The 57,671-nt window shown below is 44.3% G+C and carries 47 protein-coding genes and 4 pseudogenes (1 of these 51 running past the window's edge); 24 read left to right on the top strand and 27 right to left on the bottom strand.

The window, feature by feature from the left end; translation table 11 throughout:
- On the top strand, positions 1-212 hold the final stretch of the coding sequence (gene yjgA, locus ACJAZP_RS09155) for a ribosome biogenesis factor YjgA (protein WP_415230435.1). Its footprint begins 295 nt before the window's first position; the window shows 212 of its 507 coding nt (coding positions 296-507); the start codon falls outside the window, past its left edge; the stop codon is at positions 210-212.
- Positions 213-299: 87 nt separating this feature from the next.
- On the opposite strand, the gene trhA is transcribed toward yjgA, so the two are convergent.
- The 10 genes and pseudogenes from trhA to ACJAZP_RS09105 all read right to left on the bottom strand — a co-directional run.
- A complete protein-coding gene (gene trhA, locus ACJAZP_RS09150; protein WP_415230434.1) occupies positions 300-926 on the bottom strand; it encodes a PAQR family membrane homeostasis protein TrhA in 627 nt (208 codons plus the stop codon).
- A gap of 147 nt (positions 927-1,073) precedes the next feature.
- Positions 1,074-2,519, bottom strand: coding sequence for a metalloprotease TldD (gene tldD, locus ACJAZP_RS09145; RefSeq protein ID WP_415230433.1), 1,446 nt, complete (start codon positions 2,517-2,519; stop codon positions 1,074-1,076).
- Between the two features lie 11 nt (positions 2,520-2,530).
- The gene (locus ACJAZP_RS09140) at positions 2,531-3,352 is read right to left on the bottom strand and encodes a carbon-nitrogen hydrolase family protein (RefSeq protein WP_415230432.1); all 822 of its coding nucleotides are present in this window, start codon (positions 3,350-3,352) and stop codon (positions 2,531-2,533) included.
- A 109-nt stretch (positions 3,353-3,461) separates the two neighbouring features.
- A complete protein-coding gene (locus ACJAZP_RS09135; RefSeq protein WP_415230431.1) occupies positions 3,462-7,385 on the bottom strand; it encodes a YhdP family protein in 3,924 nt (1,307 codons plus the stop codon).
- Between the two features lie 82 nt (positions 7,386-7,467).
- Complete coding sequence (gene rng, locus ACJAZP_RS09130; protein WP_415230430.1) at positions 7,468-8,943, bottom strand: ribonuclease G; 1,476 nt, start codon at positions 8,941-8,943, stop codon at positions 7,468-7,470.
- Positions 8,944-9,200: 257 nt separating this feature from the next.
- Positions 9,201-9,785, bottom strand: coding sequence for a Maf family protein (locus ACJAZP_RS09125; RefSeq protein ID WP_415230429.1), 585 nt, complete (start codon positions 9,783-9,785; stop codon positions 9,201-9,203).
- Positions 9,786-9,787: 2 nt separating this feature from the next.
- Positions 9,788-10,270, bottom strand: coding sequence for a rod shape-determining protein MreD (gene mreD, locus ACJAZP_RS09120; protein ID WP_415230428.1), 483 nt, complete (start codon positions 10,268-10,270; stop codon positions 9,788-9,790).
- On the bottom strand, positions 10,254-11,228 hold the full coding sequence (gene mreC, locus ACJAZP_RS09115) for a rod shape-determining protein MreC (RefSeq protein ID WP_415230427.1): 975 nt from the start codon (positions 11,226-11,228) through the stop codon (positions 10,254-10,256). The genes mreD and mreC overlap by 17 nt, the downstream gene beginning before the upstream one ends.
- 133 nt (positions 11,229-11,361) lie before the next feature.
- Complete coding sequence (locus ACJAZP_RS09110) at positions 11,362-12,405, bottom strand: rod shape-determining protein (RefSeq protein WP_415230426.1); 1,044 nt, start codon at positions 12,403-12,405, stop codon at positions 11,362-11,364.
- Positions 12,406-12,691: 286 nt separating this feature from the next.
- Positions 12,692-12,877, bottom strand: a pseudogene (locus ACJAZP_RS09105) (3-phosphoshikimate 1-carboxyvinyltransferase); the annotation flags it as partial.
- A gap of 159 nt (positions 12,878-13,036) precedes the next feature.
- Between ACJAZP_RS09105 and ACJAZP_RS09100 the strand changes: the two are divergent.
- Positions 13,037-14,359: pseudogene (locus ACJAZP_RS09100) on the top strand (IS4 family transposase).
- Between the two features lie 56 nt (positions 14,360-14,415).
- Here ACJAZP_RS09100 and ACJAZP_RS09095 read toward each other — a convergent pair.
- From ACJAZP_RS09095 to ACJAZP_RS09045, 11 genes and pseudogenes are all read right to left on the bottom strand, one after another.
- Entirely contained in the window at positions 14,416-14,709 is a 294-nt protein-coding gene (locus tag ACJAZP_RS09095) for a calcium-binding protein (protein WP_415230425.1), read from the bottom strand.
- Between the two features lie 63 nt (positions 14,710-14,772).
- Positions 14,773-15,003 (bottom strand): annotated as a pseudogene (locus ACJAZP_RS09090) (calcium-binding protein); the annotation flags it as partial.
- Between the two features lie 247 nt (positions 15,004-15,250).
- Positions 15,251-15,904 (bottom strand): hypothetical protein, encoded by a 654-nt coding sequence (locus ACJAZP_RS09085; protein WP_415230424.1) that lies wholly within the window; start codon positions 15,902-15,904, stop codon positions 15,251-15,253.
- Positions 15,904-16,467: a hypothetical protein gene (locus ACJAZP_RS09080; RefSeq protein WP_415230423.1), complete on the bottom strand. Its 564-nt coding sequence runs from the start codon at positions 16,465-16,467 to the stop codon at positions 15,904-15,906. The genes ACJAZP_RS09085 and ACJAZP_RS09080 overlap by 1 nt, the downstream gene beginning before the upstream one ends.
- Entirely contained in the window at positions 16,464-17,156 is a 693-nt protein-coding gene (locus ACJAZP_RS09075) for a hypothetical protein (RefSeq protein ID WP_415230422.1), read from the bottom strand. The genes ACJAZP_RS09080 and ACJAZP_RS09075 overlap by 4 nt, the downstream gene beginning before the upstream one ends.
- Positions 17,153-17,605, bottom strand: a complete 453-nt coding sequence (locus tag ACJAZP_RS09070; protein WP_415230421.1) for a hypothetical protein — start codon at positions 17,603-17,605, stop codon at positions 17,153-17,155. Before ACJAZP_RS09070 ends, ACJAZP_RS09075 begins: the two co-directional genes overlap by 4 nt.
- 63 nt (positions 17,606-17,668) lie before the next feature.
- Positions 17,669-17,809 carry a hypothetical protein gene (locus ACJAZP_RS09065; protein WP_415230420.1) on the bottom strand — a complete coding sequence of 47 codons (141 nt, stop codon included), beginning with the start codon at positions 17,807-17,809 and terminating at the stop codon, positions 17,669-17,671.
- A 194-nt stretch (positions 17,810-18,003) separates the two neighbouring features.
- The gene (locus tag ACJAZP_RS09060) at positions 18,004-18,636 is read right to left on the bottom strand and encodes a hypothetical protein (protein WP_415230419.1); all 633 of its coding nucleotides are present in this window, start codon (positions 18,634-18,636) and stop codon (positions 18,004-18,006) included.
- Between the two features lie 246 nt (positions 18,637-18,882).
- Positions 18,883-20,997 (bottom strand): type I secretion system permease/ATPase, encoded by a 2,115-nt coding sequence (locus ACJAZP_RS09055; protein ID WP_415230418.1) that lies wholly within the window; start codon positions 20,995-20,997, stop codon positions 18,883-18,885.
- 2 nt (positions 20,998-20,999) lie between these two features.
- Entirely contained in the window at positions 21,000-22,379 is a 1,380-nt protein-coding gene (locus tag ACJAZP_RS09050; RefSeq protein WP_415230417.1) for an HlyD family type I secretion periplasmic adaptor subunit, read from the bottom strand.
- Entirely contained in the window at positions 22,376-24,481 is a 2,106-nt protein-coding gene (locus ACJAZP_RS09045; RefSeq protein WP_415230416.1) for a peptidase domain-containing ABC transporter, read from the bottom strand. Before ACJAZP_RS09045 ends, ACJAZP_RS09050 begins: the two co-directional genes overlap by 4 nt.
- Positions 24,482-25,196: 715 nt before the next feature.
- Here ACJAZP_RS09045 and ACJAZP_RS09040 point away from each other — a divergent pair.
- Positions 25,197-25,401: pseudogene (locus ACJAZP_RS09040) on the top strand (IS256 family transposase); the annotation flags it as partial.
- A 420-nt stretch (positions 25,402-25,821) separates the two neighbouring features.
- Here ACJAZP_RS09040 and ACJAZP_RS09035 read toward each other — a convergent pair.
- Both ACJAZP_RS09035 and ACJAZP_RS09030 read right to left on the bottom strand, forming a co-directional pair.
- Positions 25,822-26,319: a hypothetical protein gene (locus ACJAZP_RS09035; RefSeq protein ID WP_415230415.1), complete on the bottom strand. Its 498-nt coding sequence runs from the start codon at positions 26,317-26,319 to the stop codon at positions 25,822-25,824.
- A gap of 36 nt (positions 26,320-26,355) precedes the next feature.
- Positions 26,356-28,497, bottom strand: coding sequence for an LruC domain-containing protein (locus ACJAZP_RS09030; protein WP_415230414.1), 2,142 nt, complete (start codon positions 28,495-28,497; stop codon positions 26,356-26,358).
- Between the two features lie 444 nt (positions 28,498-28,941).
- On the opposite strand from ACJAZP_RS09030, the gene ACJAZP_RS09025 reads away from it, so the two are divergent.
- From ACJAZP_RS09025 to ACJAZP_RS08970, 12 genes are all read left to right on the top strand, one after another.
- Positions 28,942-29,952 carry a glycosyltransferase family 4 protein gene (locus tag ACJAZP_RS09025; RefSeq protein WP_415230413.1) on the top strand — a complete coding sequence of 337 codons (1,011 nt, stop codon included), beginning with the start codon at positions 28,942-28,944 and terminating at the stop codon, positions 29,950-29,952.
- A gap of 204 nt (positions 29,953-30,156) precedes the next feature.
- On the top strand, positions 30,157-31,392 hold the full coding sequence (locus ACJAZP_RS09020) for a glycosyltransferase family 4 protein (protein ID WP_415230412.1): 1,236 nt from the start codon (positions 30,157-30,159) through the stop codon (positions 31,390-31,392).
- The gene (locus tag ACJAZP_RS09015) at positions 31,385-32,524 is read left to right on the top strand and encodes a glycosyltransferase family 4 protein (protein ID WP_415230411.1); all 1,140 of its coding nucleotides are present in this window, start codon (positions 31,385-31,387) and stop codon (positions 32,522-32,524) included. Before ACJAZP_RS09020 ends, ACJAZP_RS09015 begins: the two co-directional genes overlap by 8 nt.
- 3 nt (positions 32,525-32,527) lie before the next feature.
- Entirely contained in the window at positions 32,528-33,955 is a 1,428-nt protein-coding gene (locus ACJAZP_RS09010; RefSeq protein WP_415230410.1) for a lipopolysaccharide biosynthesis protein, read from the top strand.
- Positions 33,952-35,412, top strand: coding sequence for an O-antigen ligase family protein (locus ACJAZP_RS09005; protein ID WP_415230409.1), 1,461 nt, complete (start codon positions 33,952-33,954; stop codon positions 35,410-35,412). The genes ACJAZP_RS09010 and ACJAZP_RS09005 overlap by 4 nt, the downstream gene beginning before the upstream one ends.
- A gap of 150 nt (positions 35,413-35,562) precedes the next feature.
- Entirely contained in the window at positions 35,563-36,291 is a 729-nt protein-coding gene (locus ACJAZP_RS09000) for an acyltransferase (RefSeq protein WP_415230408.1), read from the top strand.
- 1 nt (position 36,292) lies between these two features.
- Positions 36,293-37,444, top strand: coding sequence for a glycosyltransferase (locus ACJAZP_RS08995; protein ID WP_415230407.1), 1,152 nt, complete (start codon positions 36,293-36,295; stop codon positions 37,442-37,444).
- Positions 37,441-38,886 (top strand): chain-length determining protein, encoded by a 1,446-nt coding sequence (locus ACJAZP_RS08990; RefSeq protein ID WP_415230406.1) that lies wholly within the window; start codon positions 37,441-37,443, stop codon positions 38,884-38,886. Before ACJAZP_RS08995 ends, ACJAZP_RS08990 begins: the two co-directional genes overlap by 4 nt.
- A complete protein-coding gene (locus ACJAZP_RS08985) occupies positions 38,883-39,983 on the top strand; it encodes a glycosyltransferase (protein WP_415230405.1) in 1,101 nt (366 codons plus the stop codon). The genes ACJAZP_RS08990 and ACJAZP_RS08985 overlap by 4 nt, the downstream gene beginning before the upstream one ends.
- The gene (locus ACJAZP_RS08980) at positions 39,976-41,166 is read left to right on the top strand and encodes a glycosyltransferase family 2 protein (protein WP_415230404.1); all 1,191 of its coding nucleotides are present in this window, start codon (positions 39,976-39,978) and stop codon (positions 41,164-41,166) included. The genes ACJAZP_RS08985 and ACJAZP_RS08980 overlap by 8 nt, the downstream gene beginning before the upstream one ends.
- A gap of 25 nt (positions 41,167-41,191) precedes the next feature.
- Positions 41,192-41,869, top strand: coding sequence for a sugar transferase (locus ACJAZP_RS08975; protein ID WP_415230403.1), 678 nt, complete (start codon positions 41,192-41,194; stop codon positions 41,867-41,869).
- Positions 41,862-42,842: an endonuclease/exonuclease/phosphatase family protein gene (locus ACJAZP_RS08970; RefSeq protein WP_415230402.1), complete on the top strand. Its 981-nt coding sequence runs from the start codon at positions 41,862-41,864 to the stop codon at positions 42,840-42,842. Before ACJAZP_RS08975 ends, ACJAZP_RS08970 begins: the two co-directional genes overlap by 8 nt.
- 114 nt (positions 42,843-42,956) lie before the next feature.
- Here ACJAZP_RS08970 and ACJAZP_RS08965 read toward each other — a convergent pair whose 3' ends face one another.
- The 3 genes from ACJAZP_RS08965 to ACJAZP_RS08955 all read right to left on the bottom strand — a co-directional run bounded on the left by ACJAZP_RS08965 (position 42,957) and on the right by ACJAZP_RS08955 (position 44,547).
- A complete protein-coding gene (locus ACJAZP_RS08965) occupies positions 42,957-43,358 on the bottom strand; it encodes a peroxiredoxin family protein (protein ID WP_415230401.1) in 402 nt (133 codons plus the stop codon).
- 136 nt (positions 43,359-43,494) lie between these two features.
- A complete protein-coding gene (locus ACJAZP_RS08960) occupies positions 43,495-43,992 on the bottom strand; it encodes a GNAT family N-acetyltransferase (RefSeq protein ID WP_415230400.1) in 498 nt (165 codons plus the stop codon).
- A 156-nt stretch (positions 43,993-44,148) separates the two neighbouring features.
- On the bottom strand, positions 44,149-44,547 hold the full coding sequence (locus tag ACJAZP_RS08955) for a hypothetical protein (protein ID WP_415230399.1): 399 nt from the start codon (positions 44,545-44,547) through the stop codon (positions 44,149-44,151).
- A gap of 454 nt (positions 44,548-45,001) precedes the next feature.
- On the opposite strand from ACJAZP_RS08955, the gene ACJAZP_RS08950 reads away from it, so the two are divergent.
- The 9 genes from ACJAZP_RS08950 to ACJAZP_RS08910 all read left to right on the top strand — a co-directional run bounded on the left by ACJAZP_RS08950 (position 45,002) and on the right by ACJAZP_RS08910 (position 56,339).
- Positions 45,002-45,340 carry an STAS domain-containing protein gene (locus tag ACJAZP_RS08950; RefSeq protein WP_415230398.1) on the top strand — a complete coding sequence of 113 codons (339 nt, stop codon included), beginning with the start codon at positions 45,002-45,004 and terminating at the stop codon, positions 45,338-45,340.
- Between the two features lie 2 nt (positions 45,341-45,342).
- Positions 45,343-46,176 (top strand): OmpA family protein, encoded by an 834-nt coding sequence (locus tag ACJAZP_RS08945; RefSeq protein ID WP_415230397.1) that lies wholly within the window; start codon positions 45,343-45,345, stop codon positions 46,174-46,176.
- 7 nt (positions 46,177-46,183) lie between these two features.
- Positions 46,184-48,304, top strand: coding sequence for an SLBB domain-containing protein (locus tag ACJAZP_RS08940; RefSeq protein ID WP_415230396.1), 2,121 nt, complete (start codon positions 46,184-46,186; stop codon positions 48,302-48,304).
- Positions 48,304-48,456 carry a hypothetical protein gene (locus ACJAZP_RS08935; RefSeq protein WP_415230395.1) on the top strand — a complete coding sequence of 51 codons (153 nt, stop codon included), beginning with the start codon at positions 48,304-48,306 and terminating at the stop codon, positions 48,454-48,456. The genes ACJAZP_RS08940 and ACJAZP_RS08935 overlap by 1 nt, the downstream gene beginning before the upstream one ends.
- Before the next feature lie 151 nt (positions 48,457-48,607).
- A complete protein-coding gene (locus ACJAZP_RS08930) occupies positions 48,608-49,318 on the top strand; it encodes a hypothetical protein (RefSeq protein WP_415230394.1) in 711 nt (236 codons plus the stop codon).
- A 3-nt stretch (positions 49,319-49,321) separates the two neighbouring features.
- Positions 49,322-50,845 carry a SpoIIE family protein phosphatase gene (locus ACJAZP_RS08925; RefSeq protein ID WP_415230393.1) on the top strand — a complete coding sequence of 508 codons (1,524 nt, stop codon included), beginning with the start codon at positions 49,322-49,324 and terminating at the stop codon, positions 50,843-50,845.
- Between the two features lie 85 nt (positions 50,846-50,930).
- Positions 50,931-51,740, top strand: coding sequence for a phosphate/phosphite/phosphonate ABC transporter substrate-binding protein (locus ACJAZP_RS08920; protein WP_415230392.1), 810 nt, complete (start codon positions 50,931-50,933; stop codon positions 51,738-51,740).
- A gap of 9 nt (positions 51,741-51,749) precedes the next feature.
- Positions 51,750-54,920 carry a PAS domain S-box protein gene (locus ACJAZP_RS08915; RefSeq protein ID WP_415230391.1) on the top strand — a complete coding sequence of 1,057 codons (3,171 nt, stop codon included), beginning with the start codon at positions 51,750-51,752 and terminating at the stop codon, positions 54,918-54,920.
- A gap of 18 nt (positions 54,921-54,938) precedes the next feature.
- Positions 54,939-56,339, top strand: coding sequence for a sigma-54-dependent transcriptional regulator (locus ACJAZP_RS08910; protein ID WP_415230390.1), 1,401 nt, complete (start codon positions 54,939-54,941; stop codon positions 56,337-56,339).
- Between the two features lie 730 nt (positions 56,340-57,069).
- Here the strand turns inward: ACJAZP_RS08910 and ACJAZP_RS08905 are convergent.
- The coding region (locus ACJAZP_RS08905; protein ID WP_415230389.1) for a hypothetical protein at positions 57,070-57,671 on the bottom strand (602 nt) is incomplete at its 5' end.

Raw genomic sequence — 57,671 nt, 5'->3', positions numbered from 1 at the left:
TAACCCATGCAACACAACACTTAGAGTTGTTAAGAGATCAGTTGATCGAGTTTGGGGACAGTAAAATTGATCCGTTATTAGAAGAATATCCGCAACTTGATCGTCAGAAATTACGTCAATTTGTACGCCAGGCAAATAAAGAAAAGAAATTAGAAAAACCTGCAAAAGCAGCGAAGGATTTATTTATTTATTTAAAACCTGTTTGTTTATAACTTACCCCAATAAAAAGAGAAATGATAACATCATTTCTCTTTTTGCTTTTATAACGATTGCAGCATGCCCAAGGTTATTAAATCAGATTATCTTACGTATCCAGCAATAGAGATAAAATGACAGATAGAGCCCGATAAAACAAACAGATGCCAGATCCCGTGAGCATGGGTTAATTTATTCATCGTATCCAAAATATAAAATACAATACCCGCCGTATAAGCGACTCCTCCTGCGGTCAGCCACATTACCCCGGCAGCGGGAATAGCAGCCTGAAATTGTGAAAAATTAAACACACAAATCCAACCCATCAGCAGATAGATTGACACCTGTAACCATTCAATACGCTTACTCACTAAAATATCTACCGATAAACCAATAACGGCTAACCCCCAGACCAATGTCAGCATGATCAGACCGCTATTATTTTCTAATGAGACCAGCATGTAGGGGGTATAGGTTCCTGCAATTAACAGGTAAATTGAGACATGATCCAGCTTTTGGAATATTTTTTTAAGTTTCGCGGAGCGCAGGCTGTGGTACAAGGTGGACATAGTGTAAAGCAGAACAAGGGTAAAGCCAAAAACGCTAAAACTGACCAACATTCGCCAATCGTAGACTTGTAGCGCAATGGTTAATAACACACCAAAACCAATCAGGGCCAAAACGGCCCCCACCAGATGCGTTATACTGTTGAGTTTCTCACCGTAGTACATAACACTTCAGATAAAATAAAATAGAGAAAGAAAATATAATACTGTTCAACATAAAAATCCAATCCACTTTTTGCGTAAAACCATCCCGCTTATTAATTTGATTATCAATAAGCAGGACAAGCTTCTGGCGGATGCAAATTGGTTTGCTTAATGAGTCCCGCCAACGGTTAACTGGTCAATTTTCAGCGACGGTTGTCCCACTCCCACGGGCACACTCTGCCCCTCTTTACCGCACACACCGACACCGGAATCGAGCGCCATATTATTGGCCACCATAGAGACTTGCTGCATCGTATCAAAACCGTTACCAATCAGGGTAGCCCCTTTAATAGGGGTGGTTATTTTACCGTTTTCAATCAGGTAAGCCTCGGAAGCGGAGAACACAAATTTTCCCGAGGTGATATCAACCTGACCACCCCCAAAGTTAGGCGCATAAATACCTTTTTTAACACTTTCAATTAATTCTTCATGGGCATAATCACCATTAAGCATAAAAGTATTAGTCATACGCGGCATCGGCAGATGAGCATAGGATTCCCGGCGGCCATTACCTGTCGGTGCAACTCCCATCAATCTAGCGTTCAGTTTATCCTGCATGTAACCTTTTAAAACACCATTTTCAATTAACACGTTACGTTGTGTTTTAGTGCCTTCATCATCGATATTAAGCGAGCCACGACGGTCCGCAAGCGTGCCGTCATCAATGATAGTACAATGCTTTGACGCGACTTTATCACCAATCCGTCCCGAGTAAGCCGATGAACCTTTACGATTAAAGTCCCCTTCTAAACCATGCCCGACGGCTTCATGTAATAGTACGCCCGGCCAGCCGGCTCCGACGATTACCGGCATTGAACCTGCTGGCGCATCGACGGCTTCAATATTAACTAAAGCCTGATGAACGGCCGCACGCGCATAACCGAACGCCACTGCTTCTCCTGCGCTGCTGTCAATAAAATAATCCAAATCAAAACGTCCGCCACCACCTGCACTGCCACGTTCACGTTTACCTTTCTTTTCAATCAATACTGAGCAGCTAAAACGCACTAAGGGGCGAATATCAGTGGCTAGAGTACCGTCAGTCGCCACCACCAGAATCTCTTCATAAACAGCATTTAGAGAGACAGTAACATCGGTGACCGAAGGCTCTAAGGCACGGGTAAACTGATCAACCTCCTTTAACAGCGCGATTTTTTTATCCCTTGATAAACTTATTAGAGGATCGGATTCACCATAAACCAACTTCGAAGGGCTTGGCATAATCAATTTAAGCTGTTTTTCCTGACCGCTTTTAGCAATACTTTTAGCAGCATCAGCCGCATCCTTAATGGCTTTTAGAGAAATTTGGTCGGAATAGGCAAAACCGGTTTTTTCACCTGAAATCGCACGAATGCCAACGCCTTTTTCGATATTATAACTGCCATCTTTGACGATGCCGTCTTCCAATAACCACGATTCGTGACGACTTGACTGAAAATAAAAATCGGCATAATCAATTTGGGTGCTGTTAAGGGCTGCAAGCTGAGATTCTAAATCACTGATTTGTAATTGTGCAGGTGCTAAAAATCGCTCGCATATTTTATCGAAGGACATGAATATTTCCTTTAAACTTTTAAGGTTGTAAAACGGTTATGCTCAAGTATTGGCATAGCTTGACGAATTTTTTCTATCTGTGATTTTTCAAAAAGGTGGTGAATACTGCCTTCACCGTCTTTCAATTGTTCAAGTACTTCACCCCAGGGTGAAATAATCATAGAGTGACCATATTTTTCACGGCCGCTCTGATTAGCGGCAATAATATAGCACTGATTTTCTATTGCCCGTGCTTGTAATAAAGGCAGCCAGTGCGCCTCACCAGTGGTTTGCGTAAAGGCGGCGGGCACCAATATTATATCCGCTCCCTGTTGGCGTAATGTTTGAAATAAACCCGGGAAACGTAAATCGTAACAGATGGTTAATCCAACTTTGACAGAATGAGCACCACACTGCCAGTTAAAGAGCTTAACTTCCTGCCCGGGAATAAAGGTATCTGACTCTTTATAAAGCCCTTTTTGATCTGCAACCCGTGCATCAAAAAGATGCATTTTATGGTAATGACTGAGCAGTTCGCCCGAGGGCGAAAATACCAGACAAGTGGTAAATATTTTATCCGTTACCGGACTTTTAATCGGGAAACTACCACAGACTAAATAACATTGGTAACGTTTTGCCAGCGCGCTCAACATGGACTGATAATAACCCTGACCTAAATTTTCGGATAATCCTAAATAATGCTTTTTATCTGCGATGCACAGGGCATTTTCAGGCAACAGCACCAACTGTCCGGGAACCGGAGACAATGCGGCTAATAACAGCTCTAAACGCGTTATGTTCTCACTTGCGACACTCACACTGAGCATCTGTATTGCCGATAGATTAAAACTCATTGCCAGTCCCCTTTAATAGTATACGGATTCTAAATATCTGATTCTGATAAAAAGGATCTGCAGTCAACTTAAACGACTAAAAGCGAGCGTCAAGATCCTGCCATTACCCTTAATTGCTGACATTTTGTTTCTTAAGTCCTTCTATTTCATCAAGCACGTCAGTGTGTTGCAGTGTTACCTTGCCTTTTTTCCTGTTGACCAGTTTGATTTCAGGTTCGCTTAACGGCCCCTTAACCGTAAAATCAACGCGAATTATCGTTTCCACAACGGGCTCTAAAATTTTTGTTAACATAAACACCGCAGCGCCGGTCAATGGACTTATTACAAAGGCGGTTAAAACGGGTAAACTTGAGGTGACAGCCGGGCTGTAACTCATTTGATAATTAGTATCGTAGTTTGGCAAGTCGATCAGCCCCTTACCGGAGATTTTTCCGGCAGCGCCAGTTAAGTAAAAATCATCATTTTTAACAATGCCGTCGGTAATACTACCTGAAAAGGTGATTTGATCAAAATTCAAACCTTTCGAAAATACATTGTTAAATTCATTGTTGAGTGTACGCCGGATCCCGTCAAGACTAAACAGACTTAATAAACGCGCACCGTTATCATTCACTTCAGTGATAGCACCATCGCTTAATTTGGCTGAAAAATTACCATTGAGAGAATCTAAATTAAAAGACCAGGGTGCGCCAATCCAGTTAAAAGCCCCGCTTAGTTCCGCTTTAGAATAGATCATCGGGCTGCTATAACCGAGTCTTTTTACAATGTCACTGTCCCCGTCACCGACACTTTTAATAATCAGGCTGGTTTTGTGCTGATCCCAAACGCCGGATATCTCGCTGAATTCTTTTTCATCGCCAATTTTAATGTGATTGATATTAAGATTTTTTTTGTCAGGAAAAATATGCAGACGCATTGGCGATAAATTTATATCGCCATAAATACAAGATAAGCAATTGACTAAAATCTCGGGATAAACCTTTAATAAATTACGCTCTTTTACTTGATCCTTGGAGTCCGTTTCTTGACCGCTATTGATTTTTGATAAATCCAGCGCTTGGAAATTCAACTTGCTAATATCAACATCCAGTCGCACCGGCTCGCCGTTGCGCAACTGCACTGCAGCCTGCAAATTATCAGAAGTAACCGTCGTATCCCACTTTTGATGATCGTTGACTGCCCGTACCTTTAGGTTATTTAAAGGTTGTGAGAATAAATCCGCATATTTGATGTTAAAGTTAATTTCATCCAGCTCAATCATCCCGGCATTTTTTTGCTGCACATCCGTTGCGGTCTTTAGCTTGCTACTCTGCTCGCTAAATAAAACCCATTGATGATACCAACTGGCGATGTCGATGCTCTCCAGGTTAATATTAATCACCTGCTTGGTTTTATCCGTTGCAGGGACTTTATCGGTGCCGATATTGAGTGAAAAATAGGGAATATTATTTTGTTTTTGCAGGTAGTCAAGTGCTCCGCTAAACCACAATTTATTTTTTATTTTTGCTTCAAACGTGCTGCCATTCTGATCGCCTGAAAAAACGATATCTGTCGGCCAGGATTGCAGCGCATTTTTTTGAAAGGGAAAAGGCAGTCCGATATCAACCCCCCGTGTTGCAGAATTAAAGGCAACATTATATTGATAACCACCGCCCAGCAGGTTGCCAAAGTTTATCGCGGCAGTCCAATCTAACTGTCCGGATATGCGCAGCGGGTTTAACAGCATTTTCGTCTGTGTTAATCCCGCCAAGTCCCAATTTCCGGTCAGATCGGCGTTCACCTGGTATTTGTCCTGCTGCTCTTCACTGTTAAAAGAAATCTGCAGCGGTTGTCCGTATAATTGACCTGTCAGGTTATTAGCGGTCAAGTTGCCATTGATAAAACTAAACTGTCCCTGGACATTTTTTAGGGGCAGCAGAACACCGTCAGCTAACTTAATATTAACGCTGTTGTTTGCCAGCTGAATACTTCCCAGGGTTTGGCTGTTCTGTACTTTGCGGTTAAAAGGGATGGTTAACTGTAATGCACCTGTTAATTGTTTTTCAATTTCAATCACCGAGAGTGCTTTACCAACGGTTTCCTTAAGAGGAGAAGCTTTCAAATAGTCGCTGATTTTTTGCGCATTCTCACTAATGTCGGCTTTAACGGTTAAAATACCATTGGGATTTAAATGATCAATCTCCGCCGACAGTTTTTTAATCTCCAGATCCTGCAAAGAAGCGCTTCGTGCATTCATTGTCAGGCTATCATTTTCAAAGAGAACATCTAAATCCAGGTTTTTTAGCCCCTGCCAGTCGCCGTAAAAATCGTATGCGGATTTCCGCAAGGGCACCGATGCCTGGAAAATGCCGTCATTCTGAGCATAGGGATATTGATTTAATGTGCCGTACCATAATATTTTCGCCCCTTTTACCTGTCCCTTTTTCAGGGTTGGCTGGAGGTAGTCAAAGACTTTTTTACCCAGCAGCTTAACGGGTAAATAATATTGCGCCTGACTGGCATCGTTAAGGTCTGCATAGCTGTACAAGCTTAAAAAAGGACTTTTTTCCTGACTCTCTTGATTGGGGAAAAAAAGTGAAAACTCGGTAGTGCTATTAAGATCGCGGGTATTAAATACGCTGTGCTCACTAAAGACTTTAAAGCCGCTGGGCATTTGTAACCATTGTAAATCAAATTGTGCACTTTCAAGCGGCATCTCTCTACTAAATTGCCCATCAAAAGTAAGACTCTGATTTGGCAGGGAGATATTTAACTGACCTTGTGCACTATCCCCGATAACTTCAATCTGAGCGTCACTTATTCCGGGCGTGAGCCCATGAGCCTGGCTCTTAAATTTGCTTAGATGGGCAGAAAACTGCAGTTTATCCGCGCGGTTTTTAAACAGTCCAAGATCATCGATCTGAGCATCAGGGTCAACAGCTAACAAAGAGGTTATGGTTTTTTCTGGTAAATCAGAACGTAATAAATATAAGGGCATTAAATCTTTTATGTTTAAGCCTTCAAATTGAAAATAAGCACTTTCTGCCGTGCCGTGCCCGCGCACGTTAAGCCCTTTTAATTTTTTTTGGTTAGATTCAACATCAAGGTCATAACTGTCTAATAACCAACCGTCATGACTGTTGCTAAACTGCACTAATCCACTGTTTATCTTCCATTGATAATCTTTATCCAATTGTGACCAATGCAGTTCGGTGTTATTTAATTGCAGTTGTAATTTTTGCAGCGTATTAGATGAAAACTCAGCCCAGGCTTTAAAACCTAATACCGCATCAAAGAGTTGCGCATTAGGATTTACTTGAGTGGTTAAATAATGACTAATATTGAAGTTATCTGCTGCAACATAAAGATGGCCTGTTAAGGGGCTATTGGGTTGTTCATTTTGCTCAACTAAATCCACCACAAAATCCAGAGAATTATCGGCGGGAGAATTATCATCAAGGCTGTTTAGCATTGATGCATAACCCGTTCCCTGGTGACGCCCCTCTTCATTTACCCAGTTTAAATTTTGGATCACCACGGTTTTCTTGCGTTCAAGGTGATCGGTAAAATGAAGTTGGCTACTTTTTATTGAAAACTTATTAAGCTGTACTAATAAAATTTTCCGCAGCGCAGCCGTAGTGACTACGGAGCTTTCAGATTTAGCGCTATTTTCCCGGAAAGGTTTAATCGTGATATCTGCACCCTGTGCGGATATTCGGTTAAATACTAATGTTTGTTGGCTGAAGCTCTGCCACAAATTAAGGTAAATAAACAGATGATCAAGTTTAAGCCGGTAGGGCAGATCAGCAGAATCGACCAATTCAATCCCACTGACATTTAAAATAAGCCCTGAAAGGTCAATACCGGCAGAGATATCTGTAAAGGTTAAATTAACATTATACTCGGAGCGAAGCCATTGCATTGCATCGACTTTATAGTCGTCAATCCGGACAAATAGGATACGTAACAGGGTTAACAAAAAAGCAAAAATAAACAGCTTAACTGCAATTAATGCGTAGAACCGTCTCAGCCATTTAAATAGGCTGAACTTCAATTTAGCAACTCGATAGGTAAGAAGATAGAGATTGAATCAGCACTTCGAATACCTAAATTTTCAAATATCATATACCGCCCTGTTACATCATCACAACATCAAACTGTTCCTGACCATAAAGAGGCTCAGAATGAATTTTAACCTGCTTTCCCATAAACAAAACTAATTCAGCCAGGTTATGAGATTCATCGCCGGTTAATGCCTCAGCCACCGCGGGTGAAGTATAAACCACAAAACGATCCGCATCATAGGCGCGATTCACCCGTAATATTTCACGCAGAACCTCATAACAAACGGTTTCGACTGTTTTAATGTAACCGCGACCACTGCATTGCTCACAAACACCACAGAAAATATGCTCTAAACTTTCCTGCGTGCGTTTACGTGTCATTTCAATTAAACCTAAGGGGGAAAAGTCATTGATATTGGTTTTAACACGATCTTTTGCCAGCGCTTGTTCTAAACTGTTAAATACTCGGCGTTTATGTTCAACCGACTGCATGTCGATGAAATCAAGAATAATAATGCCGCCTAAATTGCGCAAACGTAATTGTCTGGCAATCGCCAGTGTCGCTTCAATATTGGTATTAAATATCGTCTCTTCAAGATTTCTGTGACCGACAAATGCACCGGTATTAATATCAACAGTGGTCATCGCTTCGGTCTGATCAATAATCAAATAACCGCCAGATTTCAGCTCCACCTTGCGCTCGAGTGCTCGCTGCACTTCATTTTCAACGTCGAACAGATCAAAAATAGGACTTTTACCTCGGTAGCATTCGATTTTGTCTTCCAGCTCCGGTACAAAATCATGGGTAAATTTCTTGATCAGATTAAAATTCAGTTGCGAGTCAATACGTACTCGGTCAATTTCCTCACCAACAAAGTCTCTTAGGATACGCAGTGCTAACCCTAAGTCGCGGTAAAGCAGTTTGTTTTTACTGGGAGTCCGCGCACGGCGTGTTAAGACTTTCCGCCAAACCCGGAGTAAAAAAGACGCATCGTTGATCAGCTCATGTTCAGGTGCGCCATCTGCCGCAGTGCGAATAATAAAGCCCCCCAGATCATTGACGCAGCAGCCCTGGGCAATAATCTTTAAACGTTCACGTTCTTCTGCACTGTCAATACGCTGTGAAACACCAACATGACTGCTTCCAGGCATAAAGACTAGATAGCGGGAAGGCAGGGTGATATCGGTGGTGAGACGAGCGCCCTTAGTGCCGAGAGGATCTTTCACCACCTGCACCATAATATCCTGGCCTTGACGGACCAGCTGCGAGATATCTGCCACTTTAAATTTTTCTTTTTCATTCTTGGCAACACAATCAGTAAAGGGGACAATGTCTGAGGCATGCAAAAATGCCGCTTTATCCAGGCCAATATCAACAAAAGCGGCCTGCATGCCAACCAATACTCTGCTGACTTTACCTTTATATATATTACCTACAATCCCTTTGGTCGCCTGACGCTCTATATGCAGCTCTTGTAATACACCACCTTCAACTAACGCAACCCGTGTTTCGGTGGGGGTGATATTCATTAATAATTCAACGGACATTCTGAACTTCCTTTAAAATTTTTTCATAAGCTCTATCGCTTCATAATATAAGTAATATTAAACAGCAATTTATACCCAAGTTTCTTGCTGCACCGCAAGGAACTTGGGTATAAATACTGATAGTTGTTTTTATTTTTACTCTTAAGCTACAAATTAATGAGTTAATTTGCTGATCATATCGGTGCCAAGAGATTGATTTAGAAAGGTTTGCTTCAACAATAAAATTAAACAGGCAAGTTTTTAATCAGATTAGCAGCTCAACGGTCATTTCCAATTTCTTGCATAAACTCACTGATCAGTTCAGCAGTTTCAAACAGCGGCAAGCCGACAACACCACTATAACTCCCTGAAATATGCGTAATAAACTTCCCGGCAACCCCTTGAATAGCATAACCGGCTGCCTTATCAAGGGGTTCTCCGGTTTGCCAGTAATCAGATATTTCCTGCTCACTCAAGGTTTTAAAACTCACTTCTGTTTTAACCAGAATACTTTTTGTATCAACACCTTGTACCAGCGCCACCGCAGTAAAAACTTGATGAACTCGTCCCGACAATAACTGCAGCATTTTCCGAGCATGGTTTTTATCGCGTGGTTTTTCTAATATTTGTTGATCAATAACAATTATCGTATCTGCCCCTAAAACGGGTCTGTCTTTATGGCTGTTTTTAAAACCTGCCTGGGCTTTTTGTAACGCTAAACGTAAAACATAATCCTGCGCAGATTCACCCGTTTGCGGTTTTTCTTCAATGTCAGCTTTCACCTGATTAAATGAGACTGCAATTTGACTGAGAAGTTCACTACGACGAGGCGAGCTGGAAGCAAGATAGATACAAAAACCCATGCTTATACGACCTTAAAACGGTGACGAATAAAACGTAAAAAGAGAAAAAACCAGGGCCAAATCAGCATCGAGGTAAACACTGACCAGAAATACGATGTATGCAAAATAATGTCTTGTAAACTAGATGCCATCAAATATAACGCCAGTTTCGACAATAAAGAAAACAACCCCACCAATAGCGTTGTTTGTACTAGGGTGAAATAACGAAAAAGTTGGTAATTGGTTATAACGATATATGCTAACAACGAAAATAATAATGCATGCATGCCTAGGGTAGAGCCTAATAAAAGGTCAAATACTACCCCTAAAATAAACGCATGACCGATGCTCACCCGATGCGGTAATGCCAGTACCCAATAAAAAATAATAAGGATCATCCAATCCGGACGAAAAGCATTAAGCATGGTTGGAAGAGGAAAGATCGCACACACTAAACCTGCAAAATAAGTAAAATAAATGGCCAGATAATTATTCAACGATGACATTTTTCGATTCCGGCGATTCGACTTTAGTAGCTGTCTCTGGACCATTTTGAGCATCTGGGGTCTTTGAATTATCTTCATTCGACGCTGCGGGAGTCGATGTTGTTAATAGATCCTGTGACAAATCAGACTCATTATATTGTTGATCATTCCATAATAATAATAAATAACGGCTGCGGTGCAAAGGAGCAACAGGCGTTGCGCTGACATCGGCGTAAGCAGCACCTTCCTGATAATCAAAATGGCTTATTGTCGCTACCGGATAACCTGCCGGGAAACGCCCTCCCAAACCGGAAGTGACCAGTAAATCGCCCTCTTTGATATCGGCATTACTTTGCACAAAAGGCATATTTAACTTATTCCAATCACCACTGCCATGGAGCACGGCAATAAGATCATTACGTTGTACGCGTACCGGAATACCGTGGCTTACATCAACAATCAGTAAAACCCGACTGGTAGTACTGCCTACCTGAGAAACTTGTCCGACCACACCATCTTCATTAATCACAGGCTGGCCGACATAAACACCGTTTACCGCGCCTTTATCGATCAATAACTGATGTGAAAAAGGATCTGAGCGTAAACTCATCACTTCGGTGATCATTCTTTTGTTGGTAAAAATTCGATTTGAGCTGAGCAACTCACGTAACTGCTTATTTTCATGTTCTAATTGGGTGAGTAACAGCCGGTCAGCTTTAAGGTATAAATTGTCTTTTTGCAACTGTTGATTGCGCGCTTTTAACTCATGGCGGGTCATCACACTTGCAGAAATAGCACTAAACAGTTTTTCCGGTAGATCGGCAACATATTGCACCGGGCTGACCAGAGAGTTTAAATAAATACGTGATGATGCAAAAAGATTAAACTTACTGTCAGCTACAAATAAAAAAACTGAAAAAACTATCACTATGGATAGCCTTAATAAAAATGCAGGACCGCGCGTAAAAATAGTTTTCATTATTACAGAATAATTAGAGAAAATTGATTACAGCAGGCACATAAAGAATGCCTGCTACTTGGAAGCTGGCCAGCAATGCGTTAAACCCATTAATGATCACTTAATGAGTCTAACTGCCATTACTGAGAGCCTATCAGTCGGCGTTAAACAGATCCCGACCATAGGTATCAATCATTTCAAGTGCCATACCGCCGCCGCGAGCCACACAGGTAAGAGGATCGTCAGCAACAATCACGGGAATACCGGATTCTTCTGAAAGCAATCGATCTAATTCACATAATAACGCGCCACCACCGGTTAAGACCATGCCGGTTTCAGCGATATCAGCCGCCAGTTCAGGTGGCGTTTTCTCTAGCGCCAGCATCACCGCAGAAACGATGCCACTTAAAGGCTCCTGCAGCGCTTCTAAGATTTCATTACTATTAAGGGTAAAGCTGCGGGGAACGCCTTCTGCAACATTCATTCCGCGTACTTCAATCTCTCTGATCTCATTGATAGGATAAGCAATTGCAATACTGTGTTTAATACGCTCAGCGGTAATTTCGCCAATAGTACAACCATAGTTACGACGGACATAATTGATAATAGCCTCGTCAAATTTATCACCACCAATACGTACCGAAGCAGAATAAACCACACCATTTAAAGAAATCACGGCAACTTCTGTCGTACCGCCACCAATATCTACCACCATCGAACCTTTTGCTTCGGAGACCGGCATACCAGCACCGATCGCAGCAGCCATCGGCTCATCAATTAAATAAACTTCGCGTGCTCCGGCACCCTGTGCAGATTCACGAATAGCACGGCGTTCAACCTGGGTTGATCCGCAGGGTACACAGACTAAAACGCGCGGGCTGGGGCGTAAAAAACTATTGTTATGTACCTGCTTGATAAAATGTTGAAGCATTTTTTCGGTGATGTAAAAATCTGCAATAACACCATCTTTCATCGGGCGAATAGCTTGAATATTACCAGGCGTTTTTCCTAACATCTGCTTCGCTTCATGGCCGACAGCTGCAACACTTTTACCTGCGCCATTTTTATCTAAACGAATTGCAACAACTGAAGGCTCATTTAAGACTATGCCTTGATCTTTTACGTAAATAAGCGTGTTTGCAGTTCCCAAATCGATCGATAGATCGTTAGAAAACATACCCCGGAACATTTTAAACATGAAAGTTTTCCATTAATAGCGAATAAATAAAGGAACGTACTTTACCAATCTAGCTTTACTTCATCAAGAAAAGAAAGTAAATAGCACGAGGTATCGTCGCTTTATTTTAACGATTGAATTTTTTATACGGCGAAAAGAAAAAATCCGCGGTTAGCTTGCCCATTTGGCGCTTATTTATGCGTAATAATATGCGTGAATTTGCTATAAGTTAGTTATTGGAGATTAAAAGTAATACGGTTATAAGACCCCCCCATCCACAGAGTATTAATCTAACCTGTCAATTTATTTACAAACTGACAGAGGCTAACTTTTCAAAATAATCCGGGAAGGTTTTTGAGGTACATTTAGGATCGTTAATAGTGACCGCTGTATTACCCAGTGCAACTAATGAAAAGCACATCGCTATACGGTGATAGTCATAGGTATCAATTACTGCATGGTTAAACTCAGTCGGCGGTCTTACTTCACTGAATTACCTACCGTCTAAAGACGGTAGGTTCTTTAACAAACTGAAAGTCCTTTGGTCAAAAAAAAGCCTGCAAATTTGCTAATGCCGATCAGTTAAGAAAAATCTATTGATTTTTAGCTGAATGAGATCAAAATCCGATGTACTAAAAACATTGTATTTTTTATGCAATTATCAACAGCACTCTCCCAAATATCACTGAATAACTTCACTGAATTTACAGGCCTTAATGAATTATTATCACCCGAGTTAGTTGCTGATGCATTATCTCAAACAGGTGTGGCTACGATTAGAAAGCGTAAGCTTCCAATGGAAAAAATAGTTTGGGCTGTCATCGGTATGGCATTATTCCGAAAACATTCAATGCGCCAACTGGTTAATCAACTTGACATCATCCTACCAAATGGCACGCCTTATATTGCACCAAGCGCTGTCACACAAGCAAGAAAAAAGCTAGGCCATCAGGCTATCGAGACTATTTTTAATCAATCGCAATCGTTATGGCATGAAAAATCAGCGCATCCAAGCTGGTGCGGTTTATCGTTATTAGGTGTCGAGGGCGTTGTTTGGCGTACATCAGACTCAAAAGAAAATAGCGCTCATTTTGGCCGTACAGTTAACCGTCATGGAAAAGCAAGTTACCCTCAAGTACGGATGGTATGCCAAATGGAATTAACCAGCCATTTATTGATACAAAGTACATTTGATAGTGTCGACGTAAATGAAATGCATTTAGCTGAAAAACTAATTAAAGATACGCCAGACAACAGCCTAACGTGTTTGACCGAGGATTTTATTCATTAGGACTTCTTAATCGCTGGTATTCAGCGGGTGTTTCACGGCACTGGTTAATGCCGTTAAAGAAAAGTACGCAATATGAAGTAGTGAGAAGCTTAGGGCGACAAGATAAAATTATTCGTTTAACCCCTTGTCCTCAGGCTAGAAAGAAATTCACTGATTTACCAGAATATATTGAAGCCCGATTATTGACTAAAAAAGTGAATGAAAAACCACGCCAAATATTAACCTCAATGACAGATGTCATGCGCATTCCTACTGCTGATATTGTCGATTTATATGATCATCGTTGGGAGATTGAATTGGGTTTTAGAGAGATGAAACAATCACTACTTAATAGTCAGTTTACCCTGCGTAGTAATCAGCCAGAATTAATCAAACAAGAGCTATGGGGGGATATTATTGGTGTATAACTTAATACGCTATCAAATGGTATTAATAGCAAACTCTCTCGATGGAATACACCCGAACCAATTAAGTTTCCATGGTGCATTAATGCATATCATCTATGAGTTAACAATGTTGCCATTTTGCTCGCCTGGAAATATTCCTAAATATTTAATGAATATAACAAAAAGTGCGAAACAATTTTTTTTACCAGCAAGGCGAGAGAGGTGTTACCCTCGTGAATTAAAATGTTCCAAAAACGGGTATCCGCTTAAAAAAAGAAATGCCGTTCACCTTAATTGAACGGCATTAGTAAATTTGCAGGCTTTTGTGTTTTCAAAAGTAAATAATAGTTAAACTCAGGCGGCCTGCCATGCAGCTACAATTGTCGGCGCTATCTCCTCTTTAATTTGTGAAGATATATCCATATTTCCGGCTGCCGGGTTATCAAATCCGGCCATGGCAGAAATCAACCCATCAACTTTGGAGTTTAATAAAAACGCATTACCAACGTGAATTTCATCCACTTGATGAGCTTCATCAACAAACCAACTATCAACTGTAATTTGATCGTCTGAACCCGATAAATCAATAACCAGATCCTCACCACTACGTGTTAACCAGATATCGTCTTTCGCAATCCCTTCACCCAATATCAACTGATCCGTTTCATCGGCAATATTAGAGAAGTTATTAATGGTATCCTGATCATCACCTCTGGCGAATTGATAACTATCATCACCATTACCACCTGATAATTCATCATCACCTAAACCACCAGTCAGGTTATCATTGCCATCTCCACCATAAATATTATCACTGCCGAGACCGCCACTTAGCGTATCATCACCACTATCACCGAGAATATTGTCATCGCCAGCTAATCCAGCAATAATATTATTTTTAACATTACCCCAGAGCTGATCACTATCTTCACTGCCAGTAATCGTAGCTGTTTCAATATCATGAGGACTGAAGTATTGAAGATTGCTACTGTCGAGACCGATAGAAAGAGAAATAGGGTCAGGTCTTTAATCTTGACATCAAAATTAAAGACCTGACCCCATTAGTGCTTCCATCAACTGCATTATTAATTGAGGTTGCTATCGTGGTACTTGAGCCATTAACAGTAAATATTTTAAGAATTGCCTGGGCATCTGCATTAGAAATTGCGTTCACATTTTCATCCTTTTTTTAATATTTTTTTAATATGTAAGTAGTTAATGTTAAAGGGATTAACACCCACCAACAAAAAGTTGACCAAAAGTTATTTTTTGATTCTTGTAATCGATTCAATTGATTTACACGACGCTCTTCATAATTATTCATCCTCCTTTGATCTTGATAGATAATTTCTGAATATTTCTTAATATATGAAATGAGCCCGACACGATCTTCATAAAAGCAAATAGCCATAGGTTGTCCAATCAACTCATCAAGAAAACCAACTTTATTCCGTTCATAACCTGCATAATAAAATTCATCATGGCCTTCACTTACTTTTAGCTTGATATAGTCCATTTTCTTTTTACTTATTCGATGTACACCAGTTTTTATCAATGAGCCGCTCTGGCACAATAAGATGGGACACCCAAACCTTTTTAGGTAAAAAAGATATGGGTGTCCCGACTTTTTATTACTGCCAATACTGTGGCAGTCAGCAAAATCAGCATCGGCAGCAGAAGCCCAGCGACTAGGGGTATTAATTAATTTCTCACCCGTAGCAGGCCCATAACTGTAATAGGTTGAATTCCCTTGCCCATCGGTTAATACCATCCAAGTGTGCACTCGTGCATTATCTACTAATGCAGGATTTGTATCGTTATATATTGTGACGCTATGTGCCATTATGATTTCCTAATTAAATGTGGTAAAAAATAAAAAAACAAATAAAAAAATGAAATTCCCCCAGTAACGGGGAGTATTATCCAGACAAGCATATTTCCATCTAAATAATTAAATAATGATGAGATAAGTGATGTGGGTTTCCGCGGATATAATCTAATATTTTTTAATTTGTCATATGGTAATCTAAAATAATAATCACCTTCTTTTAAGTTAATTGGAAAAAATATTGAATTTTTATTCGCTTCATGTGTTGGGATAAATTTATCTAACCAATCGATATTTCCCCCCTGTTCAACCCTAAAAACTTTAATTGCAATCTTTTTTTGCCCATATGCCACTACATCAATGGACAAATTATATTCTGTTGTAGTTTCTATTGAAAAAGAGAAACCATCATTATTCGCGCTCTTCTGATAAGGGACTGATAAAAAATATTCCATTAGCCCTTTACCACTCATAAATACCACTAACTGAGTAATAAAAATAATGCTGATGATGAAAAAGAAAAAACGCATAAAAACACCAAATCGGTATATCGCACTCTTTAAAAAACTTGTTTTCATTTGTTTATAACCCCATGACTTTTATCTCTTTGCTTAAAATTCAAACTAATAATATGATGGGACACCCAAACCTTTTTAGGTAAAAAAGATATGGGTGTCCCGACTTTTGTTCCCGCTTCAAATTGCGCTAATAATTTACCCTTGGGAATACCGTTAATACTCGTGACCTTGGGATTATCTAATAAAGCGGGCAACTCAGAGCGATTCCAAACACTATTTAAGTTATTAGCCTGTGGGGTAATAGTCACTACATCGCCAAAAGCGTTGCTAGCCAGATTTGCCGATAAGGTATCAAAATAACCAAGATCTCGGATCCCTGTAGTTGGATCGGGCTTACCATCCATAAACTCGTTGAATTTTATTTCATCTCCACCAAAGGCCTCCGTCAGCTTATTCTCAAACACTTCGCTATTGACGACATCAAAAACTTCAGAAGTATGTGATGAGTTAAATTTTGCAAGTGAGCTATCAGATAACTCACTTGAAAGGTCACTCAGTAATTTATTGGCATTGACTTGTTTACCATCTAAATCACCGACATTACCTGAAAAGAAAAAGGTGGTGGCATTTTCGGCACTTTGCCCAGCAGCGTCATAACCCACTTGGTTTACTATATTTAAAAGTGATGCTTCGCTTGGGTTATCTAATTTAGCAATTAGATCCTTTGCTTCATTTGCAGTTAAACTCATTTCGACTCCCCTATCTCAACGGTTACTTGGTCATAGGTTGCATCGTTATAGTGCAGTCCAAAAGTAATCAATCCCTCGGCAAGCAGTGTTAAGAGTTCAGCTCGAAATGCCTCATTTTCTGAAAGCGTATTCATTTTACAAGTTTCTAATGGATATGAGATATCAGATGCCCATATTTCCCAAAGCAGATGGTATTTCCCCTCTAGAGTTGAAGTTCTGGTAGGCATAGCACTGAATTTAAATGATTGTCCTTTCCAGCTACCACCAAAATATCTTGGCTCTTCTGGTCCAAACTTCTTAACTTGAATGAAATAACAGCCACGCTCTTTATCTATGGTCCATTTATCTAAATATTTTTCATCTATGTTTGTACGACGAAAGGGTTTAAATTTATCAAAAGGAATTTCTGATCTTTCATTTTCGGGTATTAATTCATTTACAAAGGCCATATGCCCTCCTCATTTTATTTTGTTGTTAATCTGTTTTATATTTTTTCTTTTCAAAAGGTTCGATTAGGCATTCGCTAAACAGTCAAAGCTTTTGAAAACGAAACCAATGGGGTCAGGTCTTGTGTTTTGCCCACCAAGAAAACCAATGGGGTCAGGTCTTGTTTCTTGCATAAAATAAAATCTGTCATCTGCTCTATTTGCCATCATCTTTCCTTATGACTTATTGTTTGAAAATTAAATACAATGGAAATCAATACGCTCAGGTCTTATTTCTCGTCTTTTAATTAAAAGAGCAAAATACAAGACCTGACCCCATTAACTTTTTCTGAAGATTCAAAGTCGATGTAGGACATATCAGCCAGCAGTGCATTTATATAAGCTTGATTTAAAACATTCATTTAAAATTCCTTTTTATTTATATTTATTAAAGGCTGTAAAGCATCTTCTGCATTAACATGATTGATATTGAGGTAACGTGAATCACTAAGTACTAATTTTTTCTTTCTACTGTCTTCACTATAATTTAAACAATCTCGCCAAACTGAGGTGGGATGTTTTGGTGAAATGTTATAGTGATAGTCGACGTAATGAGCTAACACATCACCACTAAATCGATCAACAACTGAATAATCATATCGATTAATGGCATAGCCACTGTCCTTTTTAGTATGTATTGCGACCTTCTCAGACCTACTGTAATAACGGGTATCGACCTCATCCAATGCCTCAATACCAAGACAGAGATTGGCATCATAATAAGGCTTACCTTTTTCAGATTTCCAATAATGAAAGGTTGCATTCTGATTACAAAATTTACTGTTAATTGGCAACTTACTAAAACGGTAATAACGGGTATCAGGCAAAGAAAATAATCTCATAAAGCTTTCCTTTGCCTGACCAGTGGGTTCAACCACATAATAATCAAACCCATTATAAAGTGGATATGGATAGCCAACTGCACGCGTTTTATTTTCAATATATCCATCAACATACACGGTTTTATATATCTCTCTCCCCCATCTAAACGGCACAAACGTATCAATTCATTCACGCCTGGGCTTGGGCCGAAACAGCGATAAAGACCAAAAGCGGATAGCATAAACAGCACTATATGCGGCCATTTTATTTTCATTGGTTTACTCCCAATATGTAAATAGGCATAGATTGTTTTTTATCTTTATAAGTAGCATCAACTATCTGAATATTGATACTTTGAAATTTTATAACCATCACACTTTCCTTATCTATTGTTATTTTATTTAATGTGAATCAAAGGGTTACCCCACTTGACTCGCCCATAACCTTGCATACTTTTCTTTTTGTTCAAGCAAACTCTGATGACTACCCGACTCGCTTATCTGCCCGCTTTCTATCACTAAGATGCGGTCGCAGTGGCGGATGGTATTTAAGCGATGGGCGATACTGATCACCGTGCGCCCCTTGGTGATTTCCGGTAAACGGCTAATAATCGCGGCTTCCGACTCGTAATCCAGCGCACTGGTGGCTTCATCTAAGACTAGAATTTTGGGGTTGGTAATTAATGCGCGCGCGAGGGCTAAACGCTGTTTTTGACCGCCCGACAAACTGCCACCGCGCTCACCGATTTGGGTGTTGTAACCCTGCGCTAGTTGCTCAATAAATTGATGCGCACCCGCCAGCTTTGCGGCATTTATTACCTGTTCTTCACTGGCCTGCGGTAGGCACTGACGAATATTGTCGCTGACAGAGCCAGAAAAAAGATGGCTTTCTTGCAATACAATGCTCATGCTGCGGCGCAGTTCAACAGGGTCGGCTATCGCCAAATCCAGCCCGTCGATAGTCACCTCGCCCGAGTTGGGGCTATACAAACGTTGCAGTAGTTTAGTGACGGTACTTTTACCCGAGCCGGAGCTGCCGGTAATACCGATAAACTCACCGGATTTAATCTCAAAACTTAAATTGCTAATGACTTCCGGGGAATCACTTTGATAACGAAAACGCACCTGTTTGAAACTGATTTCACCGTTCACTTCAGGGTTTGAAGCTAGCCCTTCTGCGCCCGCTTCGGTTGGCTCTGATAAAATATCGCCAATGCGACTTAGGGAAATAAGAGTATGTTGAAAGTCCTGCCACACTTGCGCTAAACGTAAAATCGGTTGGGTCACTTGTCCGGCCAACATATTAAAAGCAACCAGTTCGCCAGCAGTCAGATCGCCACTTAATACCAATTTCACGCCCCACCAAAGCAATAATGCTGCGGTGACTTTTTGAATCAGGCTAATACCCTGTTGCGCTAAAATACTGGTGATACGTGCTTTAAAGCCCGCTTTAAGCTGCATCGCTAAATTAGTTTGCCACTGTTTAATAAAACCCGCTTCAACGGCACTGGTTTTAATGGTTTCAACGCCGGTGATTGCTTGATTTAAAAAGGCGCTATTATCGGCGCTACATTCAAAATGGGTATTCACGCGCGCACGCAAAGTCGGCCCGACACATAACCAGAAGAGAAAATAGAGCAGCAGTGAGCCGAGTACTAACCAAGTAAGCTTGGGCGCATAGGCAAACAGCACGGCGATAAATACAAAGATAAACAGCAGGTCGAGCAACATGCTCAGTGCCGAGCCGGAAAGGAATTGCCTTATTTTATCCATCTCTCTCACACGGGCGGTAATTTGCCCTGTTTGTCGCTGGTTAAAAAAGGACATCGGCAAGGCAAGCAGATGGCGATACAAACGGCTGTTAAGCTCGGCGGTTAATTTGCCGGCCAGATTAGAAAACAGCCAGCCGCGCAGATAGGAGAAAATCGGCTCAAACAGCGCCAGTGCCATCATGGCAATAGCCAGCACCTGCAGGCTCGATAAACTGCGACTGACTAATACTTTATCGATCACGTTTTCAAACAGCAGTGGCGTCACCAGTGCAATTAACTGAATAAACAGAGATACCAATAAAACACTTTTTGCCTGTTTGATATGTTTTAGTATGGATGGAATAAACCATGAAAAACCAAATTCAAGCTGTTTTTTAGCGACCGCTTTATCCGCTAATAAAATAATATGCTGCGCCGTTAGTTGCGCCCATTGTATTTTTGATAAGCTTTTTTTCTTCTTACTAACAGGGTGTTGCAGTAATACTTGTTCACCTTGACTGGCAAGCATCAAGCAATATTCACCATTGATTTTAGTCAGTGCCGGCATCGGTAAATTCTCAAGTCTATCGAGTTGCACTGTTTCAATACGCGCCTTAACACCAACCCAAGCGGCGCAGCGACACAAATCTAATTCGTCGGCACTGCCCGCTTTTAAACCGAGTTTATGTTGCAGGCTGCGCGCTGAAACTGATTTATCAAAATGCTCAGCGGCCAGTACTAAGGCTAAAATCCCGTGGTCGGTCACCCGTTGCTCTGTGGTCATAATTATCGCTCTCTCAGCGCTTCAGCTTGGTATTGCTGCAGCGGACTGAGCAGATATTCAATGACGCGGCGGTTACCCGTTTTGATTTCGGCCATCACACTCATACCCGCACCCAGTGCAACCAGCGCATCATCAACTAAGATATCGCTGCGCGCTAATTTCACCCGCGCCGGGAACACTAACCCCAATTGCTCATCTTCCACTGCATCTTGGGAGATATATAACAGTTCGCCATTAATGGTGCCGTATTTGGTAAAGGGAAAGCTGTCCACTTTAATCTCCACGCTTTGCCCTGCCCGCACAAAACCTATATCTTTATTGAGTACCTTCACCTCCGCTTCAAGTTTCGCTTGCGCGGGCACCACAACCATTAATGCTTGCGCCGGGGTGACCACACCGCCCAAGGTATGAATACTCAATTGCTGCACTATACCGTCAACGGGAGAGCGCAGGGTTTGTCTGCGCAACCGCTCTTGTGCTTTAATCAGCTCTTGCTTTACCTGCGTTAAGTTAATTTCAACCTGATTTAAATCTTGGTAATACTGGCGTTTTTTTTGTGCCAGCAGGCTATCGCTCTGATCCTTAATCCCTCTGCGTTGCGCAAGCAAAATGCCCTCTTGTGCGGCGAGTCCACTGATACTGCGGTTGATATCAAGCAGCTCTTTTTCTTGCTCTAACAGGTCGACTTTGGCGATTACTTTACTTGCCGCCAGGCTTTGGTTGGCCTTAAGGCGCACCACTATATTGTTTTTTAATGCTTGCAGTGAGATAAGATCTTGTCGATTGGCCTCTTGCTGCGCGAAATTGACTTGCAGCTCGGCTTGCAGCTGCTCAAGCGCCGCGTTGGTCTCTTCCACTTCGCTTAAAAGCTGCGCTTTGCTTTTTTGAATTTGCGTTTTTGATGTTTGTGCCGGCGCAATAAAATTGGCCTCTGGATCGGATGTCAGTAAGGCGGTGAGCCTGGCAGACTCTAAATTCGCATGCATTATTTGCTGGGTTAAACGCTCTATTTCCGCATTAACATCGACCACATTTAACGCGATCAAAATATCCCCTTTTTTGACATGCTGACCATCTTTTACATTGATCAGCGCAACTTCACCTTGCTCTAAAGGTTGAATGATTTTTGAATGACTCGATACCATTAATCGTCCCTGCGCCCCGGCATGAATATCCAAGCGACCGACAACAGACCAAATTATGATTGTTATGAGAAAAACAGTGAGTACTAATGCGGTGAGCCTTGCTCTTGGGGCGGGTGGTTTTTCAATCACGTCTAAATGTGCGGGTAAAAAATCGTATTCATCACGTTGGCGGTTAGGGTTTTTATCGTCCTGTTTTTGATCGACTAGGGCTTTAAATATTGTTTTAATATGTTTCACGCTTTCACTTCCTCTCGCACTTCACTTTGCAGTTTCCATAAATTGGCATAGCGACCACCCGCGGCGAGCAGCCCCTGATGTGTTCCCTGTTCGACAATATGCCCAGCATCTAAAAACAGGATGCGATCACACTGTTTAACGGTTGATAATCTATGGGCAATGGTAATAACGGTGCGCTGAGCCGCCATATCAGCCATATTGTTTAAGACGATTTGTTGCGTTTCATCATCCAGTGCACTGGTCGCTTCATCAAAAATAATAATGGCAGGCGAGCCTAACAGTGCCCGGGCAATAGCGATGCGCTGTTTTTGTCCGCCAGATAATGAACTCCCCCCTTCTGCCAACAGGGTGTCGTAGCCCATTGAGAGCTGTAAAATAAAGTCATGGGCACCCGCAAGTTTTGCCGCTTCCACCACCTGCGCAAATGAGCAGGCGGGATATTTAATGGCAATATTGTCTCGGACACTGAGATTAAACAGGTAGTTTTCCTGCAGAACAACACCAATTTGGCTGCGCAGATAAGGGGCGGAAAGTTGATTAACAGCCACGCCATCAATAAAGACGGTGCCTGACTCCGCTAAATAGAGCTTTTGAATTAAGCGGGTAAAGGTGCTTTTACCCGAGCCTGATGGCCCCACGATGCCGATATTTTCACCCGCCTGAATGGCTAATGAGATATTTTCTAATACCAAAGGCAGGTCCGGCTGATAACGAAAGTTAACCTGCGAGAAGATTAACTGACCGGAGAGCTTCGCGGTGGGCACCAGATCGCCATCACTAATTTCTGTGGGTAGATTTAAGACATCACCCAGTTTATCCACCGCCACGCGGGTTTGCACAAACTGCTGCCAAAGCTCAACCAATTTAGCCATCGGCTGATTGATATGGCTGACCATCATATTAAAGGCGATTAACTGCCCGATAGTTAGCTCCAGATTAATCACCATATTAGCGCCAATCCAGATAACCAATACACCGGTGACGCGCTGCAGCAGATTAACGCCTTGGTTAACACCGGCTTGTAATGTCTGCGTAGAAAAGTTAGCGGCAACCACCTGCTGTGTTTGCTCTTCCCATCGGCGTTGAAAAATAGGCTCTATCGCCAAGCTTTTCACCGTTTCACTGCCGTGAATTGTTTCTGTTAAAAACGCCGTATTTTGTGCACCACATTGAAACTGCTGCTCTATTCTTTTTTCGAGCGGCGCGGCGGTTAACCAGGCGATCAAAAAGTACAGCGGTAATACAGCAAGAACAATCAGGGTCAGCTTGGCAGATAAGTAGTACATCACCGCGATAAACACAAAAGCAAAGCTGACATCAACCAGCAGTGTCAATGCGGCACCGGTTAGTAAATTACGAATGCTGTCCAGTTCACTGACGCGCGAAACAATCACGCCAACCTGGCGGCTTTTAAAATAGGCCAGTGGCAAACGAAAAAGATGGGTAAAAAGATTCAGTCCAAGACGAATATCAATGCGATTGGTGGTATGCACAAACAGGTATTCACGCAGCCCTTTGGTAATAACTTCAAAGACCCCGACAACTAACAGCACCACCACCAATACATCTAATGTAGAGAGCGCGTTATGCACCAGCACTTTATCCATCACCACTTGAAAAAATAGCGGCAGTATCAGTGCAAGCAGTTGTAAAAAAAGGGATAAAACTAATACTTCGCCAAGTAAGCCTTTGAAGCGGACAAATTCAGGGATAAACCAACTGACATCAAAATTGAGTTTACTTTCAAGAATAAAGATGACTTTGCTTGACCATAGCGCCTCAAGCTCGTCGACAGATATGACTTCCGGTGAGGTTTTGTCGGCGCGTTGAATTAAGACTTTATCGTCAGCCATTTTAGCCAATACGATATGATCGCCGTCCACCGTTTCAAAGCTCAGCGGCAGTTGATCAGTGCTGAGTTTTTTCCACTTGATAGTGGACTGTTTAAGATGCAACCCGTATTGCTTAGACAACTGCTTTAGATATTGCGAGAGCTTTTTATAGCTCGCATCAAATTTTATAGGTAGCAGCTTAATACCGTTAAGCTGCAACAATATATCGCAGCACCTTAACGCGGCTGGATTAACACTTCCTGTGTTCAAAATAAATCCTTTTAATATATCCGATATTCCGCACCAACGTGTAATAAAATTATTTAATTAAGTTATTTTTTATATTTTATTTTTAAGTTAAAAACAAAAGTCATGTTATATACCAGACTCGCAAGTTAAAAATAAAAGTCACTTAATATCAAACCATTACACATCACACTCACGAAAAAATGGATATGTTCCAAGACGCTTTAATTCCTATAAAACGACAAAATAACAAAATACCACCAACAAAATAGCATTTAAACTTGATAGTTAAATGACATTTAAATGCGAAAACGGATAATGCAAGATTACGCTGTTTTGTGCAATGAAGAAGGAATAAAGTTGCGAAATTGTGTGACATTGAGCATGAAATAAGGAAGAAAAGTGCACGAACATGAAAACAATAAGAAAGGGAAGTGCAAACTCAAGGCGGACAGCAACAGGGTAGGATCTTGTTTTTTATCTAAAAAATAAAAACGTAAGTGCTAATAATCATATAGAAAGTTTCTACGATTCAGGTTCAAGTCTATAAAGGCTAATTTAGGAGGCTAACCTAGCAGGGCTAACTTAGGACAGCGATATCTTTAGACAGAGGTATACTTGCCATGTAGAACACAGCCCATTGTTCATCTTTACGAAGCATCACCAGGGGATGTAAAAAGGATTGTGTAACTGCTTATTATCTATAACCTTAAAACAGGCCAAAATAATGACTAACACGATGAATAAAGATAAACTACAAGCACTTGCGGATGAGTTAGCTAAAGATATTAAAACGCCAAATGATCTCAGTCAGTTAAGCGCTATGCTCACTAAGCTGACGGTTGAAGCTGCTTTAAAATCAGAAATGGTTTCACCTAGTCTACGATAAGAATGCACCCGCTGGCCATTCTAGTGGTAACAGTCGCAATGGTTACTCAACCAAAAAGCTTAAAGGGGATCATAAAAAGGTATGGCTGTGCTCATTTACCTACCGTCCTCATTTACCTACCTCTTCCAATCTAGCTTTACTTCATCAAGAAAAGAAAGTAAATAGCACGAGGTATCGTCGCTTTATTTTAACGATTGAATTTTTTATACGGCGAAAAGAAAAAATCCGCGGTTAGCTTGCCCATTTGGCGGTTATTTATGCGTAATAATATCAGTATATTTGCTATTAGCGAGTTACTCGGCATTAAATCAAAATACTAAGCGCGAGTATCCCATGTTGCACGATTTAACAAGTAAAATGCCCCGCATGAACAGGGCATTTATTTACAAGCTAACAGACGCTGCTCATCGAAGCTTTCACCAACAGCACCGTTAAACTTTTATCTCCTTAACAAATCGGCCCTTGAACGAGAAAATCACTGCCATATTAATTGATTATTATCGACATAGATCTCTTGTTGCAGCGGTTCACTGCCATCATAAAACCACACTTCAAGCAGATATTGCGACTGCTTATTAAGGCCGGTAAACGACTGTGTAAAGCTACCGTTTTGTAATGCGCCGCCCATAACACGGCTGGCTGAATCGGGATAATAACGCCCTGAATCAAGCAGCTGATAATCTTTATAAACAGAGATATAAGCGCGTTGGTCATCGTTTAATTCGACTATCACCTCAATAGTCTCTTTAGTGGTGAAACTAAAATCTTGCGCTGCGACCAAATAATCAATTTGCAGCTGCCCTTCCTCAACCACAAAAGATTCAACCGCAACGGGCTCAACCACGCTAACAGTCTCATTGGAACTTTCAAGAATATTCGATGCACTTTCAGATTCGCCACCCGAACCACCACAAGCGTTAAGCAGCAGACAAAAAAACAGCAGTGTGAATGGTTTTAAAATTGTGTTTAACATAATGCCACCTCTAAAATACGCTTAAAAAGCGTGCTATTAAAATAAATTTTTTGTAACAGCCTGACTTGACTCAAACCAGTTGCTTTTTTCAGCACCCTGCGATTCAACAAAGGTTTGAAAATACGGATACGCCTGCAGCAAAGACTTTCTTTCACTGGGCCATTGCCAGCTATCCACAATTTCTAATGCCCAGGATAAATTATTGGCATTTCGAAAGTAACGGTTATTCCAAGGCTCACTGGTATCATCGGCTAAACCAAAATAGTCGTGATTAAATTTTTCAGTGGGCGCATGGTCCGGCAGATGAATTTCAAGCCCTCGTCCCGGATGTTGGCTAAAAATATCACCGTGATAAAGCCCTTCGGTGGCGAAAATAAAGGGATCATAGGGCGGTGCTGGCAAATCAGCTAAGGGCAGAGGATTAATTAACGGCACACTGACCTCAAAATCAAAGCTCTGGGCTTGATCACAGCCGTTCTCGCTGCGATAGAACAAACAATCACTGGCAACATGTTTCCATAAATCCTGGCTTATCATGATCACCGCGTTACTGTTGCCGTTTTCCAGAATGTCGTAGGTGGTCGCACCGTTCTGACCGCTATACTGCTGCTTGATATTGTTATGCAGTAAACGTAAAGCCTGAGCGTTGACGTTAGTGGTCGCAATATTATTCAACTGCACCGCAAAGCCATTATGATAATCTCCCCCAAGAGCCTGTAATTCACCATAAATATCAATGCGCACCAGCTGTTGATCGCGAATCACTTCAACGGTGCGGTAGTGCATCACCACATCGTTCATATCGTAATCATCACTGATCGGCCATTGATCTTCATAAGCTAAGGTCACCCAACCGTTTTTACTCGGATAATAACGATAAGATAGACCGGATTCGGAAATACTGATCGCATGGTCTTCAACCTCACCGCTGCTGCTGCCGCCGTTGTAATTCAAGCCGCTTTGCTGACTGAAACGAAAACGGCTCCAGCTGTTACCGGAAAGTGCATTGTCAGGAACGCGAATAACAATATTGTTAAAACCCGCGGTCAAACTGATATCGGTAATATTTTGCTCATTGTCATCGCTAAAATCGCCATCACCATTCCAATCAAACCACGCATTTAAAATACCTTCCGTTGATGCATAAACACTGACCACCGAATCGAGGCCAATCTCCAGGGCACTGACAAAATTAACCCCGTCTTCATCGTCATAACTTTGCTCATTAATCACACTGCTGTCATCGGAGTCCGCCCCGCTGTAACCGTCGTAATCACCATCGGGTGGCATTAACCCCAAGTAGGTCTGTCCATCGAGTAAATGGCGCGGACCATTGTCGGCCAAAAGTGTCGCATAACTTTGTGGCGCATCACCAAAATCAATCGTTGATGGTGTATCTTCATCAATTAAAGGCGCACTGGCGCAGCGCGCACCGTCATTTTGGCTGGAGCTGGGGCCGTCAGAAAATTTTACCGCAGTGACATCAAGTGCGCTTAATTGCTGGCTATTAAGTGTTCCGTCTAAAGTCGACAGATCAATACGATAAATTTTTCCGTCTTGATTGCGCGACAGGTAAAAGTAACCGTTCACATCAAAATACATCGCACCAAATGTGCCCGTTTCACCGCTGTCGCCGATCGCCAAGGTGTTGCCTGTTTGCGGATCCATTTGATACAAAATCCCGCTACTATTATCAACACCGTAGATCATATTATTAGGATGAAAGGCAAAATCAGTTAAATTCACGCGGCTATTTGTGCTAATTAACTGAGCTTCAAGCGTGGCATTAACATTCAAATCAAGCGGGCGAAGATCAACCCGATACAGGCCAACACCTTTGCGGTAAAGATAATAATAGTGACCGGAAACATCCCCCACAAAAAAAGATTTACCCGCCGGCAAGCCACTCAGATTCAGTGTTTCAACCTGAAAATCACTGCCCATACGTACCATCTGCAGATCCGTTGTATTAAAGCCATATAAATATCTGTCCTGCTGATCAAAGCCCAGACCATTGATATTCGCCGCGATCCCGGGATTATCTTCAAGTAATTCATAATTTCCGGTGACTAAATTAACACCATAACTTGCTACCGGATTGCCCTGGAAAAGAAAAGCTTTACTCGGGCAAGTACTAAAGGGCGCGGCGTAAGCGGTAGAAAAAAGTGGTATTGACAAGACCATCACCTTAAAAAAGCTCGTGCAGTTTTTAACCGGCCTTTTTTTATAATCAAACATTCTTAAACTGTTTACCCTGCGCATACTTTCACTCCTTCGATTTAATACAGATAGCCATTTGTCTGTCTATTGCTTTGCTTCTGGTAGTGGTTTTAGCAATTCCTATGCCAGCTTATAAAAACAAACAGGCAACCCGCTGTATATAAGAGCTGCGCTATTGTTCCAGACAATACAAAGGTGATTAAAGCGCCGCATTTACAGCGCTCGATTTGCAATCTGCAATGCGCAGTGCATTGCAAATCATTCTATATGCGGAAAAGAAGGCGGTATTGTGCCGCAAAGGATGCGCGGTGGCCCTGCTATCAACAAGTTGCGATAGCTGGCACTAAAGTTGCATTTTGTAAAAAATAAAATGTAGATAGATATAATAAGGCGAAGCTTTCAATGGACAAACATAATATTTGGTTGCTGCTCGATAGCAGTAAAGCGGGCGGAATCGAATCTCACGTACTGCAATTAGCACAAGGTTTACAAGAGCATGGTGAAACACCCCTGGTGGTTTTTCTGAGCGACTATGGCAAGCACCCGCTGCGCGAGTTGTTAGCGCAAAGCGGTATTGCCCAGCTAACCTTGAATGGCCGGTGGCGCACGCTGTTTCATAAACTGCGCCGAGCATCCCCGGCTATCCTGCACACTCACGGTTATAAGGCCGGTATTTATGGACGACTCGCAGCCAAAGCTAATAAGATTCCGGTCTTTAGCACTTATCATGCGGGGGAAATTGCCACCGGCAGGCTCGCCTTTTATGACCGAATAGATAGATTAACAGCGGTTTTTGCCGATCAGCTGTTTGCCGTTAGCCCGCAGATAGCAGCGCGTCTGCCCAACAGAGTCAAGGTGCTGGATAACTTTGTCAGCACCACTCACCTGCAACATTCGACGGGGCAACAAATTGCCTTTGTCGGCCGAGTAAGCGAAGAAAAAGGCCCGGATCATTTTGCTCATTTAGCGGAGCACTTTTTAGATGACACCTTTCACCTTTACGGTGACGGTCCAAAGCTTGCTGAACTTAAAAAATACGCACCGGAAAACCTCAAGCTACACGGCCAGCAGGATGATATGAACGCCGTCTGGGCACAAATAGGTTTACTGGTGATTCCGTCGCGCTATGAAGGTCTGCCGATGGCAGCTTTAGAGGCAATGGCAAGAGGCATTCCGGTGTTAGCCTTTGGCGTCGGCGCGCTGGATAAGTTAATTGAGCATAATGGCAATGGCTGGCTAATTAAACCTGAAGATATTGAGCAAATGGCCGTGCAGCTTAAGCGCTGGCAGGTAATGTCGGTGACAGACAAGCAGCGCATGCAGGAAAAGGCAATACAAACCATAAGCAAACAATTTTCAAGCGATATTGCGATTCCGAAACTTATCGCCCGCTACCGAAAATTCACACAATAACTCACACAATAACCCACATAATAACTCTCAAATAACTCAGTCCTGAGCATTGCATTATGCAATGCAACTTGCCAACAAATCTCAGTTAGCGCTAATTTCCATGCAAAATTAAAACAAAAATTACTTTAATACAATGAGTTACATTTTTGGAACAACCTTTGCAATGAAGTATTAGATTAGTTTTATTAACCATAGCGAGGGCATATGATTCAACCTGAAAACAATCCGAAATGTATACTGTTTACCCACTATGGAGAGGATTGGATTCGCGGTAGCGAGCGCTGCCTGCTGGATCTGCTTAGCCACCTTGATAAAGACAAGTTTAAACCGCTGCTGTGGTGCAATCAGCCGAGCATGGCAAACGAAGCCACAAAACTCGGCATTGAGGTTTACTGCAGCGAGTTTCCTTTGCTGCTCGGTTGGAATGCCCCGCGATTTAATATTCGCGCTTTTGTGGGTTTAATAAAACAAGCAATCACATTAATCGATAAACACCAGATAGCGCTAATTCACGCCAATAGTGCAGCCCCTTGCCAGTGGCTAAATTTTGCAGCGCGCAAACGTAATATTCCCCTGATAGCGCACCTGCATTCATTTTATCAGCGCCGTGACCGCTTAACTCTGGGCTTATATCAAGTCCCGCTACTGATTGGCGTGAGCTCTTTTGTACTCCATGATTTACAAACTGACAATATGCCCAATGCACGCATGCAGGTTATTGCTAACGGCATCGATACCCAAAAACTGCTGGCACAAAAACGCCTTGATTTGCGCGCAGCCTTAGACATCGATGTGGGTGATTTTGTGATAGCCACGGTGGGCTCGCTGATTCTGCGCAAGGGTGTGGATCTGATTATTGCAGCGCTTACACATTTAATAGACACAAAGAAACGTCCTGTGCATCTGCTTATTATCGGTAGCGGGGAACAGGAAAATAACTTAAAGCAGCAGATTGAAGATTCGGGTCTGCAGCAGCATATAACCCTGCTCGGGGAACAAAAAGATGTGCACGGAATACTGCGTGGCAGCGCCGATCTGTTTGTTTCCGCTGCCAGAGAAGAAGCCTTCGGATTGGCGCTGGCGGAAGCAAGCCTGGCAGGGCTTGCCGTTGTCGCGCCGGCAGTGGGCGGAATTGTTGATGTGGTGATTGATGGCCAAAGCGGAATATTAGTGCCTCCTGAAAACGTTAATGCCTTAAGCGCCGCAATCGACAAACTGTATTTAAATCCATCACTCAGTCATGCCATGGGCATTGCTGGCCGCCAGCATGTGCTTGATAATTTTACTATGGAAAAAAACTGTCAGCAGTTTGAGCACTTATACGGGCAATTGTTAACCTCCCCTGCCGCTCATCGGCCAGGGATTCGCAATTGGTCTCTGCGCTTGTCCTTTGCCAGCGTCTGGCGACGATTGACTAACAAGCGAGTGACTTATGAATAATAAACAGCACTTACTGGTACTCGATCCCACCGCTTTTAGCGGCGGCTCTAAAATTGCAACGGAAAGCATTCTGCGTTTGCTTGATCTGCAAAAAACACGCATAACCGTGCTCAGCGCCGATCCTGACTCCTGGCAGTGGGCGCCGTTAAAACGGGTGCGCCTCTACCAGCCCAAATGGCTGGCCAAAAAAGAGCAGGGAATAGCCTATTATCTACGCCACCTGTTTATTGCCCTGAATATCATCATCGCACGCTTACGTTTTGGCCGTTTTGATCTTGCCGTAGGTGCATCCGGACCCGGTGTTGATTTAGCGCTGTATCTGCTCAAACCTTTGTTTGCCCTAAAAGTGATTCAGTTAATTCATGGCCCGGTTGCCCGTTCGCGCAGCATTGCCCACAGTCTGCTTGCCGCAGATCAGGTCTATTATCTGCACAGCAGTCGTGATTCGCTATTAAACAGCCTCAGTTGCCGCAGTGCAGAGCCGCTGACAACATTGCCTGCACAGTTTCATATTATGCACAACGGCTTAAGCGAGCAGTGTTGGCCGACGCCTTGCCAATATCAGCATAGCGCTCTCTTTTGGGCCGCATCCTTACTCAAATGGAAAGGCCTGAATACCCTGCTGGCGGCGCTGCGCAGCATATCGGCAAACGCTCGGCCAAACACCCATATCTGTTATATCAAACCACAGGATACGCAGCTGCCAATCAGTCAGCTGCCGAATAATCTGCAGCATGTTTATTGCTATCAGCGTCCGCAGAATCTCGATCAGATTCGCGCCAGCGCAAATATTTTTGTCTCCACCAGCGAAAATGAGCCCTTCGGTTTATCTATCTTAGAAGCACTGGCAGCCGGGCAGTGTGTGCTACTGCCCGCCGACGGCGCATACTGGGATCTGATATTAGAAGATAAGATCAACTGTATTAAATACGCAGCGGGTGATAGCTGCGATCTTAAGCATAAGCTGCTCTCAGTGAGCAACGATATACAGCAGGTCAGAAAAATCGGTGAGCAGGCGCGCAACGTTGCCGGGCAGTACCGCGCCGAGCAGCAATATGCCCAGCTTAAAAAATGCATTGAAGATAATCTACAACAAGCTACCCATCAAAGTTCCAGCTATGCGGAGAGATAAGTGATGAAACTGCAACTAAGCAGCGGCTTTCGGCAAAGCATGCTTTACGGGATCAGTATCGCAATGATGAAAGGCATATCTCTATTGATGCTGCCCTTTATCGCACAACACCTGAGCAACAGTGAATTCGGACGCTTGGAGGTGATCAGCAGCCTGGCAATTATCGGCAGTATTTTAGTCGGTATGGGCATGGAAGATACCCTGTTCCGCTTTATCGGCAGCGCTAAAAATGAGCAGCAGCGCGCTAAAGTCGGCGCGCAAATTTTCAGCTTAACCTTACTGATTGCAGTTCCGGCGCTTATTATCGGCTGGTTTGCAGCAGCGACTATTGCCGCATGGATACCGGGCAACCCCTCAACCTATGAAGTGCGTCTGCTGTTAGCGGTTTTGGCACTGGAGGGTTGTATCGCGGTACCACTGGGCTGGTTGCGGATTAAAAATCGCGCCATGAGCTTTTTTATTGCAAGCTTTGGACGGGCATTTATTCAGGCCGTGCTGGTGGTTATTTTTCTGTCTCTGCAACGCGGAGTAGCCGGCATTTTAGAAGCGGGATTAATCGCCGCTGTGATCCAAACCGTGCTGCTCTGCTACTGGCAGATACGCGATACCGGCTTAGCTTTCAGCGTCAAAACCGGGCGGAGTGCCTTTATCTACAGCCTGCCGATTGTCGCCAGCGGGCTGGTTGCTTTTGCCCTCAACGGACTGGATCGCTGGGTTTTAGCCGAATACAGCAGCTTAGCCGATGTGGCTGACTTTTCTATCGCCGCAAAATTTGCACTGGCAACGGTACTGTTACTGCAGCCCTTTGGCATGTGGTGGTCACCGCGCCGTTTTGCGGTGCTCAGTGAAAATGGCGGCGCGCAAAAAGTCGCCCGCTTTACGGCAATGGGCGGCGCATTGGCTATCCTGATTGCAACATTAGTCGCCCTGATCTCTCCCGCCCTGATCGCTTACCTGTTACCGGAAAGTTATATAGTCGCCGGCGAATATGCAGTGGCGCTGGTGCTGATCATGTTATTAAAAGAGCTCGTTGAACTGTTTAATATCGGCTGTTTTAGCGGTAAAACCACCAACAGCCAGTTTATTATCAATCTCTTTAGCGCGCTGGTAGGCATCGCCTGCATGCTGCTGTTAACCCCCCTTTATCAGGTCTGGGGAGTTATTTTCTCTTTATTGATTGCACAATTTATCCGTCTGCTGCTGTTTTACCAGGTCAGTCAATATTTTTTAAAGCTCAACTACCCGATTAGCAATCTCCTTAAAATGGCTTTACTGGCCTTTATCTGGCTTGCACTAGGCTCGCAGACTGAGCATTTAGGACAATTAAGCCTGTTGATCCTTGCAGCCAGCGGAACACTTTTGGGCGCCGCGCACTACCTGGAGTTGCTCAACCTGCCGTTTAAGCTAAAGCAAAAGGTAGTCAGTCAATGAAAGCTTTGCATAACCGTCCTGACAGACAGATTAAGCTGATCCTGTGCATCTCTTTATTGCTCTGTCTGCTAATCGCTCTGGCGTGGAACTTTGTCGCCCATCCGGTAATCATTATCGCCTTCGGCCTGCTGCCATTGGCGATTTTTACGGTGCTGCGCCAGCCGTTCTTTTTTGTGCTGCTGTTTGTTATCTTCTCCTTTTTCCGTATTCATGAGGTTTTTCCACAGATTTACAACTTCAAAATACCGCTACTGCTGTCATTAGCCTCGCTCGGTGCCTTATTTTGGCATGTCTGCTTATCCGCTAAGGTCAAAATTTACTGGCGGCCGGAGCTCACCACCCTGAGTGTGTTTTTTGTATTGGTAACAGTTGGCGTGCTGCTGGCAAGTAACCGCCCGGTCGCCATCGAATACTTTAAAGGCATCTACTGGAAGATTATCATCATGACCTTTGCGATTGCCTGGCTGTCGCGCAGTGCAAAAGATTTTTCCCTGGCATCATTGCTTATTACCTTTTTTGGCATGTTAGTGGGGATAGTCGCACTGTCCAATCAGATTCAGGGTATTGGCCTGGTCGAAGGCACGCGCGTGACCATCGGCCGTGACTTCGGCTCTGTTTTGGGCGATCCCAACGATCTGGCGCTGGTGCTGATGTTTCCCGTGGCCTTTGCCGGCAGTTTAATAATGACGCCCAATCTGCCACGCCCGACAAAACTGCTCGGTTTTCTGAGCATCGTTATCCTCTGTTTAGCCATTATCGCCACCCAAAGCCGGGGAGGCCTGCTCGGTATGCTGGCGATTTTTTCGGTTTACGGCTATCGCCGAATTCAATCTAAAACACTGTTTTTCAGCGTTGCACTGCTCGCCGGCTGCGCACTTTTTCTGTTTGCCGGAATCTCCGATCGCGCTTCCGGCGGCGCGGCAGAAGCCGGTATTGATGCCTCGGCAATGGGCCGTTTATACGCCTGGGAAGCGGCCTTTGGAATGGCCCTTCACAACCCCTTTAGCGGCGTCGGGCTAAATAATTTTTATTCCAATTATTACTACTACAGCCCGCATTGGGACGGGCTTAATCATGCCGTGCACAGCACCTGGTTCGGCGTGCTTGCCGAAACCGGGTTTCTCGGTTTAGTGGTATTTATTATGACTATTTCCTCACTGCTTAAAAGCGCACTGCGCAGCTTACGAGAAATTGAGCACAACCTGTGCAGGGTTCACCCGGCGATACACGCCGCCTCACAAGCTGTTTTTTCAGGGCTGGTCGGCACTATGGTCTCCGCGACCTTCCTCACGCAGGGGTTCACCTGGCCAATCTACATTCTGGCAGCCTTGGTGGTGGCGATAGCACAATGGAATGCGCGCTACCTGTCAACTCCCTCGACAACTCTATCAACAACAACCTCGACAACTGACTCAACAACAATCTCGACAACTTTTTCAACGACAAAAAAGGCTTAATTGCATTTTGCGAATATCTTTTAAAATCCACCTGAAAATACAGCTTAAAAAATGCTTTATAAATATAACAATTTGATTCAAAAGACAATTTAAACAGTGGCTTGATTTTTGCTTTACTCCATACATAAAATAACAGTGGAGTCTGCAGAAATGAAAATAAGCACCCTAAATCAAACTAAACAATGGCTGAAAAACAGCAAACATCCTGTGGCTAAAAAACTTTTTGCACAGCTTAAAGCACTGCTTAATTTCGAGCTGCCCGTACCGCAACTGTTATGCCGCGCCTTTTATGGCCTGTATGTTTTTATGCGCACCCTGTTTTCAACCTTTACTCGATTATTTTTCTGGACGCCGCTGTTTAAAGGGCGCCTGCAGAAAATGGGCCGTCATCTTAACCTCTATGGTGGGTTACCTTATATTAGCGGCCCGCTATCGATTGAAATTGGCGATAACTGCCGCGTTTCAGGGCAAAGCACCTTTAGCGGCCGCAGCAGCACGGCCACCCAGCCGCAGTTAATGATCGGCAATAATGTCGATATCGGCTGGATGACCACCATTGCGGTGGGATCTCGCGTGGTCATTGCTGACAATGTGCGCATTGCTGGCCGGACCTTGCTGGCCGGTTATCCGGGTCACCCGATGAATGCGCAGGCGAGAGCACAAGGGCTGCCGGAAACCGACTGCCAGGTGGGTGATATTATTTTAGAAAAAGATGTCTGGCTGGCAACCGGCGTGACAGTCACAGCCGGCGTCCGTATCGGTCACGGCAGTATTATCGCAGCCGGCAGTGTGGTCACCAAGGATATTCCGGCAATGGTACTGGCCGGCGGTATTCCCGCGCGAGTGATTCGAGCGCTTAAACCTAGCGGGGATAAATAACATGCACCATGATTTGATTGTCTTTGGCGAAGACTGGGGCGGCTTACCGAGCAGCACCCAGCACCTGGTTAAACAGCTCAGTGCAACCCGAAAAGTGGTGTGGATAAACTCAATTGGTTTACGCCGCCCCACTTTAGGTTTACGCGATTTCAAACGGGTATGGCATAAACTGCTGGCCCGCGATCTGGGTCGTGATCAAGAAATGCAGTTAACAACAACCAACAACAGCAGCAATTTTCATATCGTTTATCCCTTCACGCTTCCGGCGCCGCGCAGCGCACTGGGACGCTGGATAGCCGTGCAGTTGCTCGGTGCACAGATAAAACCAGTGCTTAAAAAAGCGCAGCTGCAGGCGCCGGTTCTGTGGATATCTCTGCCTACCGCAGTGGATATGGTCGGCCGGTTGAATGAGTCAGCGGTTGTCTATTACTGCGGTGATGACTTTAGCGGTTTAGCCGGCGTAGATCACCACACGGTAGCTAAACGTGAACAGCAATTATTAAACAAAGCGAATCTTATTATCGCTTCCAGCGAGCTGCTTGCAGAGCGCAGCAACCCATCACGCACACAGCTGTTAACTCACGGCGTTGATTATTCGCTGTTTGCAACCCCGGTTGCGCGTGCCGCGGACTTGCCTAATGACGGGCGTTTTATTGCCGGTTTTTACGGCAGTATTTCACAGTGGTTGAATCTTCAACTGTTGTGCAAAACCATTGCCCAAATGCCCGACTGGCACTTTGTGTTTATCGGTAAGGCGGTCATTGATATCAGCTCATTAAGCGCTTTTAAAAATGTCACCCTGCTTGGTGAACGGCCGCATCAGGCGCTGCCCTCATACAGTCAGCACTGGACTGCTGCCCTGCTGCCGTTTATTGATAATGCCCAAATCCGCGCCTGTAATCCCCTTAAACTAAAGGAATATCTGGCCGCAGGAAAGCCGATTATCAGCACTTCCTTTCCGGCAGTACAGCAGCTTCACCAGGCAGGTTTAGTGCAGATTGCCGATAGCAGCGACGCCATGGTCGAAGCCCTGCGCGCCAGTGAACATCTTGGCGCACAGCCGGATTTCACCCGGTTATCACGCAAGCAAGTCAGCGCACACAGCTGGGCTGCACGGGCGAAGTTGGTTGACAGCTGGTTGGAGAAACTATGAACAGTCTGCATACCCGAGTGTATTTAATACTCGATGGCGCCTGGCGGCGACGTTACGCCATTCTTATCCCGATCCTGATCTTCCCTATCTTCGGGGTGGTGATCAGCGCATTAAGCCCTAAACACTATGCTTCACACACCAGTATGCTGATTCAGGAAACTGCAAAGCTTAATCCGTTTTTAGCAGATTTAGCGGTTTCTGCAATGCTTAAAGAACGAATCAGCGCCCTGAAAACCCTGCTTCATAGCCGTCATATTTTGGGAACAGTTGCCCTGGAAATAGGCTTGGTTAACGACCAAACCACAGCGCAGGAACATGACCAAGTGATTGCTCAGCTTTCTAATGCACTGAGTATTAATATGCTCGGTAAAGATCTTATCCGGATTGATTACCAGGCCGGTAATCCGCAGGGCATGAAAGAGATGCTGCAATCGGTCAGCCAACAATTTATTGAGCAGGTACTGGCACCGGAGCGCTCATCGATGACCGATTCCACTCAATTTTTAGCGGAGCATCTGCACAGCCGGCAAACGGAGCTCGATAAAGCCGAGCTGGCTATCGCACAATTTATTGATCAGCATGCCACCGAGCTGCCGGAGCTGCACCTCGGCAACATTGCCCATCTGTCAAAACTAAAGGAGCGCCTCAGCGAACGTGAGGCAGAAATGGCCGGTGCCAGCCGCAGTCTTGGCGGACTGAGTCAGCAGCTCTCTAAAAGTAATCCTATTGTCGGTCTGATCGAAGAAAAAATCATCCGTCTGCAAGGAGAGATGGCACTGCTGCGCGCCCGTTATACGGACCAGCACAGCTCTGTACTCGGCGCATTAAGAAAGCTGCAGCGTCTGGAAAAAGAGCGGCAACAGCTTATTGCCGGCGGCGATGACAATATCAGCCTGGAAAAACTGTGGGTCATCGGTAGCACTTATTCACGCAGCGATGATCCCAAGCAGCAGCCGTTACTTATCTCCCAGCTGGATGATATGCAGCAAACCAGATCCAGAGTAGACGGTCTGCGTGAGGAGATCAAAAGCTTAAATAATATGATAGAGACGCTGCAGATACAGATGTCCGGCTACGGTGAAAATGCCAGCACGCTGGCCAAACTGCAACGCGAGCTATCGATAAAAAGGGATCTCTATGACGATATTTTACTGCGCTTTGAAAAAGCCAATATCACTGCATCATTAGGAGTCTTTGAGCAGGATAAACGCGTCAAAATAATTGATCGTCCGTTTACTCCAACAGCGCCAACCAATAAACCCTTACTGCTATTTATTATCAGCGGCTTTCTGGGTGGATTATTTCTCGGCTGCGGGCTGGCCGTGGTACTGGAAGTCAGTGACAGCCGCCTGCGCCGCAGAGATCAACTACAAACCCTAACCGGTGTACCGGTGCTGAGCCGCATCCCTTTTATCAGAGCAGATTCAGGAGAAGTGTTATGAACACCGTTATTCAAGTTGTGCAGCATCTGCGCCCGGGGGGCATAGAAACCTTATCGCTGGATCTGTGCAGCTTTGCCGAGGCCAATGAAAATATACTGATTGTCAGCCTTGAAGGAGAGCTCGAGAGTGCACTGGCTGCATGGCCAAGGCTGATCGCATTTCGCAAGCAACTGATCTTTCTTGATAAACAACCCGGGCTTTGCCCGTCAACGGTGAAAAAACTGATCCGTGTTATCAAAGAAAATGCCGCACAATGTGTACATAGTCACCATATCGGGCCACTTTTATACGCCGGATTAGCAGCGCGTATCGCAGGCGTTAAAGAGCTTATTCATACCGAGCACGATGCCTGGCACCTCGATGCCTTTAAACGCAGAATGCTACAGCGCTTTGCTATCAAACTACTGCGCCCGCTATTGGTTGCCGATGCACAGACGGTCGCAGATAGCATGCGCCAGCAGCTGCAATATAAACGACCAATCCGAGTGATCCGCAACGGTATCGACAGCGAATATTTTCTGCCCGGCGATAAACTGCTTGCGCGGGCACAGCTTAAGCTACCGGCAAAAGTACAGATTATTGGCTGCAGCGGACGCATGGAAGAAGTTAAAGGACAGGCGTTACTGCTGCATGCCTTGCATAAACTGCCCTTAACGGCACACCTGGCACTGGCCGGAAGCGGCTCAACGGAAAAAAAATTACGGCAGTTAACAGAGCAACTCGGCTTGCAGGAGCGAGTCCATTTTCTCGGACATATCGACACTATGCCAACTTTTTATCAGGCACTGGATGTGTTTTGTCTGCCCTCCTTAGCGGAAGGCCTGCCGCTCTCGCCGCTGGAAGCGCAGGCGTGCAATATTGTCACTCTGGTCACCGATGTAGGGGGATCAAAAGAGACCCTTTGCCCGCACAGCGGAAAATTTATTCCTGCTAATAACCGCGATCTGATGGCAAAAACGCTACTAAAAATGCTCCGTTCTCCAGGCAACGTTAAACCGCGTGCTTATGTACAACAGCATGGTGATGTGCGCGTGATGGCCAAAGCCTATGCCGATTTACGCCGCCCTAACGAGATTAAAGGAGCCTGTTATGAATAATTTCGCCCTGCTAACCCTGACCTTAATCAGCGGGTTGTTAGTTATTTATCATCATGTTGGCTATCCGCTAATTTTGCGCTGGGTAAGCAAACGCCGTCCCAATAAAGCGCCTTTTACAGGTGCACGCCACTACACTGATTCAGCGGCAGATAATACCCTGCCAAGGATAACCATGGTTATTCCCGCCTATAACGAGCAGCAGTGGATTGCTGAAAAAGTTCGTAATATGGCGGCCCTGGATTACCCGAGCAGCCGTTTACGCGTGCTTATCGGCTGTGACGGCTGCTCGGACAATACCTACGAAATTGCCGTGCAAACCGCAGCAGAAGTAGAATGTCAGCAGCTTGACATAGAAATCATTAATTTCACTGAAAACCGCGGTAAAGTCGCGCTGCTGAACACTCTGATTGCCGATCTAAACTGCGATCTGGTTGCTCTGAGCGATACTTCTGCCCTGCTTTCTATTGACGCCCTGTTAATTGCGGCTGAGCGCTTTAAAGATTCAAAGATTGGCGTACTTAATGGCCACTACCGGTTGTTATCACCAGGCTCTCTCGGTGAACAAACCTATTGGGATTACCAGAGTCAGATCAAATCCAGCGAAGCAGCTTTAGGCTCAACACTGGGCGCGCATGGTGCTTTTTATGTTTTCCGCCGAGCACTGTTTACCCCTTTAGCGGCTGATACCATCAATGATGATTTTATTCTGCCGATGAAAATTGTGGCCGCCGGTTATCGCGCCGATTATGAACAGAATATTACCGCACTGGAGCTGGAAAAATCTAACGACAGTCAGGACAGGCAGCGCCGCCGACGCATCGCAGCAGGTAATTTTCAGCAACTGCTGAGATTAAAGAATCTTTTTTTGCCGCGTCATGGCGGAATCGCCTTTGCCTTTATCTCCGGGAAAGGACTGCGGGTGATGATGCCGTTTTTGATGATTATCGCATTGCTCGGCAGTCTATTACTGGCCTTTGAATCTACGCTTTTTATGCTCTTAGCCGGCCTGCAGATTGGCGCCTATTCAGTGGCCGGCTGGGAATTATTATGCAAACCGGTTAACAGCCACAAACTATGCAGGCTGCTCGCTTATCTTGTCGGCGGACATATCGCGGGTTTGATTGGCACACTACGTTATCTATTGCGCCTCGATAAAGGCCATTGGAAAAAAAACAACAGTTAACAACAGATGTAACAAGGATAAGATTATGAATAACGCTAACACCCACAACCATAAGGTTTATAACGATAATACAGCCAGCTATATTCATCCGCTGGTGAAATACGGCAAACGGTTATTTGACCTGGTTTTTTCAATCAGCTTAATATTGCTGCTGATTCCCTTGCTGCCATTGCTTGCGCTTGCCATCAAAATGGACAGCGCCGGCCCGATTTTTTACAGGCAAATCCGTTTAGGGAGATCTAAAGAGGGCCATAACGGCACATTCAGCATTATTAAATTCAGAACCATGCGCACAGATGCTGAAGCTGACGGTGTCGCTTTGCTGGCGACGCAATACGATCCGCGCATCACCCGCGCCGGCCGTTTTTTGCGCAAAACACGCCTTGATGAAACGCCGCAGTTGATCAATGTCTTAAAAGGTGAGATGTCGGTGATAGGCCCGAGACCGGAGCGTCCGGAGTTAAGCAGCGAAATAGAAAAAAACCGCCCGTTTTTTAGCGAAAGAACCTACGACGTATTACCCGGATTAACCGGACTGGCGCAGATCAATCAAAGTTATCAGGGCAGCGTCAATAATATTGATGAAAAACTCGCCTATGACCATGCCTACTCCTTAGCCATCAGCCAGCCGCTGTCATGGATAAAAACCGATCTAATGATCGTTTTTAGAACCGTTCTAACGGTGATTAAATGTAATGGCTAAAGGCAATCAACACCTCAAAATTTATTTTAGTAATACAATGAGTTACCTGCTTAACCTAATGGTGCTGCTGGTACTTATACTGCCGTTTTTGCCAATAGAAACAACCACCTGGTGGCTTGATAATCTCAGCAGCCTGCAACTGCAATGGAGTGTGGCAGCCCTTGTGCTGCTGGCCTTTAATATAAAAAAGGCAAAAAAGTATTTCGGGATGTTAACTGTGCTGCTGATAACCGTGATTTATCTGCAGCGTCCAGCTTCTTATGCCGCTAATACCGAAGTGCTGACTGCGCCATCATTAAAAATTGCGCAACTTAATATACACTATCAAAATCCGCATCTTGAACCGCTATTATCAAGGCTTAATGCTGCTGATTTTGATCTATTGGTACTGCAGGAAGTGGGTAATGATCAGCGACAAAAAATAACCACCTTAAAGCAGGCTTATCCCTACTTTATTAGCGACTCTTCGAACGGAGATTTAGCGCTGTTTTCAAAATGGCCGATCGTCGAGCAAAAAATCCATGATCTCGGCTACCAAGGCGGCCATATTATTGAAGTTATTATTCAAAGTCCGAAAACAAACAACCCGGTGCATATCTTTACGCTACATCCGGTCTCACCGAGAAATGCGGAGTTATGGCAGTTAAGAAACAGCACACTTAACTATGTTGCTGAGCAGGCCTTTGCCTCATTACTGCAATACAAAATTATTGTCGGCGATCTCAATACCACTCCCTGGTCGGCACAATTTAAAGCGCTGCAGAAAAACAGTTTATTAACCTACAGCGACAATGCTTTTTCCTACATTCCCAGTTGGTCCTATAGCGAGAAAAACCCGCTGCTGAGTCTGCTCAGCAGCGCCTATATCGATCATTGTCTGATCAGCGCTGCATTTGCGGTTATCAGCAAGGACTATCAGCGAGTCCCCGGTTCAGATCATCAGTTGCTGATTACCGAGCTGGGAATGCGCTGAGGCTTGTCGCTGATAAATTAAACAGCTGTCCGGCTATTTATTATGTGCTGCTGAGTTCTTTTCTAAGTGGTGAGGAATTATTCACTAAGTGGTGAGGGATTATTTTCTATGTGGTCAGGAATTATTTAATAGCAGAGTAAATTTATCCGCTAAGGCGGCAAGTTGCTCGCCACTGATAATTTCGACATTGTTCGCATCAAGGCTTTTATTATTCAACATTAACACCGTGCGCGGATAACCGCGCCCGCCAAGTTTCACCGTCAGCGCTTGATGCTCTGCCGACAGATATTGATTTTTAATGTCCTGCACATTAAGTTGATAAACAGGCACTCCCCGGTCCACAAATAACCGTGCAAATGCGGGTAAATTTTCAGCCTGTGCCGTGCAGTCGCTGCACCACGCCGCCACTATATTAAGAATAAAAGCATCACTGCCGCTGAAAAGTTGCTGCGCCTTGTTTATGTCAATGTTTAGGTCAGTGGTTATGCCAGTGGTGAGGTCAATATTTTCAATCATGTTTACGTCCGTTATTTAAAAAAGCTAAAATTATAAAAAGAAAAAAGAAAAAGAAAAAGAAGAGCATAGCAGCCTGTTTGGCTGCTAGCCAAAAACCGATGGATGGCTGTAATTGCTAAGCTTTGCTTCCGGCAATTTATTGTGCAGGTTTCAATTGGTAACGAAGAACCTCTCTACCCTCTTCCTGCGAATAAAAACAGCTTAAAAATTGACCGCCACTTTTCTCTATGACTTTGCGCGACGCCAGATTGTCTGCATCACATGAGACAATGCAGGCATCCTTCATAATATGCTTTTTCATCCAATTTAACATAAAAGTGGCTATACCACGGCCTCGAGCTTTCGGTAAAGTTTCATAACCGATCTGGCCAATGATATTTTCAATATAATCAGTTGTTCCACGGCGAATTCTAATTGCACCAAGAATAACCCCCGATTCAATGCAAAAGAACATTGATATTGGCGGCCACCCTTCGGGTAGTTCCCGGCCTTGTGCGTAAGCAATGCGTTTTTTCAAATAGACTTCATGGGCGTTTTCGGCTGAGTCATATAATGCTAAACCATCATTAATACACTCATCCGCATAGACTTTAAAAGCATCTAAATGCCTGATATCAACCTTTGTCACTTCCATATTATTCCCGCTACATAACACCAAAAGAACTAAAAAGGTGATCACTCTGCTGGTTATTTATTTGATGCGCTTGGTATTATTACGCTTTTTCCAGAAGCTAAATTGCCGCCGTGATTGAAAACAACGACAATAAAATAAAGTACGATTAGACAGCTATTACTGGCATTCTGTTACCGCGCTAACAAATGGGTTATCCCCAAAGGTAAATGACAAATATTGATAAAGCTTGGTGACACTTCCTGAATCTTTATTTTCAACATCGACTAAGTAATTCACGGTGGTCGGTTTTTTACCGGAGCCATCTTCCGGATCAGTGCCGTAGCTGAGAGCTGAAACAGAATAACCGTTAACTATTTCTGCTGATTTGACCACCCCCCAGTCATCAAATCTATTTACCCAGGCCGACCATTTATTTTCAACACAAATTGAAACCTCTTTGGCGTCTTTCTGGCTTGAAAAAACCTGATTGGGTCCAGCAGTACGGATTTTATTGGGGCTTGTACTGCACGCTGACATTGATAATACAGCAACGGTTAATATTATTAATTTTTTCACTATTATTTCCTCTTATTTTATCTACACATAATAACTACCGACGAAAGTGCCAGCCTCTCATTCGCGGATCACTTAATGGTAGTTGTCAAGCAACCGTATAAAAGGAGAGCATGAATAATAATAGCATTATTTTCATGGGCTTAAACACCCATAAAAACGCTAATGGGGCAGCTTGTTATAAGCATGAGAGATTGAGCAACGCAATTTATCCGTTGAGGGACCAATTTTTTATACTTTGTTATGACGGTATAGATGACTTTATTCCACCAGCATAAGCTGCAGTCCCCTTTTGCAAAAGCATTTGCATAATGCGAATAAAGACGCTTAAAAGTCCCCTTAAAAAACCATTTTCAATTTAAGTAACTGTTTATATTGAATAAATAAAAATTGGCATGATCACTGCTATAAGCTTGGACATAAAGATGCTATCTATCTAAAGCTAAGGGAGCTAACCATGAATATTAAAAATATCGAGACTATTAACAGCAATGTCATTATTCAGTTAAGCGGAGAAATGGATGCGCTGGGCTGCAGCAAAATCCGCCCGAATCTGGAAGCGCTCAGCAAGCAGACACATGCGCATACCGTAGTGGATATCGAGCAGGTAAGTTTTATCGACTCTTCCGGAATAGGCGCCATTGTTTTTCTTTTTAAACGCCTCAAGGCGCAGGGCCGAACCATGGAAATAACAGGCGTGCAGGGACAACCCCAAGAGTTAATGAAATTACTGCGTATTGATGCCGCTATTCCGCTGTCAATTATCAGCCCTTCTGATCGAAAACGGGAGGCCTAATCATGAAACCGTTACTTATTGTATTACTTGGAATAGTTGTAGTATCAACGTCCGCCTGCTCAAATAAAGCCACACCGGGGCATGGCGGCTTAGCCGAGCATGATTTAAGTAATGCGCCCAGTCACTCGATGGGATTAGAAAATGCGCTCTATTTTGAGCAACAATTAAGCAGCCGTCATTTCGATGATCTGCTGCTTGCGGGCGCAAAAATCTGCTTCCCGGCCAGCGTTAAAACAGCACAAATCCGGCAAAACCGTATTGCCCGTGAAATACAGGGCGGACTTGATGGCGATGCGGCTAATGATCTGATTATCCAGCGCGATCAGTTGGCACGTTTAGAACGCCGACTCAATTACGTGCAGCTGCAGGGCAGTTGTCTCACCAACGGTGACAAAAGTAATCCTCAGGTTAACAACCAAAGCCAGGAATTAAACGCGAAATTAAGCAACGAATTAAGTGCCGATAAGTTACAGACAATGAATGCGCTGCTTAATAATAATAACCAGTTTGTGCCTGCCTCTTCGGAGCTTAACCCCCGATATATAGGACATTTGGCCGAGGTCGCCGGCATGCTGCGTGCTTATACCAACTATCAGCTACAGATCATAGGTCATGCCGATGCCACAGGCAGTGACGCCGCTAATCTCGAGCTTTCACTGCAAAGAGCAAGGCAGGTGGAGCGCTATCTGCAAATATTCGGACTCAATCCAAGTAATATCATTGTCCAGGGGCAAGGTGAACAGTCGCCGCTGTTTAAAGGTGACGCACCGCAAGTCAGACTGGTTAATCGCCGCGTCACTATTGAACTTATCAATCTCGATCAGGCACAGAGGTAATTAAGCGATGAATATTTTCAAACTGACCAAACTTTTACTGCTGATGTTTCTTATGCTGATGCCCTTTACGGCGCACAGCGAAACGCCGCAATATAAAGTCCAAAAAGGCGATCTCCTGCAAATCTTTTTGCCCGGTGAAAAAGCCTTTGCCGAGCCCTTTGACGTTGATCGCCAGGGCCGGATTATACTGCCGGAAATTGGTGCGCTACAGGTATCTGAAATGTCGGTGGCTGAAATACAGGAACTGCTTAGTATTGAGTTGGCTAAAGCGTTTCTTGATTTACCGAATCTGAAAGTTTATCTGCTTAAAAAACAGTTAATTATCAGCGTACGCGGTTATGTAAAACAACCCGGCGAATTTACTCTGCAGTCCGATGCCTCCATTCAATTAGCCATTCACGCCGCAGGCGGACTAAGAACCGGTGCACAACTGGACAGGCTGCAGCTTATTCGCGGCAAGCAGATCAGTATTTTCAACTACAAAAAATATTTAGACAGCGGAGACAGCGCACTACTGCCGAAGCTGCAGTCAATGGATGCGCTGTTTATTCCGGCATCACCGATGACCGGTAACGTGGAAGTCGAGTTTAACCCCGCGGATCTGGCTAATGCCGGTGATAGCGCCAATGACAGTCAGGCAATCAAAGTATTCGGTGAGGTTAACCGTCCGGGCAGTTTTGCTTATCGCAAAAGCATGGATATTGTTGATCTGCTGATGGCCTCGGGCGGTGTGACCCGCTACGCTGGTGTTGAAAAAATCAGGGTGATAACCCAAGGCACTCCGGCGCTGTTTAATCTTAAAGAATATCTGGATAGCGGCGATCAAAAACACCTGCCGAAGATGCAGCCCGGCAGCACTATTTTCATTCCCAAACAAGAAGAAGAGATTAAAACCGGCGCGCATATGGTCTATGTGATGGGAGAAGTGGCCAAACCGGGTGCTTACGAAAGTAAGAATGGCGCAAGTTTTATGGATATTTTAGCCAATGCCGGCGGTCCGACACGCTTTGCAGAATCTCGTCAGATACGCATCATCAAAGCGGATAACAGTATTGTTAACTTTGATTTGAGTGCTTATACCGAAGGGACAAATGCCATGAAACCACCGCATATTTTTGCCGGTGATGCGATTTTTGTTCCCGAAAAAACCGATATGAATGAAAAATCCTGGCTTAAAGTCACCCCTAACCGCGCCGTGCGAGTGCTCGGTTCGGTGGTACGTCCGGGGCGTATTGAATGGTCCGATGAAATGTCATTGCTGGATCTGCTTGCACACGTTGGTGGCCCGACACAACGTGCCGATACGAATAATATTGAGATTGTGATTCCGCAAAGCTACGGCAAACCCCAGGTGCACAACTTTGATCTTAATGCTTTTATCAAAAATGGTCGACCCGATAGTGACCTGCCTGAGATTAAAGCGGGCAGTACTATTATGGTTCAGGATTTACCACAGGATCCCAGTGATAACAAAGCACAGTGGGTGCGCCAATCCGCAGAAAAATCTATCTATATCTTCGGTCAGGTGGGCGCGCCCGGGCGTTATATGTTTTCCGATGAGATGAGTTTTTTAGATATTTTATCCGCCGCCGACGGCCCGACCGATAAAGCCGATTTGCGCAATATTCGCATCAACCATCGTAATAAGCGCAGCCAGCCGGTCAGTAAATTAGATCTGGCGCTTTATTTTGAAACCGGTGATGACACTATCCTGCCATTAGTCAGGACAGGCGATACTATCTATATTCCGGAAAAGAATCGCCTGTGGCTGGATCAGACTAAAGAAAGCACGGTGCGTGTACTGGGTGCGGTTAATAAACCCGGACGTTACCGCTTTGATGACACTATGACGCTTTTGGATCTGCTTGCTGAGGCCGGTGGTACCAAGGGTGAGGCGTATATCGAAAATATCACCGTCGTTAATATGTCTTGCTGCCGCGATCAGGCGCGCAGCTTCAATCTGAGCGACTTCAGCCGCAACGCTAAATTCAGTGACTTACCGGTACTGCGCGCCGGCGACACCGTTTATATTCCGTTTCGCAGCGAAAGCGGTTATGAGAAATTTCGCAAAGGTTTAACCGACGTCATTCAAGCCGTCGCACTGGGTGCTTTGATAGGACTACTGTAATGAGAATACCTTACCAACACATAGAAATAGAGCAGATTTACACGCAGATATTCAGCGACCGAAAGCGCGCCATTGCGGTTTGTTCTGCCAATTCGGGAGAAGGCGTGACAAGTCTAGCGATAGCGCTGGGTACATTGATAGGACTACTGTAATGATAATACCTTACTAACATATACAGATAGAGCAGATTTACTCGCAGATATTCAGCGCTCGAAAGCGCGCTATTGCTGTTTGTTCAGCCAATGCGGGAGAAGGTATGACCAGTCTCGTGATAGCGCGGGGTACATTGATAGGACTACTGTAATGAGAATACCTTACCAACATATAGAGATAGAGCAGATTTACACGCAGATATTCAGCGCCCAAAAGCGTGCCATTGCGATTTGTTCAGCCAATGCGGGAGAAGGCGTGACCAGCCTCGCGATGGCCCTGGCAGAGCGTAATTTACTGGCCGGACATACCACTTTAGTGGTAGATTTGAATTTGTATCGTCCGGCGCTCAAAAATCTTTTGAATATTGCCGAGGTTGACCGACAAAGCGTTAGCATCTTAAGCGTGCCGCAATTAGTCACCGCGCAGCAGCACCAGCTTGCAGTCACCGGAGTCACCGCTCCGCTGCACCGCGAAAAGATCATCAAACTGCGTCAGCCGGGGGTCTTAGAGCAATGCATTAAACAGTGGCTGGAGCATTATGACAGCGTGATCATCGACACCTCGCCGCTGAACCGCATCAATGCGCAAAATATTCCCGCCGAGCGTGTCGCTGCGGCTTGTGATGGTGTTGTGCTGATGGTGCTTGCCGGACAAACCAGCGAAGCCATGGTATGCAGTGCGGTCGCAAAGCTCAAGACAAGTAATGCGCAACTGTTAGGCTGTGTCTTTAACGACCGCGACAATCCCTGTTTAAAAGATGAATTGCTGCGTGAAGTACAACGGATTAGAAAATTCAGCTGGCTGACCCGCCCACTCAAAAAATTAATTACTAACAATCAGCTACTCAACTTGGAAGTTTAAGCCATGCATACTTTGCTTATAAAATCACAAAGCCAGCCGGACTTGCAAACCCCCCGCCAGTTACGCCATGCCTTTACCGAGGTGATCGAGCAACATGTGCCGGACGTGGCTATCCAGCAACGCATGCAGCTTTGTTTATCAGAGGCGCTGACCAATCTGGTCTTACATGCAAAGTCACAGGCGCTGACGGTGCAGTTAAGCCGTGATAGCAATGCCTGGCTGCTGGATATTTTTGATGACAGCCCACCCTGGTCACCCACGGAACACCGTGACGATAATCTGTTATTTACATTTCAAGAGGTTGAAAGCGGTCGTGGTGTCGCTTTGCTGCATGAGCAATGCGACAAACTCAGTTATCATCCCGGTCAAGGAAAGCAGCAAAATCAACTGCGACTGCGCTGGTCATCTGCAAAGAAACAGAAAAAGCAGACCATACTGATCGTTGAAGATAATGCCAGCCTGTCCAGACTCTATCAGCTTTATCTGTCCGACACTTTTAATATATTAACCGCGGCTAACGGTCATCACGCTCTGCAGCAATTAGCAACGCAGCAGGTTGATCTGCTGCTTTCTGATATTCAGATGCCGGAAATGAACGGTCTGTCATTGCGTAAAAAAATTAATCAGCAGGCCGAGCATAAATTACTGCCGTTTATTTTTCTTACCGGCAAGGACGATCAATTAATTCAGGAGCAGGCCAACGATCTTGGTATTGATGATTACCTGATCAAGCCGGTCAATAAAAACCAGCTGCTTAAAACAGTACAGCGGGTTTTAGGGCGTTCGCAGCAGATCCACACACAGCTCGGCGAGCGCATCGATAAAAAGATCAGCGCCTCCTTAAAACCGCAATTACCGCAAACAGCGAACAGTTGGAGAATGCAGGTTAGCTGCCGTGATACAGGTGCCGGAGGAGGCGATCTACTGCTCCATAAAGTGTTTGCACATAAGACACAGCTGCTGTTAACCGATATTATGGGCCATGATCACAGTGCAAAATTCTTTTCCCATGCCTGCGGCGGTTATATACACGGGCTGCTGCAGGCGATGTCGACCGACAGTAATCCCGCACAACTGCTTACCGAGCTATCCAATTACGTGATGGACGATAAACTGCTCGCGCAGGTAACCTTGACCTGTTGCTCGATCGAGTTATCCGAAGGTGGAAAAATAAGCGTCGCCAGTGCAGGACATCCCGCTCCGCTGCTGATCTGCGCAGAGCAGATACAAGCTATTGATGTAGGCGGGGTATTACCGGGGTTAATTGCCGATTGTCAGTATCAAAACAGTGAACTCACGGTGCGACCCGGGCAAAGACTGGCTTTTTATACGGACGGGTTATTTGAATCCGCAGCAGACAATGATGCGCGCTTTGATCTGCAGACTCAGATCAGCGCAGCACTGCGGAGTACTCTGCAACTGCCGATTAATGAGGCACTGCAGCAGGTAATGAGCTTGTTTGATCAGCTCACCAACGCCCAACCCAACGATGATGCCCTGCTGCTACTGATTGAGCCAACGCTCTGATATTAATAAAAAACAACAGGCAATAATCTAAGCAAGGAAACATTATGCTTTTTAGCAACCCATCAAAAAAATTAAGGAGCGTATGATGAGAAAAATACCGTATTTAATCGCTTTGCTGTTTGTCTCCTGGCAGTGTATGGCAGAGAAATCCCTTTCTTTTGCCATAGTGCCGCAACAGTCCGCCAGCACGCTGGCTAAATTATGGACGCCGATTGCCGAAAGGCTCAGTGAGCAGAGCGGCCTTGATATCCATTTTGTAACCGCCGGTGATATTCCCACCTTTGAAAAACGCCTCGCGGCGGGTGAGTATGATATCGCCTATATGAATCCCTATCATTATGTGGTATTTAATAAATTAACAGGTTATCAATCGATAGCAAAAGAACGGGACAAACAGATTAAGGGAATAATGGTTGTGCCTAAAAACAGTGAGATTAGCCGTTTAACTGATTTACAAAATAGTGTCTTAGCCTTTCCGGCACCCGCCGCTTTTGCTGCGACTATACTGACTCAAGCGGATCTTGCCGCGCAAAAGGTCAGCTTTACGCCCACTTATGTTTCATCACACGATTCTGTCTACCGCAGTGTTGCCAAAGGCATTTTTCCTGCGGGCGGTGGCGTGCTAAGGACCTTTAATAATGTCGCACCGCAGATCCGTGAGCAGCTGCGCATTTTATGGACAACCAAGGGTTATACACCCCATGCCATCGCCGTTCACCCGCGAGTCACTATTGAGGATACTCTCAAAGTGCAACGCGCACTGCTGAATATGGAGCAGGATGCCGCCGGCAAACAGTTGCTGAAAAGCATCAATATAAACGGTTTTGAAAACGGTGTTGATGCCGACTGGAACGATATCCGTGCTCTGCAACTTCAGCAACTTTCTAAGGACTAAACGCCGACTATGAGCTTTCGCCTAAAAACCATCTTATCCATTGCTTTTATTGAATCTATCTTACTGATTACCTTAATCATCAGTATGATTAGCTTTCTTAATGAGTCCAATCAAATACAGTTGCAGCAACGTGCTTCCAGTACAACGCATCTTATTGCTAAATCTGTCAAAAATGCCATTCTTACTGATGATTTGGCGACTCTGGAAAGTTATGTCGTTGATATACTTAATATGCCCGAGATTGTTTATGTACGGATCAGCAATAATCAATATATGCTGACCGAAGGCGGAAATCTCAGTAGCCTGAATTCCTCAACATCATCCACGGGATTTTTTACTGTGATCAGCGGTGGTGTGCTTGCTACACAAGTAAAAATTAGCGAATCCAATACCATCTACGGTACGGTTGATCTGGGTATGTCCACTCATTCAATCTCATCTTTATTCTTTGACATTAAGTATTGGATTGTTGCCATTGCCTGTTTTGAAGTTGCCTTAATGGTTATATTCTCTTATATACTCGGCAACTACCTGACTCGGCAATTACAGCAATTGAAACTGGCCACAGAAAAAATCACCGATAGCGGTCCGGGTGTGCAGCTGCCTGTGCGCGGCAGTGATGAGATTGCCGAAGTAACCAAGGCGTTTAACCGCATGTCCGCAAATCTGGCAAAAAACTATGAGCGGCTCACTGAAAGTGTTGATAAAGAAAAACAGATGAGCGCTATCGCTAAGCATAGTGAGGCCAAAAATAAAGCGATCCTGACCGCTTCTCTGGACGCTTTAATTACCATTGATGAGAATGGAAAAGTGATTGACTACAACAAGGTCGCCGCCGCAACTTTCGGCTGGCGCTATGATGAGATTATTGGCCAGGATCTGGCTGAATTTATTATCCCTCCTGCACAGCGTCAAGCGCATCATCAAGGCATGCAAAAATACCTTAAAACGAAGCTCGGACCTGTTTTAAATCAGCGCATACAGCTCACCGCGCAGCATAAATCCGGGCACAATTTTCCCATTGAAATTAATATTGCCCCGATTGAGACTGAACAAGGCACGCTGTTCACCGCGTTTATCCGCGATATTTCAACACGTTTACAAGCTGAAAGTGAATTACGCCTGGCCGCGCAAACCTTTGAATCCAGTGAAGCAATCTTCATTTGTGATAATCAGGGCACTATTATCCGTTCCAACCAGGCATTCTCGCGCATTACCGGTTACGACAACCACGATGTGATTGGCAAAAATCCGCGTATTTTATCCTCCGGACAGCATTCCGAGGAATATTATAAGACGATGTGGTTAAGCCTCACGGAACATGGAGAATGGAGCGGCGAGATCTACAACAAAAGAAAGAACGGTGAAATCTACCCTGAATATCTGAATATCTCCTCGGTAAAAAATGATCAAGGTGAGGTAAGCCACTATATTGCTCACTTTTTTGATATCAGTGAACAAAAAGAAAACGAGAAAAAATTGCAACAGGCGCGTAAGGAAGCCGAACTCAGTAACGCATCAAAAAGCCGTTTCTTAGCCTCCATGAGCCACGAGATCCGTACCCCGATGAATGCAGTGTTGGGGATTCTTGGATTACTTAAAGACACTCAACTGACTGCGCGGCAACACGAGCTGGTAAAAACAGGCCGGGATTCCGGGGAGCTGTTACTGACCATTATCAATGATATTCTTGATTTTACTAAGATGGATATTGATAAATTAACGCTGGAAAACAGCCCTTTTGACCTGCACCAGCTGCTGACCAACTGTAATGCCCTGCTTGTGGACATGGCGAATAAAAAATCATTAACACTGAACCTTAAAAAATCTCAGGATCTGCCGCGGTTTGTAAGAGGCGATTCGGCAAGAATACAACAAATACTGATTAACCTTATCAATAATGCCATTAAATTTAGCCAGCACGGGCAGATCAAGGTCCGCGTCGGCGTCGATTTTATCGACCAGCACAACGTTATGCTACGTTGTCAGGTGAAGGACTCGGGTATCGGCATTGCCAAGGAGTATATGGATACCCTGTTTGATGAGTTTACTATGGTTGACCAGAGCCATACGCGAAAATATGAAGGCACCGGATTAGGTCTTGCTATCTGTAAACGCCTTAGCGAGCTGATGCAGGGCAGTATTGCGGTAAACAGTAAGCTTGGTAAAGGCAGTACCTTTACATTTACCCTGAAACTAAAAACAGCAAAAGCCGATGACGGTAGCGCGGGACTGTTTCACGAACAGATACAGCAGCTGCCGCAGGCCAATATTCGCGTGCTGCTTGTAGAAGATAATCCGGCCAACCAGATGGTTATTAAAAGTATTCTAGAGTTTGCCAAACTTCGGGTTGATGTCGTGTCTAACGGTTATGAAGCCGTCGAAGCCGTGCGTAATCTGCCCTATGATATTGTGCTGATGGATATCTCCATGCCGGAAATGGATGGCATGTCAGCAACCCGTGAGATACGTAAATTGAGCAGTGCAGCAAGAAAAATACCTATTATCGCGCTCACCGCGCATACGTTAAGTGGCGATAAAGAGCGCTTTATCAAAGCGGGTATGAATGATTATCTTAGTAAGCCTGTCAATCGCGACGCGGCCTTAACCTGTATTGCCCGCTGGACTAAGGGGGCAAAACCAAGCGCTCAGGCAGAACCTCAGGCAGAAGAGCAACACAACGCAGAGAATGAACACTCGGATTTTGTCGATCAACAGGTGCTGTTAGATCTGGTGCGCGATACCAACGCAGAGAATGAACACCCGGATTTTGTCGATCAACAAGTGTTACGAGATCGGCTGCGCGATACCAACGCAGAGAATGAATACCCGGATTTTGTCGATCAACAGGTGCTGTTAGATCTAGTGCGTGATACCAATGCCGAAATCGTCCCTGAATTAATTACCCTTTATATCGAAGACAGCCAGCGCCGTATCGCCGTAATCACCGAAGCTATCACAAAACGTGACCTTAATTGTTTAGAATTTGAAACTCACACCCTCGGCAGCAGCGCGATTGCCCATGGTAATGCTAGACTGTACTCTCTCGCCCGCAGTATTGAGCAGCTGTGTCAGCAGAATGCCCATCAGCAAGCATTTGAGCAGGCACAGCTGATAGCAGAAGTTGCTGAAGAATCCTTCCGGCGACTCGCGCAACGCGCCAAGCAGGGATTCGCATAATAAAAACAGGACAGATGGATGACTGATAAACCTAATGTTTTAATCGTGGAAGATTCCGCACCGCAAGCCCGCTTATATCAGCAATACCTGAAAAATGAACTGATAACAATGTCGGTTGTCACTACCGGGGCGCAGATGCAGGCCTTCATAAAAAACAGTCCGCCGGATCTTATTCTTTTGGATTTCAGGCTGCCCGATATGGACGGCTTAGCGATTCTCGATTGGATGAAACAGGAAAACTTTAGCTGCGCGGTGATTGTGATCACCGGTCACAGCTCGGTGGATGTTGCCGTGGAGATGATGCGCAACGGTGCTAATGACTTTTTAGAGAAACCGGTCACCGCCAGCCGCTTAAAAACCTCGGTGAATAATCTTCTGGAGCGCAACCGCCTGCAGCATTTAGTCACTAACTATCAAAATACCTTTGAACGTGACCACTATCACGGTTTTATCGGCTCCAGTCTGGCTATGCAGGCCGTCTACCGTATTATTGATGCCGCAGCACCGAGTAAAGCAACGGTCTTTATTACCGGTGAAAGCGGCACCGGTAAAGAGGTCTGCGCCGAAGCGATTCACGCCCAAGGCCCGCGTGCCAAGCAGCCGTTTATTGCCATAAACTGTGCCGCTATTCCGCGCGATCTGATGGAGAGCGAAATCTTCGGACATATGAAAGGTGCTTTTACCGGCGCGTTTGCCGAACGTAAAGGCGCGGCATCGCAGGCCCACGGCGGCAGTTTATTTTTAGATGAAATTTGTGAAATGGATTTGGATCTGCAGACCAAGTTATTACGCTTTGTACAGACAGGCACCTTTAAAAAAGTCGGCAGCAATAAACTGGAAACGGTTGATCTGCGCTTTATCTGCGCGACCCATCGCGATCCGCTGGATGATGTTAAAAACGGCCGTTTCCGCGAAGATCTTTATTATCGCCTGCATGTTTTGCCCCTGCATCTCCCTCCCCTGCGGGAACGCGGCAAAGACATCATTGCCATTGCCACTGAATTTTTAAAAAGCTATTCGCAGGAAGAGAACAAATCCTTCCGCAGCTTTTCTCCCGAGGTGCAAACGCTGTTTATCGATCACTACAACTGGCCGGGTAATGTCCGCCAATTACAAAATGTCATTCGCAATATTGTGGTACTGCATAATGATCGAATAGTGACCATGGCGCACCTGCCGGCTCCCTTAAATACTCTGTCAAGTTCACTAAAGGCCACAATAGTCCCCTTCGCTGACAACGAGACTAAGGTTATCAATGCAGTTGATAATGCCTTTAGCAGCATCAAAGCCTTAGCGGATGTCGAACGGGAAACAATCGAGACTGCGATCAACTTTTGTGATGGTAATATCCCCAAAGCCGCCGCCTTGCTGGATGTCAGTCCGTCAACGATCTATCGTAAAAAACAGGGATGGGAATAACAGAAAAAAAATAATAAACCCCTGCACTGCAGGGGTTTATCGTTAGTAAGTGTTGATTAACAGCTTACTGAAGCCAGCTTTTCAAAATAATCGGGGAATGTTTTTGAAGGACTAATCGAGGACAGCCATATCTTTAGACAGAGAGTATACTTGCCATGTAGAACACACCTATTGTTCATCTTTACGAAGCATCACCACAAATATCTTAGCCTTAAAACTATTTCCAGCTTAAATGGCGGCTAATCGTGGACAGCCATATCTTTAGACAGAGAGTATACTTGCCATGCAGAACACAGCCTGTTGTCCATCTTTACGAAGCATCACCACAAATATTTTAGCCTTAAAACGATTTCCAGCTTAAATGGTGAGAATTGCGATTAAATTTAACTAAAATATATTTTGAAAACAACGGCACTCTTTAGCTAACTGCCACGACTAATCGAGGACAGCCATATCTTTAGACTAATCGAGGACAGCCATATCTTTAGACAGAGAGTATACTTGCCGGCTAATCTTGGACAGCCATATCTTTAGACAGAGAGTATACTTGCCATGTAGAACAAAGCCCATTGTTCATCTTTACGAAGCATCACCACAAATATCTTAGCCTTAAAACTATTTCCAGCTTAAATGGTGTGAATTACGATTAAATTTGACTAAAATATATTTTGAAAACAGCAGCACTGTTTAGCTAACTGCTAATCTTCAATTACCTAGGAATGAAAGGTGCTTAATGGAGCATAGATCGTAATTTGTTTTGGCCTGATACCCAACACCTGCCAGTATGACCGGCAAACTGCGCTAATTCTTCTAGTGACCCAACTGCACCGTGGTAATCTTTGCCAAAATGACAGGATAATTCTAACCACGTATCGCTCTCTAAACCTAACGTGCTAAGTAAACTGGGTATCTGGTTTGAAATAGCGCCTCGTTTATCTTCCCGAATCACACGGCCAGTCCAATCAACTAGCTCTAAATAATCGATTAAAGCGTAAGGTATCCCTTGAGGCTGTGCGTTACACTCGCCAGCAACAAAACCAAATAAGGGTTTATCTTCTAGAGTTGAGTTACTTTTTTTATCGTGACTGCATGTGCCATGAATACGTTCAAAAATAGACGTAAATTCAGATGTTTCAATACTGTCTGCCATTTCTGCTCTAACGGGGTTTAAATCAACATAAGCCATGCACGTTAACAAAGCTTGTTCATCAAGCAAAGCTTGTGACTTAAAACGCCCTTCCCAAAAGCGGCCTGTGCAATTATCTTCGACATTGGCTTTACGCGCGATAAATTCATTTAACGAGCGCATAAACCAAGAAATATCAATTAATC

The sequence above is a fragment of the Psychromonas sp. genome (assembly GCF_047632955.1).
Lineage (GTDB): Bacteria > Pseudomonadota > Gammaproteobacteria > Enterobacterales > Psychromonadaceae > Psychromonas.
Note: the sequence above shows the minus strand (reverse complement) of the source record. Positions and strands in the feature narration are given on the sequence as shown.

Bases quoted from the DNA above. Each gene is read 5' to 3' on its own strand.
- mreD (WP_415230428.1), bottom strand. From the start codon at position 10,270: ATGTCATCGTTGAATAATTATCTGGCCATTTATTTTACTTATTTTGCA.
- ACJAZP_RS09140 (WP_415230432.1), bottom strand. From the start codon at position 3,352: ATGAGTTTTAATCTATCGGCAATACAGATGCTCAGTGTGAGTGTCGCA.
- ACJAZP_RS09010 (WP_415230410.1), top strand. From the start codon at position 32,528: ATGAAACTGCAACTAAGCAGCGGCTTTCGGCAAAGCATGCTTTACGGG.
- rng (WP_415230430.1), bottom strand. From the start codon at position 8,943: ATGTCCGTTGAATTATTAATGAATATCACCCCCACCGAAACACGGGTT.
- ACJAZP_RS09075 (WP_415230422.1), bottom strand. From the start codon at position 17,156: ATGAGTTTAACTGCAAATGAAGCAAAGGATCTAATTGCTAAATTAGAT.
- ACJAZP_RS08995 (WP_415230407.1), top strand. From the start codon at position 36,293: ATGCACCATGATTTGATTGTCTTTGGCGAAGACTGGGGCGGCTTACCG.
- ACJAZP_RS09015 (WP_415230411.1), top strand. From the start codon at position 31,385: ATGAATAATAAACAGCACTTACTGGTACTCGATCCCACCGCTTTTAGC.
- ACJAZP_RS09085 (WP_415230424.1), bottom strand. From the start codon at position 15,904: ATGGCACATAGCGTCACAATATATAACGATACAAATCCTGCATTAGTA.
- ACJAZP_RS09035 (WP_415230415.1), bottom strand. From the start codon at position 26,319: ATGTTAAACACAATTTTAAAACCATTCACACTGCTGTTTTTTTGTCTG.
- ACJAZP_RS09125 (WP_415230429.1), bottom strand. From the start codon at position 9,785: ATGGGTTTTTGTATCTATCTTGCTTCCAGCTCGCCTCGTCGTAGTGAA.
- trhA (WP_415230434.1), bottom strand. From the start codon at position 926: ATGTACTACGGTGAGAAACTCAACAGTATAACGCATCTGGTGGGGGCC.
- ACJAZP_RS08960 (WP_415230400.1), bottom strand. From the start codon at position 43,992: ATGGAAGTGACAAAGGTTGATATCAGGCATTTAGATGCTTTTAAAGTC.
- ACJAZP_RS09065 (WP_415230420.1), bottom strand. From the start codon at position 17,809: ATGGCAAATAGAGCAGATGACAGATTTTATTTTATGCAAGAAACAAGA.
- ACJAZP_RS08950 (WP_415230398.1), top strand. From the start codon at position 45,002: ATGAATATTAAAAATATCGAGACTATTAACAGCAATGTCATTATTCAG.
- ACJAZP_RS08975 (WP_415230403.1), top strand. From the start codon at position 41,192: ATGAATAACGCTAACACCCACAACCATAAGGTTTATAACGATAATACA.
- ACJAZP_RS08930 (WP_415230394.1), top strand. From the start codon at position 48,608: ATGAGAATACCTTACCAACATATAGAGATAGAGCAGATTTACACGCAG.
- ACJAZP_RS09080 (WP_415230423.1), bottom strand. From the start codon at position 16,467: ATGAAAACAAGTTTTTTAAAGAGTGCGATATACCGATTTGGTGTTTTT.
- ACJAZP_RS08910 (WP_415230390.1), top strand. From the start codon at position 54,939: ATGACTGATAAACCTAATGTTTTAATCGTGGAAGATTCCGCACCGCAA.
- ACJAZP_RS09000 (WP_415230408.1), top strand. From the start codon at position 35,563: ATGAAAATAAGCACCCTAAATCAAACTAAACAATGGCTGAAAAACAGC.
- ACJAZP_RS08915 (WP_415230391.1), top strand. From the start codon at position 51,750: ATGAGCTTTCGCCTAAAAACCATCTTATCCATTGCTTTTATTGAATCT.
- mreC (WP_415230427.1), bottom strand. From the start codon at position 11,228: ATGAAAACTATTTTTACGCGCGGTCCTGCATTTTTATTAAGGCTATCC.
- ACJAZP_RS09005 (WP_415230409.1), top strand. From the start codon at position 33,952: ATGAAAGCTTTGCATAACCGTCCTGACAGACAGATTAAGCTGATCCTG.
- ACJAZP_RS08940 (WP_415230396.1), top strand. From the start codon at position 46,184: ATGAATATTTTCAAACTGACCAAACTTTTACTGCTGATGTTTCTTATG.
- ACJAZP_RS09025 (WP_415230413.1), top strand. From the start codon at position 28,942: ATGGACAAACATAATATTTGGTTGCTGCTCGATAGCAGTAAAGCGGGC.
- ACJAZP_RS08965 (WP_415230401.1), bottom strand. From the start codon at position 43,358: ATGATTGAAAATATTGACCTCACCACTGGCATAACCACTGACCTAAAC.
- ACJAZP_RS08925 (WP_415230393.1), top strand. From the start codon at position 49,322: ATGCATACTTTGCTTATAAAATCACAAAGCCAGCCGGACTTGCAAACC.
- ACJAZP_RS08970 (WP_415230402.1), top strand. From the start codon at position 41,862: ATGGCTAAAGGCAATCAACACCTCAAAATTTATTTTAGTAATACAATG.
- ACJAZP_RS09055 (WP_415230418.1), bottom strand. From the start codon at position 20,997: ATGACCACAGAGCAACGGGTGACCGACCACGGGATTTTAGCCTTAGTA.
- ACJAZP_RS09070 (WP_415230421.1), bottom strand. From the start codon at position 17,605: ATGGCCTTTGTAAATGAATTAATACCCGAAAATGAAAGATCAGAAATT.
- ACJAZP_RS08985 (WP_415230405.1), top strand. From the start codon at position 38,883: ATGAACACCGTTATTCAAGTTGTGCAGCATCTGCGCCCGGGGGGCATA.
- ACJAZP_RS08990 (WP_415230406.1), top strand. From the start codon at position 37,441: ATGAACAGTCTGCATACCCGAGTGTATTTAATACTCGATGGCGCCTGG.
- ACJAZP_RS08935 (WP_415230395.1), top strand. From the start codon at position 48,304: ATGAGAATACCTTACCAACACATAGAAATAGAGCAGATTTACACGCAG.
- tldD (WP_415230433.1), bottom strand. From the start codon at position 2,519: ATGTCCTTCGATAAAATATGCGAGCGATTTTTAGCACCTGCACAATTA.
- ACJAZP_RS09110 (WP_415230426.1), bottom strand. From the start codon at position 12,405: ATGTTTAAAATGTTCCGGGGTATGTTTTCTAACGATCTATCGATCGAT.
- ACJAZP_RS08980 (WP_415230404.1), top strand. From the start codon at position 39,976: ATGAATAATTTCGCCCTGCTAACCCTGACCTTAATCAGCGGGTTGTTA.
- ACJAZP_RS08945 (WP_415230397.1), top strand. From the start codon at position 45,343: ATGAAACCGTTACTTATTGTATTACTTGGAATAGTTGTAGTATCAACG.
- ACJAZP_RS08920 (WP_415230392.1), top strand. From the start codon at position 50,931: ATGAGAAAAATACCGTATTTAATCGCTTTGCTGTTTGTCTCCTGGCAG.
- ACJAZP_RS09020 (WP_415230412.1), top strand. From the start codon at position 30,157: ATGATTCAACCTGAAAACAATCCGAAATGTATACTGTTTACCCACTAT.